This window comes from Escherichia sp. KTE96, from assembly GCF_000408525.1.
GTDB classification, from domain to species: Bacteria; Pseudomonadota; Gammaproteobacteria; order Enterobacterales; family Enterobacteriaceae; genus Escherichia; species Escherichia marmotae.
In genome coordinates this window covers 2,448,775-2,505,038 of record NZ_KE137149.1, presented here as the reverse complement: position 1 = coordinate 2,505,038, position 56,264 = coordinate 2,448,775, and the positions used below count along the sequence as shown (strand labels likewise).

At 50.5% G+C, this 56,264-nt stretch carries 59 protein-coding genes and 3 pseudogenes (1 of these 62 running past the window's edge); 33 read left to right on the top strand and 29 right to left on the bottom strand.

Features of this window, described 5'->3' with window-relative positions; genetic code table 11:
- Position 1 precedes the first annotated feature (1 nt).
- From spy to A1WG_RS02930, 6 genes are all read right to left on the bottom strand, one after another.
- Positions 2-487, bottom strand: a complete 486-nt coding sequence (gene spy, locus A1WG_RS02905) for an ATP-independent periplasmic protein-refolding chaperone Spy (protein ID WP_001228965.1) — start codon at positions 485-487, stop codon at positions 2-4.
- A gap of 328 nt (positions 488-815) precedes the next feature.
- On the bottom strand, positions 816-1,784 hold the full coding sequence (gene astE / locus A1WG_RS02910) for a succinylglutamate desuccinylase (protein ID WP_001516299.1): 969 nt from the start codon (positions 1,782-1,784) through the stop codon (positions 816-818).
- On the bottom strand, positions 1,777-3,120 hold the full coding sequence (gene astB / locus A1WG_RS02915; protein ID WP_001516298.1) for an N-succinylarginine dihydrolase: 1,344 nt from the start codon (positions 3,118-3,120) through the stop codon (positions 1,777-1,779). The genes astE and astB overlap by 8 nt, the downstream gene beginning before the upstream one ends.
- Positions 3,117-4,595 carry a succinylglutamate-semialdehyde dehydrogenase gene (gene astD / locus A1WG_RS02920; RefSeq protein ID WP_001516297.1) on the bottom strand — a complete coding sequence of 493 codons (1,479 nt, stop codon included), beginning with the start codon at positions 4,593-4,595 and terminating at the stop codon, positions 3,117-3,119. The genes astB and astD overlap by 4 nt, the downstream gene beginning before the upstream one ends.
- Positions 4,592-5,626: an arginine N-succinyltransferase gene (gene astA, locus A1WG_RS02925; RefSeq protein WP_000989393.1), complete on the bottom strand. Its 1,035-nt coding sequence runs from the start codon at positions 5,624-5,626 to the stop codon at positions 4,592-4,594. Before astA ends, astD begins: the two co-directional genes overlap by 4 nt.
- Positions 5,623-6,843, bottom strand: a complete 1,221-nt coding sequence (locus tag A1WG_RS02930; protein WP_001516296.1) for a succinylornithine/acetylornithine transaminase — start codon at positions 6,841-6,843, stop codon at positions 5,623-5,625. Before A1WG_RS02930 ends, astA begins: the two co-directional genes overlap by 4 nt.
- A 445-nt stretch (positions 6,844-7,288) precedes the next feature.
- Here A1WG_RS02930 and xthA point away from each other — a divergent pair, with 445 nt between their 5' ends.
- The 9 genes from xthA to ynjE all read left to right on the top strand — a co-directional run bounded on the left by xthA (position 7,289) and on the right by ynjE (position 15,635).
- Positions 7,289-8,095: an exodeoxyribonuclease III gene (gene xthA / locus A1WG_RS02935; RefSeq protein WP_000673938.1), complete on the top strand. Its 807-nt coding sequence runs from the start codon at positions 7,289-7,291 to the stop codon at positions 8,093-8,095.
- 166 nt (positions 8,096-8,261) lie between these two features.
- The gene (locus tag A1WG_RS02940) at positions 8,262-8,972 is read left to right on the top strand and encodes a TVP38/TMEM64 family protein (protein ID WP_016242631.1); all 711 of its coding nucleotides are present in this window, start codon (positions 8,262-8,264) and stop codon (positions 8,970-8,972) included.
- A 4-nt stretch (positions 8,973-8,976) separates the two neighbouring features.
- Complete coding sequence (ydjY, locus tag A1WG_RS02945) at positions 8,977-9,654, top strand: lipoprotein YdjY (protein WP_001516294.1); 678 nt, start codon at positions 8,977-8,979, stop codon at positions 9,652-9,654.
- Between the two features lie 14 nt (positions 9,655-9,668).
- A complete protein-coding gene (locus A1WG_RS02950; protein WP_016248648.1) occupies positions 9,669-10,376 on the top strand; it encodes a TVP38/TMEM64 family protein in 708 nt (235 codons plus the stop codon).
- Positions 10,376-10,924 (top strand): carboxymuconolactone decarboxylase family protein, encoded by a 549-nt coding sequence (locus A1WG_RS02955; protein WP_000524099.1) that lies wholly within the window; start codon positions 10,376-10,378, stop codon positions 10,922-10,924. Before A1WG_RS02950 ends, A1WG_RS02955 begins: the two co-directional genes overlap by 1 nt.
- A gap of 9 nt (positions 10,925-10,933) precedes the next feature.
- Positions 10,934-12,100 carry an ABC transporter substrate-binding protein gene (locus tag A1WG_RS02960; RefSeq protein WP_001516292.1) on the top strand — a complete coding sequence of 389 codons (1,167 nt, stop codon included), beginning with the start codon at positions 10,934-10,936 and terminating at the stop codon, positions 12,098-12,100.
- On the top strand, positions 12,073-13,608 hold the full coding sequence (locus tag A1WG_RS02965) for an ABC transporter permease family protein (RefSeq protein WP_001516291.1): 1,536 nt from the start codon (positions 12,073-12,075) through the stop codon (positions 13,606-13,608). Before A1WG_RS02960 ends, A1WG_RS02965 begins: the two co-directional genes overlap by 28 nt.
- Entirely contained in the window at positions 13,608-14,261 is a 654-nt protein-coding gene (locus A1WG_RS02970) for an ATP-binding cassette domain-containing protein (RefSeq protein WP_000882815.1), read from the top strand. Before A1WG_RS02965 ends, A1WG_RS02970 begins: the two co-directional genes overlap by 1 nt.
- Before the next feature lie 66 nt (positions 14,262-14,327).
- Complete coding sequence (gene ynjE / locus A1WG_RS02975; RefSeq protein ID WP_001516290.1) at positions 14,328-15,635, top strand: thiosulfate sulfurtransferase YnjE; 1,308 nt, start codon at positions 14,328-14,330, stop codon at positions 15,633-15,635.
- A gap of 8 nt (positions 15,636-15,643) precedes the next feature.
- Here the strand turns inward: ynjE and A1WG_RS02980 are convergent, their stop codons facing one another.
- Positions 15,644-16,264: a CDP-alcohol phosphatidyltransferase family protein gene (locus A1WG_RS02980; protein WP_001516289.1), complete on the bottom strand. Its 621-nt coding sequence runs from the start codon at positions 16,262-16,264 to the stop codon at positions 15,644-15,646.
- Positions 16,265-16,350: 86 nt separating this feature from the next.
- Between A1WG_RS02980 and nudG the strand changes: the two genes are divergently transcribed.
- Positions 16,351-16,764 (top strand): CTP pyrophosphohydrolase, encoded by a 414-nt coding sequence (nudG, locus tag A1WG_RS02985; RefSeq protein WP_001516288.1) that lies wholly within the window; start codon positions 16,351-16,353, stop codon positions 16,762-16,764.
- Here the strand turns inward: nudG and A1WG_RS02990 are convergent.
- The gene (locus tag A1WG_RS02990) at positions 16,724-16,996 is read right to left on the bottom strand and encodes a YnjH family protein (protein ID WP_000085224.1); all 273 of its coding nucleotides are present in this window, start codon (positions 16,994-16,996) and stop codon (positions 16,724-16,726) included. The two genes, nudG and A1WG_RS02990, sit on opposite strands and share 41 nt — an antisense overlap.
- Before the next feature lie 331 nt (positions 16,997-17,327).
- Between A1WG_RS02990 and gdhA the strand changes: the two genes are divergently transcribed.
- Positions 17,328-18,671 (top strand): NADP-specific glutamate dehydrogenase, encoded by a 1,344-nt coding sequence (gene gdhA, locus A1WG_RS02995; RefSeq protein ID WP_000373052.1) that lies wholly within the window; start codon positions 17,328-17,330, stop codon positions 18,669-18,671.
- Positions 18,672-18,836: 165 nt separating this feature from the next.
- Here gdhA and topB read toward each other — a convergent pair whose 3' ends face one another.
- From topB to A1WG_RS03010, 3 genes are all read right to left on the bottom strand, one after another.
- The gene (gene topB / locus A1WG_RS03000; protein ID WP_001516287.1) at positions 18,837-20,792 is read right to left on the bottom strand and encodes a DNA topoisomerase III; all 1,956 of its coding nucleotides are present in this window, start codon (positions 20,790-20,792) and stop codon (positions 18,837-18,839) included.
- Positions 20,793-20,796: 4 nt separating this feature from the next.
- A complete protein-coding gene (selD, locus tag A1WG_RS03005; RefSeq protein WP_001516286.1) occupies positions 20,797-21,840 on the bottom strand; it encodes a selenide, water dikinase SelD in 1,044 nt (347 codons plus the stop codon).
- Between the two features lie 116 nt (positions 21,841-21,956).
- The gene (locus A1WG_RS03010) at positions 21,957-22,508 is read right to left on the bottom strand and encodes an NAD(P)H nitroreductase (RefSeq protein WP_000339299.1); all 552 of its coding nucleotides are present in this window, start codon (positions 22,506-22,508) and stop codon (positions 21,957-21,959) included.
- A gap of 161 nt (positions 22,509-22,669) precedes the next feature.
- On the opposite strand from A1WG_RS03010, the gene sppA reads away from it, so the two are divergent.
- From sppA to pncA, 4 genes are all read left to right on the top strand, one after another.
- The gene (gene sppA, locus A1WG_RS03015) at positions 22,670-24,526 is read left to right on the top strand and encodes a signal peptide peptidase SppA (RefSeq protein WP_001259890.1); all 1,857 of its coding nucleotides are present in this window, start codon (positions 22,670-22,672) and stop codon (positions 24,524-24,526) included.
- Positions 24,527-24,641: 115 nt separating this feature from the next.
- On the top strand, positions 24,642-25,352 hold the full coding sequence (locus A1WG_RS03020; RefSeq protein ID WP_001030440.1) for an SIMPL domain-containing protein: 711 nt from the start codon (positions 24,642-24,644) through the stop codon (positions 25,350-25,352).
- A gap of 131 nt (positions 25,353-25,483) precedes the next feature.
- Complete coding sequence (ansA, locus tag A1WG_RS03025; protein WP_001516285.1) at positions 25,484-26,500, top strand: asparaginase; 1,017 nt, start codon at positions 25,484-25,486, stop codon at positions 26,498-26,500.
- A 10-nt stretch (positions 26,501-26,510) separates the two neighbouring features.
- On the top strand, positions 26,511-27,152 hold the full coding sequence (pncA, locus tag A1WG_RS03030; protein WP_001120524.1) for a bifunctional nicotinamidase/pyrazinamidase: 642 nt from the start codon (positions 26,511-26,513) through the stop codon (positions 27,150-27,152).
- Positions 27,153-27,305: 153 nt separating this feature from the next.
- On the opposite strand, the gene A1WG_RS03035 is transcribed toward pncA, so the two are convergent.
- Positions 27,306-27,578 carry a YeaC family protein gene (locus tag A1WG_RS03035; protein ID WP_001516284.1) on the bottom strand — a complete coding sequence of 91 codons (273 nt, stop codon included), beginning with the start codon at positions 27,576-27,578 and terminating at the stop codon, positions 27,306-27,308.
- A 41-nt stretch (positions 27,579-27,619) separates the two neighbouring features.
- Positions 27,620-28,033 (bottom strand): peptide-methionine (R)-S-oxide reductase MsrB, encoded by a 414-nt coding sequence (msrB, locus tag A1WG_RS03040; RefSeq protein WP_001284624.1) that lies wholly within the window; start codon positions 28,031-28,033, stop codon positions 27,620-27,622.
- Positions 28,034-28,374: 341 nt separating this feature from the next.
- On the opposite strand from msrB, the gene gapA reads away from it, so the two are divergent.
- A complete protein-coding gene (gene gapA / locus A1WG_RS03045; RefSeq protein WP_000153502.1) occupies positions 28,375-29,370 on the top strand; it encodes a glyceraldehyde-3-phosphate dehydrogenase in 996 nt (331 codons plus the stop codon).
- A gap of 83 nt (positions 29,371-29,453) precedes the next feature.
- On the top strand, positions 29,454-30,338 hold the full coding sequence (locus A1WG_RS03050; RefSeq protein WP_001516283.1) for a D-hexose-6-phosphate mutarotase: 885 nt from the start codon (positions 29,454-29,456) through the stop codon (positions 30,336-30,338).
- 50 nt (positions 30,339-30,388) lie between these two features.
- Here the strand turns inward: A1WG_RS03050 and A1WG_RS0122405 are convergent.
- Both A1WG_RS0122405 and mipA read right to left on the bottom strand, forming a co-directional pair.
- Positions 30,389-31,243: pseudogene (locus tag A1WG_RS0122405) on the bottom strand (aldo/keto reductase).
- A gap of 89 nt (positions 31,244-31,332) precedes the next feature.
- On the bottom strand, positions 31,333-32,079 hold the full coding sequence (gene mipA / locus A1WG_RS03055; protein ID WP_000163778.1) for a scaffolding protein MipA: 747 nt from the start codon (positions 32,077-32,079) through the stop codon (positions 31,333-31,335).
- Between the two features lie 435 nt (positions 32,080-32,514).
- On the opposite strand from mipA, the gene yeaG reads away from it, so the two are divergent.
- The 5 genes from yeaG (at position 32,515) to yeaK (ending at position 39,695) form a co-directional block, all read left to right on the top strand.
- The gene (gene yeaG / locus A1WG_RS03060; RefSeq protein ID WP_001019882.1) at positions 32,515-34,449 is read left to right on the top strand and encodes a protein kinase YeaG; all 1,935 of its coding nucleotides are present in this window, start codon (positions 32,515-32,517) and stop codon (positions 34,447-34,449) included.
- A gap of 123 nt (positions 34,450-34,572) precedes the next feature.
- Positions 34,573-35,856 (top strand): YeaH/YhbH family protein, encoded by a 1,284-nt coding sequence (locus A1WG_RS03065; protein WP_000219671.1) that lies wholly within the window; start codon positions 34,573-34,575, stop codon positions 35,854-35,856.
- 278 nt (positions 35,857-36,134) lie between these two features.
- A complete protein-coding gene (locus tag A1WG_RS03070) occupies positions 36,135-37,478 on the top strand; it encodes a sensor domain-containing diguanylate cyclase (RefSeq protein ID WP_001516280.1) in 1,344 nt (447 codons plus the stop codon).
- Between the two features lie 180 nt (positions 37,479-37,658).
- The gene (gene dgcJ, locus A1WG_RS03075) at positions 37,659-39,149 is read left to right on the top strand and encodes a diguanylate cyclase DgcJ (protein ID WP_001516279.1); all 1,491 of its coding nucleotides are present in this window, start codon (positions 37,659-37,661) and stop codon (positions 39,147-39,149) included.
- Between the two features lie 42 nt (positions 39,150-39,191).
- Positions 39,192-39,695 carry a mischarged aminoacyl-tRNA deacylase gene (yeaK, locus tag A1WG_RS03080; RefSeq protein WP_000138169.1) on the top strand — a complete coding sequence of 168 codons (504 nt, stop codon included), beginning with the start codon at positions 39,192-39,194 and terminating at the stop codon, positions 39,693-39,695.
- Here the strand turns inward: yeaK and yoaI are convergent, their stop codons facing one another.
- Positions 39,696-39,800: a small membrane protein YoaI gene (gene yoaI / locus A1WG_RS22690; protein WP_050558860.1), complete on the bottom strand. Its 105-nt coding sequence runs from the start codon at positions 39,798-39,800 to the stop codon at positions 39,696-39,698.
- 168 nt (positions 39,801-39,968) lie between these two features.
- Between yoaI and A1WG_RS03085 the strand changes: the two genes are divergently transcribed.
- Complete coding sequence (locus A1WG_RS03085; RefSeq protein ID WP_001516278.1) at positions 39,969-40,415, top strand: DUF441 domain-containing protein; 447 nt, start codon at positions 39,969-39,971, stop codon at positions 40,413-40,415.
- A gap of 97 nt (positions 40,416-40,512) precedes the next feature.
- Positions 40,513-40,860 carry a DUF488 domain-containing protein gene (locus tag A1WG_RS03090; RefSeq protein ID WP_001516277.1) on the top strand — a complete coding sequence of 116 codons (348 nt, stop codon included), beginning with the start codon at positions 40,513-40,515 and terminating at the stop codon, positions 40,858-40,860.
- A 21-nt stretch (positions 40,861-40,881) separates the two neighbouring features.
- Here A1WG_RS03090 and A1WG_RS03095 read toward each other — a convergent pair whose 3' ends face one another.
- Complete coding sequence (locus tag A1WG_RS03095; RefSeq protein WP_001516276.1) at positions 40,882-41,136, bottom strand: putative hemolysin; 255 nt, start codon at positions 41,134-41,136, stop codon at positions 40,882-40,884.
- 184 nt (positions 41,137-41,320) lie between these two features.
- On the opposite strand from A1WG_RS03095, the gene A1WG_RS03100 reads away from it, so the two are divergent.
- Genes A1WG_RS03100 through yoaJ form a run of 3 tightly spaced genes read left to right on the top strand, consistent with a single transcriptional unit; the run spans position 41,321 to position 42,554 of the window.
- A complete protein-coding gene (locus A1WG_RS03100; RefSeq protein ID WP_001516275.1) occupies positions 41,321-42,346 on the top strand; it encodes a sensor domain-containing diguanylate cyclase in 1,026 nt (341 codons plus the stop codon).
- Positions 42,347-42,378: 32 nt separating this feature from the next.
- A complete protein-coding gene (locus tag A1WG_RS0122395; protein WP_001219350.1) occupies positions 42,379-42,477 on the top strand; it encodes a YoaK family small membrane protein in 99 nt (32 codons plus the stop codon).
- 2 nt (positions 42,478-42,479) lie between these two features.
- Positions 42,480-42,554 carry a protein YoaJ gene (gene yoaJ, locus A1WG_RS24360; RefSeq protein ID WP_001386836.1) on the top strand — a complete coding sequence of 25 codons (75 nt, stop codon included), beginning with the start codon at positions 42,480-42,482 and terminating at the stop codon, positions 42,552-42,554.
- A gap of 58 nt (positions 42,555-42,612) precedes the next feature.
- On the opposite strand, the gene A1WG_RS03105 is transcribed toward yoaJ, so the two are convergent.
- The 5 genes and pseudogenes from A1WG_RS03105 to A1WG_RS23815 all read right to left on the bottom strand — a co-directional run.
- Positions 42,613-42,861, bottom strand: coding sequence for a GlsB/YeaQ/YmgE family stress response membrane protein (locus tag A1WG_RS03105; RefSeq protein ID WP_000512152.1), 249 nt, complete (start codon positions 42,859-42,861; stop codon positions 42,613-42,615).
- A gap of 148 nt (positions 42,862-43,009) precedes the next feature.
- Positions 43,010-43,192 carry a DUF1869 domain-containing protein gene (locus A1WG_RS03110; protein ID WP_000513737.1) on the bottom strand — a complete coding sequence of 61 codons (183 nt, stop codon included), beginning with the start codon at positions 43,190-43,192 and terminating at the stop codon, positions 43,010-43,012.
- 3 nt (positions 43,193-43,195) lie between these two features.
- Positions 43,196-43,555 carry a DUF1971 domain-containing protein YeaR gene (gene yeaR, locus A1WG_RS03115; RefSeq protein ID WP_000939314.1) on the bottom strand — a complete coding sequence of 120 codons (360 nt, stop codon included), beginning with the start codon at positions 43,553-43,555 and terminating at the stop codon, positions 43,196-43,198.
- A 171-nt stretch (positions 43,556-43,726) separates the two neighbouring features.
- On the bottom strand, positions 43,727-44,365 hold the full coding sequence (gene leuE, locus A1WG_RS03120) for a leucine efflux protein LeuE (RefSeq protein ID WP_000457213.1): 639 nt from the start codon (positions 44,363-44,365) through the stop codon (positions 43,727-43,729).
- A 126-nt stretch (positions 44,366-44,491) separates the two neighbouring features.
- Positions 44,492-44,812, bottom strand: a pseudogene (locus A1WG_RS23815) (LysR substrate-binding domain-containing protein); the annotation flags it as partial.
- 1 nt (position 44,813) lies between these two features.
- Between A1WG_RS23815 and A1WG_RS25180 the strand changes: the two are divergent.
- Positions 44,814-44,924 (top strand): annotated as a pseudogene (locus A1WG_RS25180) (tartrate dehydrogenase); the annotation flags it as partial.
- Positions 44,925-45,021: 97 nt separating this feature from the next.
- On the opposite strand, the gene rnd reads toward A1WG_RS25180, so the two are convergent.
- The 5 genes from rnd to A1WG_RS03145 all read right to left on the bottom strand — a co-directional run bounded on the left by rnd (position 45,022) and on the right by A1WG_RS03145 (position 51,393).
- On the bottom strand, positions 45,022-46,137 hold the full coding sequence (gene rnd / locus A1WG_RS03125) for a ribonuclease D (protein ID WP_001516274.1): 1,116 nt from the start codon (positions 46,135-46,137) through the stop codon (positions 45,022-45,024).
- Between the two features lie 81 nt (positions 46,138-46,218).
- Positions 46,219-47,904: a long-chain-fatty-acid--CoA ligase FadD gene (gene fadD / locus A1WG_RS03130; RefSeq protein WP_010376141.1), complete on the bottom strand. Its 1,686-nt coding sequence runs from the start codon at positions 47,902-47,904 to the stop codon at positions 46,219-46,221.
- A gap of 204 nt (positions 47,905-48,108) precedes the next feature.
- Entirely contained in the window at positions 48,109-48,690 is a 582-nt protein-coding gene (yeaY, locus tag A1WG_RS03135; RefSeq protein WP_000290579.1) for a Slp family lipoprotein YeaY, read from the bottom strand.
- A 39-nt stretch (positions 48,691-48,729) separates the two neighbouring features.
- Positions 48,730-49,425, bottom strand: coding sequence for a tRNA (adenosine(37)-N6)-threonylcarbamoyltransferase complex dimerization subunit type 1 TsaB (tsaB, locus tag A1WG_RS03140; RefSeq protein ID WP_001221005.1), 696 nt, complete (start codon positions 49,423-49,425; stop codon positions 48,730-48,732).
- 57 nt (positions 49,426-49,482) lie between these two features.
- Positions 49,483-51,393, bottom strand: coding sequence for a DNA repair helicase YoaA (locus A1WG_RS03145; protein WP_000128825.1), 1,911 nt, complete (start codon positions 51,391-51,393; stop codon positions 49,483-49,485).
- A gap of 131 nt (positions 51,394-51,524) precedes the next feature.
- Here A1WG_RS03145 and A1WG_RS03150 point away from each other — a divergent pair, with 131 nt between their 5' ends.
- The gene (locus A1WG_RS03150; RefSeq protein WP_010376144.1) at positions 51,525-51,869 is read left to right on the top strand and encodes a RidA family protein; all 345 of its coding nucleotides are present in this window, start codon (positions 51,525-51,527) and stop codon (positions 51,867-51,869) included.
- 419 nt (positions 51,870-52,288) lie between these two features.
- Positions 52,289-52,588, top strand: a complete 300-nt coding sequence (locus A1WG_RS03155) for a DUF1889 family protein (RefSeq protein ID WP_001112001.1) — start codon at positions 52,289-52,291, stop codon at positions 52,586-52,588.
- 91 nt (positions 52,589-52,679) lie between these two features.
- Here the strand turns inward: A1WG_RS03155 and A1WG_RS03160 are convergent, their stop codons facing one another.
- Positions 52,680-53,132 carry a pentapeptide repeat-containing protein gene (locus tag A1WG_RS03160; protein ID WP_000618094.1) on the bottom strand — a complete coding sequence of 151 codons (453 nt, stop codon included), beginning with the start codon at positions 53,130-53,132 and terminating at the stop codon, positions 52,680-52,682.
- A gap of 6 nt (positions 53,133-53,138) precedes the next feature.
- Positions 53,139-53,318, bottom strand: coding sequence for a YoaH family protein (locus tag A1WG_RS03165; protein WP_000457334.1), 180 nt, complete (start codon positions 53,316-53,318; stop codon positions 53,139-53,141).
- 73 nt (positions 53,319-53,391) lie between these two features.
- Here A1WG_RS03165 and pabB point away from each other — a divergent pair, with 73 nt between their 5' ends.
- The 3 genes from pabB to sdaA form a co-directional block, all read left to right on the top strand.
- Complete coding sequence (gene pabB, locus A1WG_RS03170) at positions 53,392-54,753, top strand: aminodeoxychorismate synthase component 1 (protein ID WP_001516272.1); 1,362 nt, start codon at positions 53,392-53,394, stop codon at positions 54,751-54,753.
- Between the two features lie 3 nt (positions 54,754-54,756).
- The gene (locus A1WG_RS03175) at positions 54,757-55,335 is read left to right on the top strand and encodes a CoA pyrophosphatase (RefSeq protein WP_000456725.1); all 579 of its coding nucleotides are present in this window, start codon (positions 54,757-54,759) and stop codon (positions 55,333-55,335) included.
- A gap of 183 nt (positions 55,336-55,518) precedes the next feature.
- Positions 55,519-56,264, top strand: partial view of an L-serine ammonia-lyase gene (gene sdaA / locus A1WG_RS03180; protein ID WP_000624308.1) — the 5' portion only. The gene runs 619 nt beyond the window's last position; only the first 746 of its 1,365 coding nucleotides appear in the window; its start codon is at positions 55,519-55,521; its stop codon lies beyond the right edge, outside the window.

Below are 56,264 nucleotides of genomic sequence, written 5' to 3'. Positions count from 1 at the left end.
ATTATTCAGCAGTTGCAGGCATTTTACCCTTTGCCGCAGGGCGTTCTGTCAGACGCTTCTCAAAATTGGCATTAAATTGCTTTTTCTGCTCCGGCGTCAGGATGTTGTAAATCTTGTTCTGGGTTTCCAGGTGCGCCAGCATGTTAGCTTTGCGCTGCTCTTCCATTTTTGCGATCTGCGCTTCAGCTTTTGCTTTGTCGAAGGTATCGCTGGCAATAATGTCATGCATTGCGCGGCGTTCTTCCAGCGGCGGACGTTTCATCTGATCACGCTGACCTTTCATGATTTCGCGGATCTGCTGTTTCTGCGCGTCGGTCAGGTTCAGGTCTTTAAACATCATGTCGTGATGTGGACCAAATTTACCTTTATGGTGCATCATCGGCTTGGCGTCAGCCGGTGCTGCGGTAGTGGTATCAGCGGCATGGGCCAGGTTAGCCGCGCCAAAAGCCAGGGTAGAGGCAACAAACAGTGCAGTTAATTTACGCATATTCAATATCCTTCCTTTCAGTTATTTATTACGGCTTTCTTAAGTAACGTGCCGTGTTGACGAGATTAACTTTACTGACTTTAGCGTCAATTAATCAGAGCAACGGTAAATCAATGAAAGTGTAAAAAACACTTTTGCGCCAATTATGGAGAAAAAAAGAAAATTTGATGGAGAGTGATGAATAAATATTACAACACGCTGATTTTGCAGGAATTATGAAGAACTATACCTGATAGCTGGTGATAATTAAAGCAAATAACCAGGATTAATCCGTATTATTTCATTAAAAACCCAGTAAATACCCGCAGATGATTTCTGCAGGTAAGCATCAGATTATTTGCTCCAGCATTAACCCTGCACGCAATCCCAGCGCCACCAATGGATTAGGGAATAACACATATTCAACATCATGAGTCACCGTAAAGCGTTCTTCGCCATCCTGCGCTAACAACGTCCCCTTCTTAAACGCCGTGAAGTTCAATGTCTCGCTCGCCATATGCAGTTCAAAATCAGTGGAGTGGCGGGTAATTTGCGAAACCACCCGGTAACGTAATGGCGGCTTTTTATCAAAACCGACGCTCATCCCGGATAACAGCGCGGCAATCGCGCTGGACGTTGGCGCAAACTGGCAAAGATCGTTTTGCCCAAACGGCAACGCTTTGCCAAGTTCCAGCGTACACGCCTGGGTGCCAAAATGTTCGGCGCTAAAATGGGTAAACGTGCCGCCAGGCGTCTGGTGAAACACCAGTGCCTCCAGCCCCGCTGCGCCCAGCCACGTCAGAAACTTCTCATCCCAGGGAATATCACGTTGCGGTAAAACACCAAAACGCGGATGGTATGAACCACGAATTGCGGTATGCAAATCAAGGTGCCAACGAACGGACTCTTTACCCTGTTGATAAAAATCTTCCAGACTCTGTTCCAGTTCGCGGGCGCGACAGGTTTCGCCGCTTTCGGCAAATAGCTGCCAGCGTCCGCCAAACATTCGATTCATATCGCTATGACAATAACGCTTACCTTGCTTCAGGGCAGGAGGATTTCCGAGGATCGCCAGCAGCCGCCAGCGCAACTGAATCTCACCGTGATAAATTGCCCCAAGCAACGCCTCCAGCATCTCAACAGGTGCCGTTTCATTACCGTGGATCCCCGCTGATATCACCAGCGCACCTTGCGGTGGGGTGACTGGCGTCAGTTCCAGCAGCCCGTCACCCAGCCAGCGCCAGTGGACACCGTTGCTTTCTCTCGCTGTTACGGCTGGCTTTTTACCCGTTAACGTCAGGGCAAGAAAATTATCCATTGCCACTCCCCTCCCGTTGGAACGGGTAAACCGAACCGAGATTCAGCAAACGAGTCAGTGCATCCAGAGCTTCCCTTCCTTCGCGCAGCAATTGCGGATCGGCAAGATCGGCAGCGGTAAGACGATCGCGGTAGTAACGATCCACCCAGTCATTGAGCGCATTAAACTGTGTCTCGTTCATCATCACCGCCGGATTCACCGCCTGACGTTCTTCTGCCGTCAGCACCACGCGCAAACGCAGGCACGCAGGGCCGCCACCGTTTGCCATACTTTCGCGTAAATCAAAAACTTTCAGTTCACTGATCGGGTTATCGGCAACAAGTAATTCATTGAGATAACACCATACCCCGGCATGTTCCCGACACTCCTGCGGCAGCACCAACACCATCGAACCGTCATCACGGCTCAACAACTGGCTGTTAAACAGATAGGTCGAGACAGCATCCGCTACGGAAACCTGTGCCGACGGAACTTCTATTGCCATAAAGCCGCTCACCCGCGCACACAGATTTGCCAGTAATTGCGCCTGACGGGCGAATGCCTGCTGATGGCAAAACAGCACCTGGCGGTTGCTCACGGCAATCACATCATTATGAAAAACCCCCTGATCGATAACTTCCGGGTTTTGTTGAGCGAAAATTACCTGTTGTGGATTAACCTGATTCAGCCTTGCTACCGCCTCGCTGGCTTCGCGGGTTTGCCGCGCCGGATAACGGGAAGGTCGCGTGCCAGTGCCCTCTTCCCGGCCATAGACGAAAACCTGTATACCCGGATCACCATAGTTACCACTGAGCCGATTGTGGTTTGCCGCCCCTTCATCACCGAGCAGCGCCACTTGAGGCAGTGCCGAATGCACGGTGAATTTCTCTTCATCAATAAAAATGGCTTTTAACAGCAATTCGGTGGTCGGTGCTTCCAGCGAACGGTGAAATTTGTTGTTCAGATTGGCAACCGTCAGGTGCACTTTGCCATCCAGCGTGTCGGCAGAAGGTGCCACCGTCGCCGCATTCGCGACCCACATTGGCGAAGCGGAACTGACACTGGAAAGCCAGTGCGGCGCCTGACGAGCAACCTTTTCCAGCACTCGCTCATCGCTGCCGCTGAATCCCAGTTGACGCAAAACCGGAATAAACGGGCGCTCGTGAGGCGGGATCACCGCCTGCGGGAATCCCGCATCGGCAAGGGCTTTCATTTTCAGCAAGCCCTGTTTTGCCGCCAGTCGCGGGTTAGATACCTGAAAACGGTGGCGGGTAGAAGCTTCATTACCAAACGACAGGCCAGCGTAATGATGCGTCAGCCCCACCAGCCCGTCGAAATTAACTTCCCGGGCGTTCATGGCACCACCTCATCGGAAAAATCCAGCCCGGGGTTAAGCGTAGTGGGCAGCGTTAACGAGTCCGATTCCAGGCTTGCCATCGGCCAGGCACAATAATCAGCGGCATACCATGCACTGGGGCGATGATTGCCGGAAGCGCCTACGCCACCAAATGGTGCAGTACTGGCCGCACCGGTCAGCGGTTTGTTCCAGTTAACGATCCCCGCTCGTGCCTCCAGTAACAGTTGTTCGAATTTTTCCCGCACTGGTGAAACCAGCCCACAAGAGAGGCCAAAGCGAGTGTTGTTCGCCATCTTAATCGCCTCATCGAAGGTGTCATAACGCCAGACACGCAGTAACGGCCCGAACACTTCTTCATCCGGCACGCCAGAAATGCCCGTCATGTCAATGATTCCAGGTGAAAGCAGTGAAGTACCTGGTTGCAGTAAGCGTGGCGTAAGCAACGTCCGTCCGCCCATGTTTTCCAGCTCCTGCCAGGCGGTAACAACATGCTGCGCGGCCTGTTCAGAAATCAGCCCGCCGATAAACGGCTGTGGTTCGTCATCCCAGTTGCCCGGTGTTAATCGCTGGCTGACGGCAACCAGGCGAGCAAGAAACGCATCGCCCTGCGCTCCACTTTTCAACAATATACGACGGGCGCAGGTGCAGCGTTGTCCGGCAGTAACAAATGCCGACTGGATAGTCAGATGCACTGCGGCGTCGATATCCGCCACTTCATCAATAATCAGCGGGTTATTGCCGCCCATTTCGAGGGCGAGGATTTTTTCTGGCTGACCGGAAAGCTGACGATGCAACTGGTAGCCAGTGTTGGCGCTACCGGTAAACAGCAAACCATCGAGATCTTCCAGCGCACTCAGCGCCTGACCGGTTTCGCGCCCACCCTGCACCAGATTCAGCACCCCTGGCGGCAATCCAGCCTGCTGCCATAAGCGCATTACCGCTTCGCTGCTCCACGGTGTCAGCTCACTGGGTTTAAAGATAATTGTGTTGCCTGCCAGCAACGCCGGAACAATATGCCCGTTAGGTAAATGCCCAGGAAAATTGTACGGACCAAACACCGCCAGCACGCCGTGTGGGCGATGGCGTAAGCTTGCCGCCCCATCTGGCATTTCACTGCGCTGATCACCCGTGCGCACGTGATATGCCTTGATTGAAATAGCAATTTTATTAATCATCGCCGTCACTTCGGTTGCCGCCTCCCAACGCGGCTTACCCGTTTCTCTGGCAATAATCGTCGTTAATTCAGCTTTATTGCTTTCCAGCAGTCCGGCAAATCGTTCAACTCTTACCTGACGATCGCCAAAGGAGAGCCGCGCCCAACGCGGAAACGCTGCGCGAGCAGCACGACATGCCAGCGCCACCTGAGCAGCATCGGCATCATTGCCTTGCCATAAAACGTCGCCAGATACCGGATTACGCTTCACGCGCAGCGCACCCAGGCCCGTCACCCAGTCGCCGTTGATCCATAAAGTCATACTGTTTTCTCCTCTGCGCACAGGCGTACCAGACGAACGTGATCCCCGGCATGACACTTGAGAGCGTCCAGTTGTGCGGCGGTTAAAATCAAACGCTCGGTAGCCGGATCGCTACGCACCAGCACCACGCGGAAATGATGATAATTTTCATTGGCGACCAGACAGGCCGGAAAATCGCCCTGTGCGGGTTGCCCTTCTGCCACTTCCACCAGCCGGCTTTTGCGAATGGCGCGAACGCGGTCGATGTCACACTCCAGCGTCGGCCCACCGTCGAAAATGTCGATATAGTTGCGGTAGCGAAAGCCCTCTTTTTCCAGCACCGCCCGCGCGGGTGCCGTTTGCGGATGTACCTGACCGATAACGTCTTGCGCTTCCTGGGATAAAAAGTCCGTATAGATCGGATGTTTTGGCATCAACTCAGCAATAAATGCCTTTTGACCAGTACCGCAGAGAAAATCGGCTCGGCTAAAATCCATCGAAAAGAAGCGTTTACCGAGGCTTTGCCAGAACGGCGAATAGCCGTGTTCGTCAATCACCCCACGCATTTCGGCAACCACTTTGTCGTTAAACTTGTCGCGAAAGGCTGCCATAAACATGAAGCGAGATTTCGACAACAAATAGCCGTTGCCCTCTTTGCGCCAGTCCGGATCGAGAAACAGCGTGCACAATTCGCTACTTCCGGTGTGATCATTACTGAGAAAAAGCGTCGGTAGCGCGTTATAAACATTCAGCTCTTTCGAAGCATGAACCAGCGTGCCGACGCGATAGTTGTACCAGGGATCGTTTAGCCCAACAGCCACCTCAATGGCGCAAATGCCCGCCACCGTACCTGTTTCACTCTCTTCCAGCACGAACACATAACCCTGCTCACTTTTGGGTAATTCGCCTTGCCATGTTTTGATGGCTCTATCGATACGCGCCAAAAGTGTGGCTTCATTGGCAGGAAGCGACGTTAAACCGCCGCCCGTTTTACTGGCAAGTTGCATTAACGCCGCGACATCGCTGCGCTCAACAGGACGGATGACCATCATGATGAACCTCGGCTAACAACGCGTTCACAGGCCAGCGCAAAGCGATCCAGCCCGGTAGCCATATCTTCTTCGCTGACATTCAGCGCCGGAGCAAAACGCACCACGCTGCCGCCCGCAATCAACACCATCACGCCTGCTTTTGCCGCTTCCTGAGAAATCTGTTTCGCTTGTCCGGCGTAGTCGGCATTCAGAACACAGCCAATCAGCAGACCCAGGCCACGAATTTCACTGAACAAACCGCAGCGATGATTAATAGCGTTAAGCCGCTCAACAAACCCGTCGTGGCGCTGTTTGACGCCATTACGCATTTCCGGCGTATTGATAAGATCCAGCACTTTGCCCGCCACTGCTGATGCCAGCGGATTACCGCCATAGGTGGTGCCGTGGGTGCCAACGGTCATCACGCTGGCGCACTCCTCCGTTGCCAGCAGCGCACCAACGGGGAAACCGCCGCCCAGCGCTTTGGCGGTGGTCAGCAGATCGGGGGTTACGTCGTAGTGCATATAGGCATACAGTTCACCGGTACGCCCGACGCCGGTTTGTACCTCATCAAAAATCAGCAATGCATTGTGGCGGTCACACAATTCTCGCAGCCCCTGTAAAAACGCTTTGCTGGCTGGCACCACGCCGCCTTCACCCTGCACTGGCTCGACAATTACCGCGCAGGTGGCGTCGTCAATCAGCGCACTGGCAGAATTGAGATCGTTATACGCGGCATGACGGATGTCCGGCGGCAGTGGCGCAAAATCCTGAGAATAGGCTGGCTGGCCGCCTGCGCTAACGGTAAACAGCGTGCGCCCGTGGAACGCATTGTTAAACGCCACGATGCCGCTCTTATGGCTGCCGTAGCGGTCATGGGCGAATTTGCGCGCCAGTTTCAACGCTGCTTCGTTGGCCTCCGCACCGGAGTTACAAAAGAACACGCGATCGGCAAACGTCGCGTCGATAAGTTTTTTCGCCAGTCGCAGCACTGGTTCGTTGGTATAGCCGTTACCGGTATGCCAGAACTTACTCGCTTGCTCGTTTAGCGCCTCGCGCAATTCCGGATGCGCATGGCCCAGCGCGTTCACTGCAATGCCCCCCGCGAAATCGATATACTCTTTCCCCTGCTGATCCCACAAGTGCGAACCTTCACCGCGTACCGGAATAAACGGTGCCGGAGAGTAAACAGGTATCATCCATTCATCAAAGTTTTCACGCGTAATTGACTGAGACATAGCGACCCCTACAGTAAACAAATAGTTATTTATATGTTAATTATAAGTAATGTTTTCGCTGTAAATGTAGATTGCAGGGTTCGTGCCAGCCAGGGGTAAAATTGCATAAGCGACGGCGGCCAACTGAAAATCAACGAGTTATAACCAACTGATATGCACTTAAAGTGCATATAAAGTGAATACGTTTGCGATACGGATGAATAAAAAGAATAAAAAACGCAATGTTATGCAGAAGTAAAATATAATTCTGGAATTGTGATCATTGACGAAATTTACTGGAAATTACTGCGCCATTCTGACGCAGACCGCACCAAAAGCGGGCATTTTTTGCGCCATCGTTGACATCATTAACAACCATCGATCAAATCACTTAACAACGGGCGGTAAGTACAGCGAATTTCTGCTACCATCCACGCACTCTTAATATGAATAAACGGCAGCGACTATGAAATTTGTCTCTTTTAATATCAACGGTCTGCGCGCCAGACCTCACCAACTTGAAGCCATCGTCGAAAAGCACCAACCGGATGTGATTGGTCTGCAGGAGACAAAAGTTCATGACGATATGTTTCCGCTCGAAGAGGTGGCAAAGCTCGGCTACAACGTGTTTTATCACGGGCAGAAAGGCCATTATGGCGTGGCGCTGCTGACCAAAGAGACGCCGATTGCTGTGCGTCGCGGCTTCCCGGGCGACGGCGAAGAGGCTCAACGACGGATTATTATGGCAGAAATCCCCTCGCCGCTGGGCAATGTCACCGTGATCAACGGCTACTTCCCACAGGGCGAAAGCCGCGACCATCCAATTAAATTCCCGGCAAAAGCGCAGTTCTACCAGAACCTGCAAAACTATCTGGAAACTGAGCTTAAGCGCGATAATCCGGTGCTGATTATGGGCGATATGAACATCAGCCCCACCGACCTGGATATCGGCATTGGCGAAGAGAACCGCAAACGCTGGCTGCGTACCGGTAAATGCTCCTTCCTGCCGGAAGAACGCGAATGGATGGACAGACTGATCGGCTGGGGGCTGGTAGATACCTTCCGTCACGCTAATCCGGAAACAGCAGATCGCTTTTCGTGGTTTGATTACCGCTCAAAAGGTTTTGACGATAACCGTGGTCTGCGTATCGACCTGCTGCTCGCCAGCCAGCCGTTGGCGGAATGCTGCGTAGAAACCGGCATCGACTATGAAATCCGCAGTATGGAAAAACCGTCAGATCACGCACCTGTGTGGGCGACCTTCCGCCGCTAATTTATCTGCTCTCCTGACCCGCACGAGGTCAGGAGAATTAACCTTGAGAAAAATCAACAAACTGTCAGTAATGATTTGTTGCCTGCCGTCCTTTGTTATACCGTCACTGCGTTTTTAGTTGTCTGACCACTTCTCTATTATCAAGTTTGATATAGGAAACTCTACGATGAACGCTGAGCGTAAATTTCTTTTTGCCTGTCTGCTTTTTGCACTGATAATTTACGCTATCCACGCTTTCGGTTTATTCGATCTGGTCACCGATTTACCCCACTTACAAACGCTCATTCGCCAGAGCGGATTTTTCGGTTATAGCCTCTATATTCTGTTATTCATTATCGCTACCCTCTTTCTGTTACCCGGTAGCGTACTGGTGATCGCCGGTGGAATAGTCTTTGGCCCGTTGTTGGGAACGCTACTTTCGTTAATTGCCGCTACGCTGGCCTCGTCGTGCTCATTCCTGCTGGCGCGCTGGCTGGGGCGTGACTTGCTGCTGAAATACGTCGGTCATAGCCATACTTTTCAGGCTATTGAAAAAGGTATTGCGCGTAATGGTATCGATTTTCTTATTCTGACCCGCTTAATCCCGCTGTTTCCTTACAATATTCAAAATTACGCTTACGGATTAACTGCTATAGCCTTCTGGCCTTTTACCCTTATTTCGGCATTAACTACCCTGCCTGGGATTATTATTTATACCGTGATGGCCAGCGATCTCGCCCGTGAAGGCATTACCGTGCACTTTATTTTAAACCTCTGTCTGGCTGGACTGACGCTGTTTATTCTCGTCCAACTCGCCAAACGCTACGCCCGCTTTAAACACGTGGATCTGACTGCTTCTGACAGCCAACCGCTTACTCACCCTAAAAACGAAGGATAGAACGATGTTGCAACAATATTCAGTGTCATGGAAAAAAGGACTGGCTGCGCTGTGTTTACTGGCAGCGGCAGGGCTTAGCGGCTGTGATCAAAAAGAGAATACCGAGGCCAAAGTGGAATACGATGGGCTTTCGGCCAGTGAGCCACTGCGCGTCGATACACAGGCACATACGGTAACTATGCTGGTGCAAATTAATGGTCGTTTCCTCACCGACGATACCCGTCACGGCATTGTGTTTAAAGACGGCTCCAACGGGCATAAATCACTGTTTATGGGATATGCCACCCCGAAAGCATTTTATGACGCTCTGAAACAGGCCGGTGGCACACCGGGCGAAAATATGACTATGGATAACAAAGAAACTACCCATGTTGCAGGCAGCAAACTGGATATTTCGGTGAACTGGCAAGGGGCGGCAAAAGCGTATTCCTTCGATGAAGTGATTGTTGATAGTAATGGCAAGAAACTGGACATGCGCTTTGGTGGCAATTTAGCGGCGGCAGAAGAGAAAAAAACCGGTTGTCTGGTGTGCCTGGATAGCTGCCCGGTCGGTATTGTCAGCAATGCGACATACACTTATGGTGCGGTGGAAAAACGTGGCGAAGTGAAATTCAAAGGCAATGCGTCAGTTCTCCCGGCAGATAGCACGCTGGCAACGGTGACCTTTAAAATCACAGAATAAAACATGGATAAAGGATGATGAAGATGCATTCGCGTAAAATCTGGTACTACCGTACAGCCATCATCATCCTGTTGTTCGCTACGCTGCTCGCATGGGCGCTGGTTCCTGGCGTCCATGACTTTATCAACCGCAGCCTTGCGGCGTTTGCCGCTGTGGACCAACAGGGTATAGAACGATTTATTCAGTCTTACGGCACACTGGCGGCAGTTGTCTCATTCTTGTTGATGATTTTGCAGGCCATTGCCGCACCGCTGCCTGCGTTTTTGATCACCTTTGCCAATGCGTCGCTGTTTGGCGCATTCTGGGGGGGCTTGCTGTCGTGGACCAGTTCGATGGCGGGTGCGGCGCTGTGCTTTTTTATCGCCAGAGTGATGGGCCGCGAAGTAGTGGAAAAGTTAACCGGTAAAACCGTGCTCGATAGCATGGACGGTTTTTTCACTCGCTACGGCAAACATACCATCCTGGTATGTCGGTTATTGCCTTTTGTCCCTTTTGATCCAATCAGCTATGCTGCCGGCCTGACATCAATACGTTTTCGTCCGTTTTTTATCGCCACCGGGCTTGGTCAGTTACCCGCAACCATTGTCTATTCCTGGGCGGGCAGCATGTTAACGGGCGGCACATTCTGGTTTGTTACCGGACTGTTTATCCTGTTTGCCCTGACTGTGGTGATTTTCATGGCGAAAAAAATATGGTTTGAGCGCCAGAAGAGGAATGTCTGATGGGTTTACCGCCGCTTAGCAAAATTCCTTTAATTTTACGTCCGCAGGCGTGGCTACATCGTCGCCATTACGGTGAGGTGCTAAGTCCGATTCGCTGGTGGGGGCGGATCCCATTTATTTTCTATCTGGTGTCGATGTTTGTCGGCTGGCTGGAGCGCAAACGCTCCCCGCTCGATCCGGTGGTGCGATCGCTTGTCAGCGCGCGCATTGCGCAAATGTGCCTGTGTGAGTTTTGCGTAGACATCACCAGCATGAAAGTCGCTGAACGAACCGGCAGCACCGATAAACTGCTGGCGGTGGCCGACTGGCGGCAAAGCCCGCTGTTCAGCGATGAGGAGCGGCTGGCGCTGGAATACGCCGAAGCCGCCAGCGTTACGCCGCCAACGGTAGATGATGCCCTGCGCACCCGACTGGCAGCCCATTTTGACGCTCAGGCGCTCACCGAACTGACGGCATTAATCGGCCTGCAAAACCTGTCGGCCCGTTTTAATTCTGCTATGGCCATTCCCGCCCAGGGACTGTGCCGACTTCCTGAAAAACGTTCTTAAGGAGAAATGATGCGCCATTGTGGGTGGTTGCTGGGACTGTTATCGCTGTTTTCTTTGGCAACACATGCCAGTGACTGGCAGGAAATTAAAAACGACGCCAAAGGGCAAACCGTCTGGTTTAACGCCTGGGGCGGCGACACCGCGATTAACCGCTATCTCGACTGGGTCAGCGGTGAGATGAAAACGCATTACGATATAAACCTGAAGATTGTTCGCCTGGCTGATGCCGCTGACGCAGTAAAACGCATTCAGACCGAAGCCGCCGCCGGACGTAAAACGGGCGGCTCGGTAGATCTCTTGTGGGTAAATGGTGAAAATTTCCGCACGTTAAAAGAGGCGAATTTGCTGCAAACCGGCTGGGCGGAAACATTACCTAACTGGCGTTATGTCGACACGCAACTACCTGTACGGGAAGATTTTTCTGTCGCTACCGAGGGGGCAGAATCCCCCTGGGGCGGCGCACAACTTACGTTTATCGCTCGCCGCGATCTGACACCACAACCACCGAAAACACCGCAAGCCTTGCTGGAGTTTGCCAAAGCCAATCCAGGCGCAGTTACCTATCCACGCCCACCAGACTTTACCGGCACAGCATTTCTTGAACAGTTGTTGATTATGCTGACGCCAGATCCCGCTGCATTAAAAGAAGCGCCGAACGATGCTACTTTCGCCCAGATTACTGCACCGCTGTGGCAGTATCTCGATGCGCTGCATCCGTATTTGTGGCGCGAAGGAAAGGATTTCCCCCCTTCGCCCGCGCGAATGGATGCCCTGCTGAAATCCGGCACATTGCGCCTGTCGCTGACCTTTAACCCCGCTCATGCCCGGCAAAAAATAGCCAGTGGCGATTTGCCAGCGAGCAGTTACAGCTTTGGCTTTAGCGAGGGAATGATTGGCAACGTGCATTTCGTCACCATTCCTGCCAACGCCAGTGCCAGTGCTGCGGCGAAGGTGGTCGCCAACTTCCTGCTCTCACCCGAAGCGCAACTGCGTAAAGCGGATCCTGCGGTCTGGGGCGATCCTTCTGTTCTTGATCCACAAAAACAGCCTGCCGGGCAGCGCGAAACATTACAATCAAGAATGCCGCAGGATCTGCCGCCAGTACTGGCGGAACCGCATGCTGGTTGGGTAAATGTGCTGGAACAAGAATGGCTACGCCGTTACGGTACGCATTAATTTTATTGCTGTGGGTGGTGATGGCGGTGATTTACGCACCGCTGATCCCGGCAGCGCTCACGCTGATAACGCCTGCCTTGTCGTTGACACACTGGCAGGCGTTATTTGCCGATCCGCAGTTATCACAGGCAATACTGGCAACGCTGGTGTCGACAACTATCGCGGCGGTAGGTGCGTTGTTGATTGCCCTGCTGGTGATTGTGGCGCTGTGGCCTGGCGCGAAATGGCTGCATTTGTGCGCCCGTCTGCCGTGGCTGCTCGCCATCCCCCACGTCGCTTTTGCCACCAGCGTCCTGCTACTGTTTGCCGAAGGCGGCCTGGTTTATCAGTTTTTCCCTTTCCTCACTCCGCCGACAGACAGATTGGGTATCGGTCTGGGCATTACTCTGGCGGTGAAAGAAAGCGCATTTCTGCTGTGGATTTTGGCGGCAGTATTGAGTGAAAAAAGGCTGTTGCAACAAGTCATCGTGCTGGATTCACTGGGCTACAGCCGCTGGCAATGCCTGAACTGGCTGCTGTTACCCTCAGTCGCTCCCGCACTGGCAATGGCGATGCTGGCAATTGTGGCCTGGTCGCTATCGGTCGTGGATATCGCAATTATCCTTGGGCCGGGTAATCCACCGACGCTGGCGGTAATTAGCTGGCAGTGGTTAACCCAGGGCGACACCGATCAACAGATAAAAGGCGCACTTGCCAGCCTGCTGCTGATGCTGTTACTCGCCACCTGTGTTTTACTGGGCTATCTTTTATGGCGCACCTGGCGGCGCACAATTCCCCGCAAAGATGGCGTTCGCAAACCAGCCACGCCTTTATTGCCCGGTAGTACGCTGGCGAGATTATTACCATTAACTGGCGTGCTCTGTGTGGTTCTGCTGGCGATCCTTGCAGATCAATCGACGATCAATGACGAGGCGCTATTCAATAGCCTGACGATGGGACTGGCAACGATATTCATCGCTTTGATCCTATTACTGCTGTGGCTGGAATGGGGAGCAAAGCGTCGCCAGTTGTGGTTATGGCTGCCCATTTTATTACCAGCGCTGCCGCTGGTGGCAGGCCAGTACACGCTGGCGCTGTGGTTACATCTGGATGGCTGCTGGGCTGTGGTGGTGTGGGGACATCTGCTGTGGGTGATGCCGTGGATGTTGTTTATCCTGCAACCGGCCTGGCGGCGTATTGACTCACGGTTAATTCTGATTGCCCAAACGCTGGGTTGGTCGCGAGGCAAAATATTCTTTTACGTGAAATGCCCGCTCATGCTGCGTCCTGCGCTTATTGCCTTCGCTGTCGGATTTTCAGTCAGCATTGCGCAATATATGCCGACGCTGTGGCTGGGCGCGGGGCGCTTCCCGACGCTGACGACTGAAGCAGTGGCGTTAAGCAGTGGCGGCAGCAACGGTATCCTCGCCGCTCAGGCTTTATGGCAACTGCTATTACCACTTATTATTTTTGCCCTTACCGCCCTGCTTGCAAAATGGGTAGGTTTTGCCAGACAAGGACTCCGTTAATGCTCTGCGTAAAAGATGTTTCGCTACGTTTGCCTGAAACCTGCTTACTGGAAAACGTTAATTTCACAGTCAATAAAGGTGACGTTGTCACGTTAATGGGTCCGTCTGGCTGCGGAAAATCTACGCTGTTTTCCTGGATGATTGGCGCACTGGCGGGACAATTTTCTTGCACCGGTGAACTATGGCTCAATGAGCAACGCCTCGACACCCTGCCCACCGCCCGGCGTCAGATTGGTATTCTTTTCCAGGATGCGCTGTTGTTTGATCAGTTCAGCGTTGGACAAAATTTACTACTGGCACTACCGTCAACGCTCAAAGGTGCCGCAAGACGCAATGCAGTGGATGATGCGCTTGAGCGTGCGGGACTTGGCGGAACTTTCCATCAGGACCCGGCCACGCTGTCTGGTGGCCAACGTGCGCGGGTGGCTCTGCTGCGCGCCCTTCTCGCCCAGCCAAAGGCATTATTGCTTGATGAACCGTTCAGCCGTCTTGACGTAGCTCTGCGCGATAATTTTCGTCAGTGGGTATTCAATGAAGTCCGCGAACTGGCGATCCCCGTCGTTCAAGTCACCCACGATTTTCAGGATGTTCCTGCCGATAGTCCCGTTCTGGATATGGCTCAGTGGTCAGAAAATTACAACAAACTGCGATAACGCAAAGTTTTTCCCGATGCGTCAGTTCAGAATGGCGCACTCAAAACTACAATGTCGGGATTTTCGATGAAACGTGTTTCTCAAATGACCGCGCTGGCAATGGCTTTAGGGCTGGCTTGCGCTTCTTCGTGGGCAGCTGAACTGGCGAAGCCTCTTACACTTGACCAGCTTCAACAACAAAATGGCGCAGCAATAGATACCCGCCCAAGCGCGTTTTATAACGGCTGGCCACAAACCTTAAATGGCCCTTCCGGCCATGAACCTGCCGCCTTAAACCTTTCTGCAAGCTGGCTCGACAAAATGAGCACTGAACAGCTCAACGCGTGGATTAAGCAACATAACCTGAAAGCCGATGCGCCGGTGGCGTTATACGGTAATGACAAAGACGTCGAAGCCGTTAAAACGCGTCTGCAAAAAGCAGGCTTTACGCATATCTCCATCTTGAGTGGCGCGCTAAGCGAACCTTCCCGTCTGCAAAAATTGCCGCACTTTGAGCAACTGGTTTACCCGCAATGGCTGCATGACCTGCAACAAGGCAAAGAAGTTACGGCGAAACCTGCGGGTGACTGGAAAGTGATCGAAGCAGCATGGGGCGCTCCGAAACTTTACCTCCTCAGCCATATTCCTGGTGCCGATTACATTGACACCAACGAAGTGGAAAGCGAGCCACTGTGGAATAAAGTCTCTGACGAACAACTTAAAGCAATGCTGGCAAAACATGGCATTCGTCATGACACCACAGTAATTCTGTACGGGCGTGACGTTTACGCCGCCGCGCGCGTGGCGCAGATTATGCTCTACGCTGGCGTGAAAGATGTGCGCTTGCTGGACGGTGGTTGGCAAACCTGGTCTGATGCGGGTCTGCCCGTTGAGCGCGGTACGCCACCGACAGTGAAACCCGAACCTGACTTCGGCGTGAAGATCCCGGCGCAACCGCAACTGATGCTCGATATGGAACAGGCGCGCGGTCTGCTGCATCGCCAGGATGCGTCACTGGTCAGCATTCGTTCATGGGCTGAATTTATCGGCACCACCAGCGGCTATGACTACATCAAGCCAAAAGGTGATATCCCAGGCGCACGTTGGGGTCATGCGGGCAGCGACTCAACGCATATGGAAGATTTCCATAACCCAGACGGCACTATGCGTACTGCGGATGACATCACAGCGATGTGGAAAGAATGGAACATCCTGCCGGATCAACAAGTCTCGTTCTACTGCGGCACCGGCTGGCGCGCATCAGAAACCTTTATGTATGCGCGGGCAATGGGCTGGAATAATGTCTCTGTTTACGACGGCGGTTGGTACGAATGGAGCAGCGATCCGAAAAACCCGGTAGCAACCGGTGAACGCGGCCCGGACAGTAGCAAATAACACTGCAATTACTGACGCTGAAGCCCCTTCAGCGTCAGATACCCACTCCACACCCGTGTAAATGTCGTCATCCAGCACAGCGCGCCAAATATCCACGCAAACCACGGGAAATACGCTGGAAAGAGGCAACTCAGAACAAACAGCAAAATCGTCTCGCTGCCTTCAGTTAATCCCCCCAGATAGTAAAACGATTTGTGCGCATAACCGGGGTTATCGATCTGATGCTTCGCCGCCAGCGCAGCAAAAGCAAGAAAACTGCTGCCCGTGCCGATAAACGCAAACAGCAGCCAGCCGCCCGCCAGCGCATTTTGTTCTGGTGCCGCGAGAATAAAGCCAAACGGCACCAGCGCATAAAAGAGAAAATCGAGAGAAATATCAAGAAAACCGCCTGCGTCAGTTAATCCTCTACGCCGCGCCAGCGCGCCATCCAGACCATCAAGTAATCTGTTCAGCAAAATGGCGATCAGCGCAGGCAGATACCAGCCCAACGCCAGAAACGGCAGTGCCAGCACACCAACAGCAAACCCGACTAACGTTAAACCATCTGGCGTGATGCCGGGTTTATCAAGCACCTGCACGCATTGATGCAGCAAAGGTTTAATCCGGGGGTGAAGATGGCGGTCTAACACGGGCACTCCTTAAATATAAAGCCCTTCAGCTCGGGCAACACTGCGGATATTATGGCATTTTTCGCTTATCTGCCTGTGGGTAATTTATGAAAATGATTGATGTTGTTGCCGCCATTATCGAACGGGATAGCAAAATTTTACTCGCACAGCGCCCCGCTCATAGCGATCAGGCGGGGTTATGGGAGTTTGCAGGTGGCAAAGTCGAGCCGGATGAAAGCCAGCCGCAGGCGCTGGTGCGGGAATTGCGCGAAGAACTCGGCATCGAAGCTACTGTCGGTGTTTACGTTGCCAGCCATCAGAAGGAAGTGTCTGGCCGGATTATCCATCTTCATGCCTGGCACGTACCGGACTTCCACGGTACGTTACAGGCACTCGAACATCAGGCGCTGGTCTGGTGTTCGCCAGAAGAGGCTTTGCAATATCCGCTGGCTCCTGCTGATATTCCACTTTTACAGGCGTTTATGGCTTTACGCGCCGCCAGACCAGCGGATTGGTGCTAATGGTTTTGTCATCCCGCTGGCATTGCAGCAATATCCCCTCCGCTTTAATCACTGCCCCCTCCGAATAGTTTTGATCCTGATAAACGCAGCACTGGTTACAGGGCTGCACCGATTGTCCGCCAGAACTAAACACCTCCGGCGGCACATTCACCTCTACATCCGGACGATATTGCGGGTTGGCCAGCGCAAAGAATGGAAATGCCAATGTTACGGCGAATAATGCTCTACTCACAGGAAACTCCTTATATTCGTTGTCTCTGCTACTGATAACGGTAACCGGGCAGAAAAACTTTAGCGTCTGGTTGCCGGATGCGACGTGCACGTCTTATCCGCCTCGAACCACTCTTGAAAATGCGCACGGTTTTCCAGGTCTGATAAAACGCACCAGAGTCACAGCAAACATTAGGTGACGTTTATAAAACCCGCAGATCATTAATTTGCTTTCCTGCGTCATTTTTTTCTTGCTTACCGTCACATTCTTGATGGTATAGTCGAAAACTGCAGAAGCATCTAAAACAAACAACACCAGCACAATCGTATTAATATATAAGGGTTTTATATCTATGGATCAGACATATTCTCTGGAGTCATTCCTCAACCATGTCCAAAAGCGCGACCCGAATCAAACCGAGTTCGCGCAAGCCGTTCGTGAAGTCATGACCACACTCTGGCCTTTTCTTGAACAAAATCCAAAATATCGCCAAATGTCGTTACTGGAGCGCCTGGTTGAACCGGAGCGCGTGATTCAGTTTCGCGTAGTCTGGGTTGACGATCGCAATCAGGTACAGGTTAACCGCGCATGGCGTGTCCAGTTCAGCTCCGCCATCGGCCCGTACAAAGGCGGTATGCGCTTCCATCCTTCAGTAAACCTCTCCATCCTTAAATTCCTCGGCTTCGAACAAACCTTTAAAAATGCTCTGACTACCCTGCCAATGGGCGGTGGTAAAGGTGGTAGCGATTTCGATCCGAAAGGGAAAAGCGAAGGCGAAGTGATGCGTTTCTGCCAGGCGCTGATGACTGAACTGTATCGCCACCTGGGCGCGGATACCGACGTTCCGGCGGGCGATATCGGCGTTGGTGGCCGTGAAGTCGGCTTTATGGCGGGGATGATGAAAAAACTGTCTAACAATACCGCCTGCGTCTTCACTGGTAAGGGGCTTTCTTTTGGCGGCAGTCTGATTCGTCCGGAAGCCACCGGTTACGGTCTGGTTTATTTCACTGAAGCGATGCTGAAACGCCACGGTATGGGTTTTGAAGGAATGCGTGTTTCCGTTTCTGGCTCCGGCAACGTCGCCCAGTACGCTATCGAAAAAGCGATGGAATTTGGCGCTCGCGTGGTTACAGCATCAGACTCCAGCGGCACCGTGGTTGATGAAAGTGGATTTACCAAAGAGAAACTGGCGCGTCTTATCGAAATCAAATCCAGCCGTGATGGTCGCGTTGCGGATTACGCCAAAGAATTTGGTCTGGTCTATCTCGAAGGCCAACAACCGTGGTCTGTGCCGGTTGATATCGCCCTGCCGTGCGCGACTCAGAACGAACTGGATGTTGACGCTGCACATCAGCTTATCGCCAACGGCGTTAAAGCGGTGGCCGAAGGGGCAAATATGCCAACGACCATCGAAGCGACTGAGCTGTTCCAGCAGGCAGGCGTGCTGTTTGCGCCAGGTAAAGCGGCTAATGCAGGTGGCGTTGCAACATCGGGGCTGGAAATGGCGCAAAACGCTGCGCGTCTGGGCTGGAAAGCCGAAAAAGTTGATGCGCGTTTACACCACATTATGCTGGATATCCACCATGCCTGTGTTGAGCATGGTGGTGAAGGTGAGCAAACCAACTACGTGCAGGGCGCGAATATTGCTGGTTTTGTGAAGGTTGCCGATGCGATGCTGGCGCAAGGGGTGATTTAAGTCATCAGGCGTTTGTGCCGGATGCGGCGTGAACGCCTTATCCGGCCTACGAAAACCCTCTGAATCAGAGAACAGCTCTGTAGGCCTGATAAGACGCGCAAGCGTCGCATCAGGCATTTGTCCGGGTGCGACGTAAACCCCCTGAAAATCTTCAGCATCACGCCTTTATGTTATCGCTCCACTGCCCGCATCTTCCGATGGTGGGCTTTTTTTCGGCGTTCGCTTGCGTGGTGAAGCCTTTTTCTTCTCTTCGCCGCTGCCCGGAGCCACTATGCCGCGAAACTGCCGCACCGGCGTGCGCTTAGCCTGATCAATCAGTTGGTACAGCGTCCCCACCAGCGGCTGCATAAAGTCCTGGTAGCGGCACTGTTTTTCGCTGATTTGCGTCAGCACCGATTCCCAGTGCGCTGTCATGTCCGGTCGCGTCGCCATTTCTGGCAGCGAATGGAATAACGCTTTTCCGGCATCAGTAGAGTGGATGTAGCGCCCTTTTTTGGTCAGGAAGCCGCGCTTGAACAGCAGTTCAATAATCCCCGCGCGAGTCGCTTCTGTGCCCAGACCATCGGTCGCACGAAGGATCTTCTTCAGATCTTTGTCCTGCACAAAGCGCGCAATCCCGGTCATTGCCGAAAGCAGTGTTGCATCGGTGAAATGGCGCGGCGGCTGGGTTTGCCGCTCTACCACTTCGCCCTTCTCGCACAGCAACTCATCGTCTTTTGCCACCACAGGAAGTGGCGTGCCGTCGTTTTCTTCGTCACGCTCTTTGCTGCCTAACAGCGTGCGCCAGCCCGCTTCGGCAAGAAAACGTGCTTTTGCAACAAATTTGCCTTTTGCTATGTCCAGTTCGATCACACACTTGCGGAACACCGCGTCCGGGCAGAATTGCATCAGATACTGACGAGCAATCAGACTATAAACCTTCGCTTCGTTCTCCGTCAGGTTGATAGCCGAACTCCGCGCGGTCGGGATGATGGCGTGGTGGGCATCCACCTTTTTGTCATCCCAGCAGCGGTTGCGTAAATCTGGATCAACCACGGGCTGCGGCAGAAGACTCGGCGCATGGACACTGATGGCATTCATCACCGCATGGCGTCCGGCAAAATGTTCCTCCGGCAAATAACGACAATCGGAACGTGGATAGGTAATCAGCTTGTGCGTTTCGTACAATTTCTGACAGATATCAAGCACGTTCTGCGCACTCAGGCCAAAACGTTTTGCCGCTTCAATCTGTAACGTCGAAAGCGAAAATGGCAGCGGCGCGGATTCTGATTCCCGTTTATCGTTATAACTGGTGACAATCGCCGGTTGGCCGCTGATGCGGTTAACGACATGCTCCGCCAGCGGACGATGCAACAAACGCCCCTCTTCATCCTGGTACGGCTCACACGCTTCGCTCGGTTGCCAGATGGCGGTAAACCGCTCATCGGCAGGCGTCACGATATGCGCTTTGACTTCAAAGAAATCTTTCGCGACGAAGTTTTCAATCTCTTCGTCGCGGCGCACCACCAGCCCAAGCACTGGCGTCTGCACGCGCCCAACGGAAAGTACCCCCTGGTAGCCAGCATTACGCCCCAGAATGGTATATGCGCGGGTCATATTAATGCCGTACAACCAGTCGGCACGCGCTCGCGCCAGCGCAGAAACGCACAACGGTACAAACTCACTGTTGGAACGAAGACGATCGATCGCCCGCTCAACCGCCTGCGGGTTCAGGTCGTTGATTAAACAACGCTGAACTTGCTGGCGCTTTTCCGGCGCAAGTTGCAGGTAATCCAGCACTTCATCCACCAGCAATTGCCCTTCACGATCCGGGTCTCCGGCATGAACGATTTCGCTGGCTTCGTGCAGAAAGCGTTTGATGACGTTAAGTTGTTTGGTCACGGAAGGCCGCGGTTGCAATTGCCACTTTTCCGGGACAATCGGCAGATCTGCCAGATTCCAGCGCGCATAGCGGCTGTCGTAGGCGTCTGGCTGCGCCTGCTCAAGCAGGTGACCGACACACCAGGTCACCACCTGACCATTGCCGCATTCGATAAAGCCATCGCCTTTACGGTGCGGTTTGGGCAGGACATCAGCAATAGCGCGCGCCAGACTCGGTTTTTCGGCAATAAATAACCGCATTGAATTAACGGATCTCAACCATGGCACGACCACCGCGCGCAGGCACCAGTTCGCCAATCGCTGTCAGTTCGATACCAAATTCGGCTGCGGTAGCTTTAACTTCGTTTTCCGCCTCTGGCATAACCGCCAGTAGCAGGCCGCCGGAGGTTTGCGGATCGCACAGCAGATCGCGCACTTCGCGTGGCATTTCACCCATCAGATGACCGTAGCTGGCAAAGTTGCGTTCGGTGCCCCCCGGCACAGCGCCCAGCTTAATGTACTCTTCCACGCCCGGCAGTTTCGGGATTGCTTCATAGTCAATGCGCGCCTGCACGCCTGCGCCCTGGCACATTTCGCTTAAATGGCCCAGCAGACCAAAACCGGTAACGTCGGTCATCGCTTTTACGCCTTCAATGTTGGCAAAGGACGCTCCCGCGATATTCATCCGACACATTACTTCCGTCGCCAGTCCCTGATGTTCCGGTTTCAGCAGTGATTTTTTCTCGGCAGTGGTAAGAACACCAATCCCCAGCGGTTTCGTCAGGAACAGTTTACATCCCGCTTGTGCGGTACTGTTTTTCTTCACCCGTTCAGTCGGTACGATCCCCGTCACCGCCAGACCAAAAATCGGTTCCGGCGCGTCGATGGAGTGACCACCGGCCAGCGCGATACCCGCCTGACGGCATGCATAACGGCCACCTTCGGTCACTTCACGGGCAATTTCCGGGGACAGTTTGTTAATCGGCCAGCCGAGGATCGCAATTGCCATAATCGGTTTGCCGCCCATCGCAAAAATATCGCTGATGGCGTTAGTCGCCGCAATGCGACCAAAATCGAAAGGATTATCAACAATCGGCATAAAGAAGTCGGTGGTGCTGATGACGCTGGTGCCATTGCCCAGATCGTACACCGCCGCGTCGTCGCGGGTTTCGTTACCCACAAGCAAATTCGGATCAACAAACTTCGCCTGCTCACTGTGCAGGATGGTTTCCAACACTTTTGGGGAAATTTTACAGCCGCAACCAGCTCCGTGGCTGTATTGGGTCAAACGAATCGAGTTCTCGCTCATGGACATCTCCTGTCAATGCAATCCGGGTATGGTAACCCTCATTCCGTGAAGTGATAAGTGAGAGTGTCTGAATTCCTGCGTCTTTGCTCACAATCCACTCAGTTTCACCGCAATTATCAGAAATAAGTCACAAACGGTGTCGGGTCCGGAACGTTAATTGACGTTGACGCTTTCAACTGCGGTGTGCCGAGGTAGAGAAACCCGACGATTTTATCCTGCTCCCGACAACCGAATGCATCACGTACCACCGGGCTTTCGGTTAACGCCCCACTACGCCAGATCCCGCCAAAGCCCTGGGCAACCGCAGCCATTTGCATTGCCATGACCGCGCAACCGGCAGACATTTCCTGTTCCCAGCGCGGGACTTTATGATTTTCTTCGCATTTCGCCACCACCGTTATGATAAGTGGCGCGCGGAACGGCGCATTACGGGCTTTGTCGATCGCTTTCTCATCACTCCCCGCAGCAACTGCGCCCTGTTCCAGAACGGCGCTGAAACGTTCGCGCCCTTCCCCCTCAATCACAAAAAAATGCCACGGTTGCATGGACTTATGGTCCGGCGCACGCATCCCCGCACGCAGGATGTTTTGCAGTTGCTCACCTGTTGGTGCGGGTTCCGCCAGGCGGGAGGCGCTACGGCGATTGATCAATAGTTCGAGTGCATCCATTTGATTAACTCCTGTCATGATGTTTATTCACAAAATTAACACGAGAGTGGATTTTGTTACAGCACAGGCCGCGATTCCTGCTGACAAGTGCCGGTTGGGTCATTACGATAACCACATCTATTGCACCTGCGACAGGTGTAACTTTTAGTCTGGGAGAATACATGCGAACCCTTTGGCGACTTATTGCCGGATTTTTTAAATGGACGTGGCGTCTACTGAATTTTGTCCGTGAAATGGTACTTAACCTGTTTTTTATTTTTCTTGTGCTTGTTGTCGTGGGTATCTGGATGCAGGTCAGTGGTAGCGATAGCAAAGAAACCGCCAGTCGTGGCGCGTTGCTGCTCGATATCTCCGGCGTGATCGTCGATAAGCCTGACAGTTCGCAGCGGTTTAGCAAGCTGAGCCGTCAGTTGCTTGGTGCCAGTTCTGATCGTTTGCAGGAAAACTCACTGTTTGACATTGTAAACACCATTCGCCAGGCAAAAGATGACCGGAACATCACCGGTATAGTGATGGATCTGAAAAACTTCGCGGGCGGCGATCAGCCTTCCATGCAGTACATTGGTAAAGCCCTGAAAGAGTTTCGTGACAGCGGCAAACCGGTTTATGCCATTGGCGAGAACTACAGCCAGGGGCAATATTATCTTGCCAGTTTTGCCAACAAAATCTGGCTATCACCACAAGGCGTGGTTGATCTGCATGGTTTTGCGACCAACGGACTGTATTACAAGTCATTGTTGGATAAGTTAAAAGTTTCCACCCATGTGTTCCGCGTCGGTACGTATAAATCTGCCGTTGAGCCGTTTATTCGTGATGATATGTCACCGGCAGCCCGCGAGGCTGACAGCCGCTGGATTGGTGAGCTGTGGCAAAACTATCTCAACACTGTGGCTGCTAATCGTCAGATCACCGCCCAGCAAGTATTCCCTGGCGCACAAGGGGTGCTTGATGGCTTAACCAAAACCGGTGGCGATACCGCGAAGTACGCGCTGGATAACAAACTGGTCGATGCACTGGCATCAAGTGCCGAAATCGAAAAAGCCCTGACCAAAGAGTTCGGCTGGAGTAAGGCGGATAAAAATTATCGCGCCATCAGTTATTACGATTATGCTTTGAAAACTCCGGCAGATACCGGCGACAGCATCGGTGTCGTCTTCGCAAATGGCGCAATTATGGATGGCGAAGAAACCCAGGGTAATGTTGGCGGCGACACAACCGCAGCGCAAATCCGCGACGCTCGTCTTGACCCGAAAGTGAAAGCGATTGTTCTGCGTGTTAATAGCCCTGGCGGCAGCGTTACTGCGTCTGAAGTGATTCGATCTGAACTGGCAGCAGCCCGAGCGGCTGGCAAGCCTGTGGTTGTATCGATGGGCGGCATGGCGGCATCTGGTGGTTACTGGATCTCCACGCCGGCCAATTACATTGTGGCTAACCCCAGCACTCTGACCGGTTCTATCGGTATCTTCGGCGTGATCACTACCGTAGAAAACAGTCTGGATTCGATTGGTGTACATACTGATGGCGTTTCAACCTCACCTCTGGCGGATGTTTCCATTACTAAAGCACTGCCGCCGGAAGCGCAGCAGATGATGCAGTTAAGCATTGAGAACGGTTATAAACGCTTCATCACGCTGGTTGCGGATTCGCGTAACTCGACGCCAGAGCAGATCGATAAAATCGCTCAGGGCCACGTCTGGACTGGTCAGGATGCGAAAGCTAACGGTCTGGTCGATAGTCTCGGTGATTTCGATGATGCAGTTGCCAAAGCGGCAGAACTGGCCAAAATGAAACAGTGGCATCTGGAATATTACGTCGATGAACCAACCTTCTTCGACAAAGTGATGGACAACATGTCAGGTTCTGTACGGGCGATGTTGCCAGATACGCTCCAGGCTATGTTGCCTGCACCGCTGGCCTCGGTGGCTTCAACCGTTAAAAGCGAAAGCGACAAGCTGGCGGCCTTTAACGATCCGCAAAACCGTTACGCGTTTTGCCTGACCTGCGCCAACGTGCGGTAATCCCTGCAAATATGTGGCCGATATGCTGTCGGCCACACTCCTGAACCGGACTGTCTTTCACTTCCTCTCTCCACTACATTGCCTTGCTCATTCTGCATCTGATAAGGAGTCATCAGTGAATAAGGCACCCTCTTTAATTGCCGCTATTGTCCTCGGACTGGGGATCAGCGCCTGTGGTTATTTCGTTGGCGATGGAGTTAAGCATTTAAAAACTAACAACCGTTATGTGAACGTGCGGGGGCTTTCGGAAAAAGAAGTTCGCGCAGATACGGCTGAATTAACCATTGCGATTAACTTTAAGGGCAATGTTCCCGGCGAGCTTTTCCCAAAACTGGAAGACGCGCAGAAAAAAATTGTTGCCGAACTCAACGCTCAGGGGATTAGCAGCACAGAGATAAACCTGGGCCAATGGACAAGCAAGCGAACGGACTCCTTTTATCTCAAAGATGATCCAACGATGCCTCGCTATAATGCCGACGGGTCAGTGACGATAAAAACCCATAACGTTGCTGCCGTCGAAAAAGTCGTCGCTAAACTAAACGAACTGCAAGTCGCCACGGATGGTGCTATCGCTGATAGCAAAATCGCCTATCGTTTTAATGGCATTGGCGCACTTCGCGCTGAGATGATTGCCGCCGCGACAAAAGACGCACGCAACGCAGCATTACAGTTTGCGACGGATTCAGGTAGTCAGGTGGGGTCAATCAGCGATGCTTCGCAAGGGGTGTTCCAGATCTTCGCCAGTGGCAGTGATGAAGATGATCCTACGGCGATTAATAAAACGGTGCGCGTGGTAACGACCGTAACCTATGCGTTGCAGGATTAATCACTTTTCTCCGGCGGGACGCTACACCCTCTGTTCCGCCAGACTTTTCTCATATCCACAGAGTATCCAGGTGCGCTCCCTGCCCCTCACGTATATACTTTTGCTCTTTCGATATCATTCATATCAATATCATGCAAAAGAAATCAATTTACGTTGCCTACACGGGCGGAACCATCGGGATGCAGCGTTCCGAGCAGGGTTATATTCCAGTGTCAGGTCATCTGCAACGCCAGTTGGCGTTGATGCCGGAATTCCATCGCCCGGAGATGCCAGATTTCACTATTCATGAATATACGCCGCTAATGGATTCTTCCGATATGACGCCGGAAGACTGGCAGCATATCGCTGAAGACATTAAAGCGCACTATAACGAGTACGATGGTTTTGTCATTCTGCACGGCACCGATACCATGGCATATACCGCCTCTGCACTGTCGTTCATGCTGGAGAATCTTGGTAAACCGGTCATTGTGACAGGGTCACAAATCCCGTTAGCCGAGCTACGCTCTGACGGACAAATCAATCTGCTGAATGCGTTGTACGTTGCTGCTAACTACCCGATCAACGAAGTAACGCTGTTTTTTAATAACCGCCTGTATCGCGGAAACCGAACCACTAAAGCCCATGCCGATGGTTTTGATGCCTTTGCTTCCCCCAATCTTCCACCGTTACTGGAGGCAGGTATCCATATTCGTCGTTTGAATACACCACCCGCCCCGCACGGTGATGGAGAACTGATCGTTCATCCAATTACGCCACAACCGATCGGCGTGGTGACAATTTATCCGGGGATCTCTGCCGATGTTGTGCGTAATTTCCTGCGCCAACCGGTTAGGGCGTTGATTCTTCGCTCTTACGGCGTGGGTAATGCGCCGCAAAACAAAGCTTTCCTGCAAGAATTACAGGAGGCCAGCGATCGCGGTATCGTGGTGGTTAATCTGACGCAATGTATGTCCGGTAAAGTGAATATGGGGGGATATGCCACCGGTAACGCCCTCGCCCACGCCGGCGTTATTGGCGGCGCGGATATGACTGTGGAAGCCACTCTCACCAAGCTGCACTATCTACTTAGCCAGGGACTGGATACTGAAACCATTCGCAAGGCTATGAGCCAAAACCTACGCGGCGAGCTGACGCCGGATGATTAAGGAGATTGCAATGCCCCATCGCGCCCTGTTACTGGTCGATTTACAAAATGATTTCTGTGCCGGTGGCGCGCTCGCCGTGCCAGAAGGTGACAGCACTGTGGATGTCGCTAACCGATTGATTGACTGGTGTCAGTTGCGCGGTGAACCAGTTATCGCCAGTCAGGACTGGCATCCGGCTAATCACGGCAGTTTTGCCAGCCAGCATCAGGTGGAGCCATACAGCCAGGGGACGCTCGACGGTTTGCCGCAAACATTCTGGCCTGAACACTGCGTGCAGAGCAGTGAAGGCGCGCAATTACATCCGTTACTCAATCAAAATGCGATCGCAGCAGTGTTCCATAAAGGCGAAAACCCTTTAGTTGACAGTTACAGTGCTTTTTTTGATAACGGACGTCGGCAGAAAACCGCGCTCGATGGCTGGTTACGCGACCATGAAATCAATGAATTGATCGTTATGGGGCTGGCTACTGACTATTGTGTGAAGTTTACCGTGCTGGACGCGTTGCAGTTAGGTTATAGCGTGAGCGTGATTACCGATGGCTGTCGTGGCGTAAATATTCAGCCGCAGGACAGTGCACACGCATTTATGGAGATGTCAGCGGCTGGAGCAACACTGTACACGCTGGCGGACTGGGAAGAGACGCAGGGATAATTTTGCTGGCCTACGATTCAGTACTGACGTTGTAGGCCAGATAAGACACATCAACGGCGCATCTGGCGTGCTCGTAGTTAAATCAAACAATCAACTCGTAACAGTAAAGATTATCCCTCTCTTCATAAACGTCTGATAAAGGGAACAAATCTCTTACTTAAACATGGCTATCGGCTTTGCCGAGATACCAAAATCTTCTTTCAACTGTTGTTTGCTCTTCATGACCATCTGACCGTCAGTGTCGATTGTCATATGCTGCGCATCGGTATTGTTTCGGGCCTGCCATAACATCACCAGTTGCAGGCAGTTCTCTTTTTGTTCTTCAGTCAGCGCAACACCATCTGGCCATTTTCCCAGTTCAACGGCAGTCGATAAACGCTGGTAAACCTCAGGCGTCATGCTGTTGATTATTTCATCAAGATCCATAATTTCCCCGCTCCTGTGGAATAAGTTGCTGAATCGTTTTTTCAACCGTTGATTTCTTCGCCATTTTCGTCATCAGTAAAGCGCAATGATGCCGAGTTAACACAATAACGTTCGCCTGTGGGTTGCGGGCCGTCGGGAAAGACGTGCCCCAGATGGGCATCACAGTTTCCGCAACGAATTTCTATCCGCTGCATACCATGTGACAAGTCTTTGATATAACGGATCGAATCTTCACTCACCGGCTCATAAAAACTGGGCCAGCCACAGCCTGAATCATACTTGGTTTGGGAGTGAAACAGAGGTGCATCGCAAATCAAACAGTGGTAAACACCGCCGCGCTTGTTATGCAGTAAACGTCCAGTGAATGGCGGCTCCGTCCCGTGATTCTGAGTCACGTAAAACTGCATCTCGGACAAATTTTTTTTCAGTTCTTCTGCCGAAGGTTTGTTAGCCATTTTCTCACATCTCACTTTAATCACGCTCACATTACGTGACTTATTCTAACAAAACATTAACACCTGCTGGCAAAATTTTGTCCTAAACTTGATCTCGACGAAATAGCTGCACCTAAATCGTGATGAAAATCACATTTTTATCATAATTGCCCTTTAAAATTCTGGGCGCCGCCCTCATGTGGTTTCAAGCCCAAAGGAAGAGTGAGGCGAGTCAGTCGTGTAATGCCAAGGCACAGGATTGATTTGTCGCAATGATTGACACGATTCCGCTTGACGCTGCGTAAGGTTTTTGTAATTTTACAGGCAACCTTTTATTCACTAACAAATAGCTGGTGGAATATATGACTATCAAAGTAGGTATCAACGGTTTTGGCCGTATCGGTCGCATTGTTTTCCGTGCTGCTCAGAAACGTTCTGACATTGAGATCGTTGCAATCAACGACCTGTTAGACGCTGATTACATGGCATACATGCTGAAATATGACTCCACTCACGGTCGTTTCGACGGCACCGTTGAAGTGAAAGACGGTCATCTGATCGTAAACGGTAAAAAAATCCGTGTTACCGCTGAACGTGATCCGGCTAACCTGAAATGGGACGAAGTTGGTGTTGACGTTGTCGCTGAAGCAACTGGTCTGTTCCTGACTGACGAAACTGCTCGTAAACACATCACCGCTGGTGCGAAAAAAGTGGTTATGACTGGTCCGTCTAAAGACAACACTCCGATGTTCGTTAAAGGCGCTAACTTCGACAAATATGCTGGCCAGGACATCGTTTCTAACGCTTCCTGCACCACCAACTGCCTGGCTCCGCTGGCTAAAGTTATCAACGATAACTTCGGCATCATCGAAGGTCTGATGACCACCGTTCACGCTACTACCGCTACTCAAAAAACCGTTGACGGCCCGTCTCACAAAGACTGGCGCGGCGGCCGTGGCGCTTCCCAGAACATCATCCCGTCCTCTACCGGTGCTGCTAAAGCTGTAGGTAAAGTACTGCCAGAACTGAATGGCAAACTGACTGGTATGGCGTTCCGTGTTCCGACTCCGAACGTATCCGTAGTTGACCTGACCGTTCGTCTGGAAAAAGCTGCAACTTACGAGCAGATCAAAGCTGCCGTTAAAGCTGCTGCTGAAGGCGAAATGAAAGGCGTTCTGGGCTACACCGAAGATGACGTAGTATCTACCGATTTCAACGGCGAAGTTTGCACTTCCGTGTTCGATGCTAAAGCGGGTATCGCTCTGAACGACAACTTCGTGAAACTGGTATCCTGGTACGACAACGAAACCGGTTACTCCAACAAAGTTCTGGATCTGATCGCTCACATCTCCAAATAAGTTGAGATGACTCTGTGATCTAAAAAGAGCGACTTCGGTCGCTCTTTTTTTTACCTGATGAAATGAAGTTAAAGGACTGCGTCATGATTAAGAAAATTTTTGCCCTTCCGGTCATCGAACAAATTTCCCCTGTCCTCTCCCGTCGTAAACTGGATGAACTGGACCTTATTGTGGTCGTTCATCCCCAGGTAAAAGCCTCTTTTGCATTACAGGGCGCACACCTTCTCTCCTGGAAACCTGCAGGTGAAGAAGACGTTCTGTGGTTGAGTAATAACACGCCGTTTAAAAATGGCGTCGCCATTCGCGGCGGCGTGCCGGTTTGTTGGCCGTGGTTTGGTCCGGCAGCACAGCAAGGTCTGCCTGCTCACGGTTTTGCCCGCATTCTGCCGTGGACGCTGAAATCGCACAGTGAAGATGCCGATGGCGTAGCGCTGACTTTTGAACTGACACAAAGCGACGAGACGAAAAAATACTGGCCGCACGACTTTACGCTGTTAGCGCATTTCCGCGTGGGTAAGACTTGTGAAATTGATCTTGAAGCGCACGGCGAATTTGAAACCACCTCTGCCCTGCATACCTACTTTAACGTGGGTGATATTGCTAAGGTGAGCGTCAGTGGCCTGGGCGATCGCTTCATTGATAAAGTCAATGACGCGAAAGAAGGCACTTTGACCGGGGGGATTCAGACATTCCCGGATCGTACCGATCGCGTGTATCTGAATCCGCAAGATTGTAGTGTGATTAATGACGAAGCGTTGAACCGCATTATTACCGTTGGTCACCAGCATCATCTGAACGTTGTTGGCTGGAATCCAGGTCCGGCGCTTTCAGTCAGCATGGGCGATATGCCAGATGACGGCTACAAAACCTTTGTCTGCGTAGAAACCGCTTACGCCTCTGAAGCACAAAAAACGTCCAAAGATATGCCCTCTCGTCTGGCACAATCCATCCGCGTTGCCAAACGCTAATCTGCGCTAGTTTTGTGTGCCGGATGCGATGTATCCGGCACTGCTCAGCATCACACCATATCCAGCGCAGTTTTTACTTTTGGTGCCGGATACGCTTTGTCCAGCATCGCTAATTCTTCTGGCGAAAGCACAATCTCCAGCACAGCCGCATTTTGTTGAACATGCGCGATAGTTGCCGCTTTTGGAATCGCCATCACGCCTTGATGGCTGATTACCCACGCCAGCAGAACTTGCGCCGCGCTGACATTGTGGGCATGTGCGATTTCGTTGACGACCGCGTTTTTTAGCAGTCCATTGCGCAACCGCCCAGCCTAGGCTAACGGGCTGTAAGCCATCACCGGCATCTGCTGTTGCTGGCACCAGGGGAGTAAATCGAACTCAATACCCCGTGAGCCAAGATGATAAAGCACCTGATTAGTCGCACACTGATTTCCCCCCGGCACCTGCCAGAGCTCCTGCATATCGGCATAATCAAGATTAGAAACGCCCCAGCGGCGGATTTTGCCCTGGGCGATCAATTTTTCCATCGCGGCAACAGTTTCTTCAAAAGCGAAACTGCCAGACCAGTGTAATAAATAAAGATCGAGATAATCGGTATTAAGACGGCGTAAGCTGGCTTCGCAGGCATTAATCGCTTTTTGTCCGCCAGCATTCCACGGATAGACCTTAGAGACGAGAAAGGCCTTATCACGCAGGCCAGTTAATGCTTCACCAACTACCTTTTCAGCACCACCGTCCGCATACATTTCGGCGGTATCAATGAGGGTTAAACCGAGTTCAATGCCCGCGCGCAGTGCAGCGACTTCTGTTTTGCGCTGACTGACATCTTCGCCCATAAACCATGTTCCCTGCCCTATAGCTGGCACTGAGTCCCCATCACTAAACTGAATCATTTTTTGTTGCATTGTTTCCTCCCAGGTTACGCACCACCGTAATGCAAAACAGGGCGTGACGCCCTGTTTTTATGCACAAAATGCCCTGGAAAGATGCACTATCAGAATTTGTAGGTGATCCCGGTCGAAATCAGACCTGTCCAGGACTTATCAACCATCGGGCTATCGGTAACTTCATCGGACAGACGGGTGTAGCGCGCAGTACCGTAAATGCTCCAGTCGCCCATGAAGTTGTAGTTGGCGCTCAGTTCCAGATACGGACTCCAGCTATCATTCGGGTTATAGCCACGCAGACCGCTGCGCGCAGACTCTTTACGCGATACGCCATAATAGTATTCGTTATGGTTTTCGCTGTTCCACTGCACACCGATACCCGGGGTCAGAGTCAGACCACCGTTAGTGTAACGGTACAACCAGGCCGTATCCCAGACGATACCGTTGCTGTTATCCAGTGTGTCGGCTGCCAGAGAGGTACGCAGATAACCGTACTGGGTAAAGTGAGCGTAGGACAGACCGGCCATCATAGTGCTCTTACGATCATCCAGGTGGCGCATCTGGTGGTTGCCACTGTCTTTAGCTTTGAAGTAGAGCGGCGACCAGTAAGCGGTAATCGAAAGTTTATCCGTTGCATCGTTCCACAGGTAGTAACCACCACCTAAGCCACGGAACCAGAAGTTATCGCCTTCATAGTTGATTACCGGTACTGGGTAAACATCGGTATCGTAATCTTTATAAGGGTGTTCAACGACACCTACGCCTGCGCCCAGGGAAAATTTACCTTCAGCGTGTGCTACGCCTGCAGACGTTGCGATAAGCACTCCAAGTGCCAGAAGTTTGAGTTTGGTCACAATTAATCATTCCTTAAACAAATGTTTAGCGGGCGACAAAGTTTACCCGTCAATACATCGAAACCCAACCTTTTTACATTTTCATTTCTAAAGGTAACTGTTTAATTTTCCTGACGCTGGTGACATCAGGCTTACACCTGAATGAATTTTGCATTACCGACGGCAATATTCTTTACATTAGTTATGCAATTTTTATGGGTGAGTTGTTGATATGCCATTGAAATCCAGAAAGCCGTGCAGGCAAGTTTTCCATTTGCCATCTACGCTTAATTTTGAAGGTGTATCACCGGGCACGTTCTTCTCGCAGTCGGTAAGATGGCATGAGAGTTGCTGTGTTTTAGCAAGAGACGTCGTTCAGTTTACCTCTTCCGGGAGCCTCTACTATTCATATGAACGGCTCTTAACCTGTGCTAAAAAACGAAAGGACGGCATACCATGAATATATTCGATCACTATCGCCAGCGATATGAAGCTGCCAAGGACGAAGAGTTCACACTGCAGGAGTTTCTTACCACTTGTCGGCAAGATCGCAGTGCTTATGCCAACGCGGCTGAGCGGCTACTGATGGCTATTGGTGAGCCTGTCATGGTCGATACAGCCCAGGAACCCAGACTTTCTCGACTCTTCTCGAACCGGGTCATCGCACGTTATCCGGCGTTTGAAGAGTTTTACGGCATGGAAGACGCGATTGAACAGATTGTCTCTTATCTGAAACACGCGGCTCAGGGGCTGGAAGAGAAGAAACAAATTCTGTATCTGCTGGGGCCTGTGGGTGGGGGGAAATCGTCGCTTGCGGAGCGACTGAAATCATTAATGCAACTCGTGCCTATTTATGTATTGAGCGCCAATGGTGAGCGCAGCCCGGTCAACGATCATCCGTTCTGTCTGTTCAATCCACAGGAAGATGCGCAGATCCTCGAAAAAGAGTACGGCATTCCGCGCCGCTACCTCGGCACTATCATGTCGCCGTGGGCCGCGAAGCGCCTGCATGAATTTGGTGGCGATATCACTAAATTTCGGGTTGTGAAGGTCTGGCCGTCGATTCTACAACAAATTGCCATCGCTAAAACGGAGCCCGGCGATGAGAACAACCAGGATATCTCAGCGCTGGTAGGGAAAGTCGATATTCGTAAGCTCGAACACTACGCGCAGAACGATCCAGACGCCTATGGTTATTCCGGTGCGCTGTGTCGCGCCAACCAAGGGATCATGGAATTTGTCGAGATGTTTAAAGCACCAATTAAAGTGCTGCATCCTCTGTTGACCGCCACCCAGGAAGGCAACTACAACGGGACGGAAGGTATCTCCGCCCTGCCGTTCAACGGGATTATTCTCGCCCACTCGAACGAATCCGAATGGGTCACTTTCCGTAACAATAAAAACAACGAGGCCTTCCTCGACCGTGTCTATATCGTGAAGGTGCCGTACTGCTTGCGCATTTCCGAAGAGATTAAAATCTACGAGAAATTACTTAATCATAGTGAACTGACTCACGCACCATGCGCACCTGGCACGCTGGAAACTCTGTCACGTTTTTCCATTCTTTCGCGTCTGAAAGAGCCAGAAAACTCCAGCATTTATTCAAAGATGCGCGTTTATGATGGCGAAAGTCTAAAAGATACCGATCCGAAAGCCAAATCGTATCAGGAGTATCGGGATTACGCGGGCGTCGATGAAGGGATGAACGGTCTGTCCACACGTTTTGCGTTTAAGATCCTCTCTCGCGTGTTCAACTTCGATCACGTGGAAGTGGCAGCTAACCCGGTCCATCTGTTCTACGTTCTTGAACAGCAGATTGAGCGCGAGCAGTTCCCGCAAGAGCAGGCAGAACGCTATCTGGAGTTCCTGAAAGGTTATCTGATCCCAAAATATGCCGAGTTTATCGGCAAAGAGATCCAGACGGCTTATCTGGAGTCTTATTCCGAATATGGACAGAACATTTTCGATCGTTATGTCACCTATGCGGATTTCTGGATCCAGGATCAGGAGTATCGCGACCCGGATACCGGTCAGTTGTTTGATCGCGAGTCGCTGAACGCCGAGCTGGAGAAAATCGAAAAACCAGCGGGGATCAGCAATCCGAAAGATTTCCGTAACGAGATTGTCAACTTCGTGCTGCGCGCCAGAGCAAATAACAGCGGACGCAATCCGAACTGGACCAGTTATGAAAAACTGCGCACGGTTATTGAGAAAAAAATGTTTTCCAATACCGAAGAATTACTGCCAGTCATTTCGTTTAACGCTAAAACCTCAACCGACGAGCAGAAGAAACACGACGATTTTGTCGACCGTATGATGGAGAAAGGCTACACCCGTAAACAGGTGCGTTTACTGTGCGAATGGTATTTGCGCGTACGTAAATCCTCTTAACAACCATGGCCCGGAGCACATGCTCATGGGCCTACAACGACAGCGAACCGTAGGCCGGATAAGCGAAGCGTGTCCGGCAATACAGGTGCAGCATACAGTTGGCAAATGCAGTACGGGGGGCATATGACCTGGTTTATTGACCGGCGTCTGAACGGCAAAAACAAAAGCATGGTGAATCGCCAGCGTTTTTTACGCCGTTATAAAGCGCAAATTAAACAGTCGATCTCCGAGGCCATTAATAAGCGTTCGGTGACTGACGTCGACAGCGGCGAGTCCGTCTCCATTCCAACGGAAGATATTAGCGAACCGATGTTTCATCAGGGGCGTGGCGGCCTGCGCCATCGCGTTCACCCGGGTAACGACCATTTCATCCAGAACGATCGCATTGAACGTCCCCAGGGCGGCAGCGGCGGTTCCGGTAGTGGTCAGGGCCAGGCTAGTCAGGACGGTGAAGGTCAGGATGAATTTGTCTTCCAGATTTCGAAAGACGAATATCTCGACCTGCTGTTTGAAGATTTAGCCTTACCGAATTTAAAACAGAACCAGCAACGCCAATTGACCGAGTTTAAAACGCATCGGGCGGGTTATACCGCTAACGGCGTTCCGGCCAATATCAGCGTGGTGCGTTCATTGCAAAACTCACTGGCGAGACGTACCGCGATGACCGCAGGTAAACGGCGGGAACTTCATGCTCTGGAAGAAGATTTGGCAATCATCAGCAACAGTGAACCTGCGCAATTGCTGGAAGAGGAACGGCTACGCAAAGAGATTGCCGAATTACGCGCCAAAATTGAACGCGTTCCGTTCATCGACACCTTCGATTTACGTTATAAGAACTACGAAAAACGACCCGATCCCTCCAGTCAGGCGGTAATGTTTTGTCTGATGGACGTTTCTGGTTCAATGGATCAATCCACCAAAGATATGGCCAAACGTTTTTATATTTTGCTGTATCTGTTCCTGAGCAGAACTTACAAGAACGTGGAGGTCGTTTACATCCGCCACCATACCCAGGCGAAAGAGGTCGATGAACATGAGTTTTTCTACTCGCAGGAAACGGGTGGCACCATTGTTTCCAGCGCTCTGAAACTGATGGATGAGGTGGTGAAAGAGCGTTATAACCCGGCACAATGGAATATTTATGCCGCGCAGGCGTCGGACGGTGATAACTGGGCCGATGACTCTCCGCTTTGCCATGAAATTCTGGCGAAAAAATTGTTGCCCGTTGTTCGTTATTACAGCTATATCGAAATTACCCGTCGCGCTCATCAGACATTGTGGCGGGAATATGAGCATCTGCAATCTACATTCGAAAACTTTGCGATGCAGCATATCCGCGATCAGGATGATATTTATCCGGTGTTTCGCGAACTATTTCATAAACAAAATGCAACTACTAAAGACTAAAACCATCAGCCAGGTCATTATTCCCTGGCTGATTTTTAGTTAATTGTAAATACAGTTATTTATTATCTACATTAGTTTACAAACAACTTAAATATAACAGCGTAACCTTTACAGAACTTAGTTTCATGAAACAATCATTCGGAAAAATGATTCTGTTAGCACGCTTTTCTCAATGCTATACTTTAATTCTTTTTTACTGATAATGATAATTGATCCCGGTCAAAACTCCATTTCTCTGCAATCAATAAAATCGACTACTCAGATTGCTCTCCTTTTTTATGGTTCCCATGGGTACACAAAAATTAAAAGCACACAGCTTTTTTATTTTCAGCTTACTATTGACATTAATTTTATTTTGCATTACCACCTTATATAATGAAAACGCCAATATAAAGCTCATCCCTCAGATGAACTACCTGATGGTCGTTGTGGCTTTATTTTTCCTTAACGCCGTCATTTTCCTTTTCATGTTAATGAAGTATTTTACTAATCGAGATATTTTCCCAACCCTAATTTTAAGTCTTGCTTTTTTAAGTGGCCTTGTCTATTTAACTGAAACGATCGTTATTATTCACAAGCCTATCAGCGATAGTACGCTGATCCAGACGAAATCGAATGACGTTTCCATTTTCTATCTTTTTCGCCAACTAAGTTTTATTAGCTTAGCATCGCTGGCTCTTTTCTGTTATGACCGAAACAGCATTCTGACAAACAACAAGAAAAAAACCTGCATCCTGTTGCTGGCACTAATACCTTTTATGTTGTTTCCATTACTGGCGCACAACCTGAGCAGTTATAATCCTGACTATGCCTTATATGTCGTAGATTACTGCCCGAATAATAATACTGCGAGTTGGGGTATTAACTACACCAAGATTCTGGTTTGTCTGTGGGCATGTTTACTATTTTTTATTATCACACGGACAGGTTTAGCGAGCGAACTTTGGCCGTCAATCGCGTTATTATGTCTGGCCTCACTCTGTTGTAACTTGTTGCTACTGACTCTGGATGAATATAATTACACCATCTGGTATATCAGCCGCGGTATTGAGGTTTCCAGTAAACTGTTTGTGGTTTCTTTCCTGATTTATAACATTTTTCAGGAACTACAACTTGCCAGTAAACTGGCGGTTTATGATGTACTGACCAATATTTATAACCGCCGTCACTTTTTCAACAGTGTAGAGTCATTACTCTCTCGCCCTGTTGTGAAGGATTTTTGTATCATGCTGGTAGATATTAACCAGTTCAAACGCATAAATGCTCAGTGGGGTCATCATGTGGGCGATAAAGTTCTGGTTTCAATTGTCGATATTATCCAGCAAAGTATCCGCCCCGATGACATCTTCGCGCGTCTGGAAGGTGAAGAGTTCGGTTTACTATTTACCGAATTGAATGCTGCCCAGGCAAAAATTATCGCCGATCGGGTGCGTAAAAATGTCGAACTACTGACCGGTTTTAGTAATAGATATAATGTCCCTGAACAAATGACCATCAGCATTGGCTGTGTTTTTTCCACTGGCGACACGCGTAATATCTCGCTTGTCATGACGGAAGCTGATAAAGCGTTACGAGAAGCGAAAAATGATGGTGGCAACAAAGTGATTATTCATTATATTTGAGTGCAAAATTATTCACAGCCATGCGTTTTGCGTGGCTTTGGCATACAATTTATTATCAATACCCCTAAATTTCCCCTCCCCAGCGGCGCAGAGATGAGTATAATTAGCGCCCCTGTACCAGGCCGCAATCGAACTTTATCTGGTTTTCTCGTTTCACTAACCGAAGGAGTGCCATTTATCATGAAATTGCACCATAGAATGCTCCGGCATTTTATCGCCGCAAGTGTCATTGTGCTGACATCTTCCTTCCTTATTTTTGAACTTGTCGCCAGCGACAGGGCAATGAGTGCTTATTTGCGCTATATCGTCCAGAAAGCAGATTCCTCCTTTCTCTACGACAAGTATCAAAATCAGAGTATCGCCGCACATGTGATGCGCGCGCTTGCTGCGAAACAGTCTGAGGTGTCGCCAGAACAGCGACGTGCCATCTGTGAAGCTTTTGAATCTGCCAACAATACCCATGGCTTAAACCTGACAGCCCATACTTACGCGGGTTTACACGGAACATTGCAGACTGCATCCACTGACTGCGACACGATTGTGGAAGCTGCGGCGCTCTTACCGGCATTTGATCAGGCAGTTGAAGGCAACCGCCATCAGGATGATTATGGTTCCGGTCTTGGCATGGCCGAAGAGAAATTTCACTATTATCTCGATCTCAATGACCGCTATGTCTATTTTTATGAGCCAGTCAATGTTGAATACTTCGCGATGAATAACTGGTCCTTCCTGCAATCAGGAAGCATTGGCATTGATCGTAAAGATATTGAAAAAGTGTTTACCGGACGTACTGTGTTATCGAGCATTTACCAGGATCAGCGTACTAAACAGAACGTGATGAGTTTGCTGACACCGGTTTATGTTGCAAGGCAGTTAAAAGGTATTGTACTGCTGGATATTAATAAGAATAATCTACGAAATATCTTTTACACTCATGATCGCCCTCTCCTCTGGCGTTTTCTTAATGTCACGCTAACCGATACAGATTCGGGACGGGACATTATTATCAACCAGAGCGAAGATAACCTGTTTCAGTATGTCAGTTACGTCCACGACTTACCTGGCGGTATTCGCGTTTCGTTATCCATTGATATTCTTTACTTTATCACGTCTTCGTGGAAAAGCGTTCTGTTCTGGATTTTGACAGCGTTAATTTTGCTGAATATGGTCCGGATGCACTTCCGCTTGTACCAGAACGTGACGCGCGAAAATATCAGTGATGCGATGACCGGACTGTATAATCGCAAAATATTAACGCCTGAACTGGAGCAGCGTTTGCAGAAACTGGTGCAATCCGGTTCTTCTGTCATGTTTATTGCAATTGACATGGACAAGTTAAAGCAAATTAATGACACCCTTGGTCATCAGGAGGGCGATTTAGCGATTACATTATTAGCCCAGGCGATTAAGCAGTCGATTCGTAAAAGCGATTATGCCATCCGTCTCGGTGGCGATGAATTTTGCATCATTCTGGTCGATTCTACGCCGCAAATTGCCGCGCAATTGCCTGAACGTATCGAAAAACGCCTGCAACATATCGCGCCGAAGAAAGAGATCGGCTTCTCTTCCGGTATTTACGCGATGAAAGAAAACGATACGTTACATGATGCGTATAAAGCTTCTGATGAACGTTTATATGTCAATAAGCAGAACAAAAACAGCCGTTCATGATAATCTTCTGTGGTTATTTGGTTATAATTCCAGGAGCGTGAAATGACTGAAATGACTAAAGGAAGCGTGACGCATCAGCGGTTAATCGCTTTATTATCACAAGAAGGTGCTAACTTCCGCATCGTTACCCACGAAGCGGTAGGTAAATGCGAAGCGGTGTCAGAAATTCGTGGCACCGCTTTGGGTCAGGGAGCTAAAGCACTGGTGTGTAAAGTCAAAGGTAATGGCGTAAATCAGCATGTTCTGGCGATCCTCGCAGCCGATCAACAGGCTGATCTTAGTAAACTCGCCAGTCACATCGGTGGGCTACGCGCTTCGCTGGCCAGCCCGGCGGAAGTCGATGAACTGACAGGCTGTGTCTTTGGCGCTATCCCCCCCTTCAGCTTCCACCCAAAACTCAAACTGGTTGCCGACCCACTACTCTTTGAGCGATTCGATGAGATTGCCTTCAACGCAGGCATGCTGGATAAATCTGTAATTCTGAACACCACAGATTACTTGCGCATTGCGCAACCAGAACTGGTCAAATTCCGCCGTACTGCGTAACTAGCTGGTCCGTTCAATAAGCAGAACGGACAGTACTAACACAACTGCAATGGCAAAAAACGATGACGTGATAATCAGTGTCTCAACGAGCATTTGATCGTTCATGGTTTTCCCCCAGAAGATACCTGTTTTCACGTTATTGTTAGCGTGTACAAGTGGCAATTTGATGACAATTTGCCTGATTTTTTATGCATAACACGTAATTTTTTTCTGCTTCCTTTCAGCAGCAGGCGTAAAGTAGGCGGGTTATTATTTTTTGGCAAGGAAACCACGATGTTTGATGTCACTTTGCTGATCCTGCTCGGCTTAGCTGCGCTGGGCTTTATCAGCCACAACACCACTGTCGCCGTTTCAATTCTGGTGTTGATCATTGTCCGCGTCACACCGTTAAGCACCTTTTTTCCGTGGATCGAAAAACAGGGACTGAGTATCGGGATAATCATTCTGACCATTGGCGTAATGGCCCCTATTGCCAGCGGAACACTGCCCCCCTCGACACTGATTCACTCGTTTCTGAACTGGAAATCGCTGGTAGCGATTGCCGTGGGAGTGATTGTCTCCTGGCTTGGCGGACGCGGCGTGACGTTAATGGGCAGCCAGCCGCAACTGGTCGCCGGGCTGCTGGTAGGCACAATTTTAGGTGTGGCACTGTTTCGCGGTGTACCGGTCGGCCCGCTTATTGCCGCGGGACTGGTCTCTCTGATCATCGGGAAACAGTAGACTGTTTTCGAACTCAGAACTGGCACAACAAAAAACCAACAGCCACAAAGTGCTATAGTGACGTGGTAAATCATGCGTGAAAGGGAGAACAAACACGATGAATATTCAGTGTAAACGCGTTTATGATCCGGCTGAACAGAGCGATGGTTATCGCGTACTGGTCGACCGCCTCTGGCCGCGTGGTATCAAAAAAACTGATTTAGCACTTGATGAGTGGGATAAAGAGATCACACCATCAACAGAGTTGCGCAAAGCCTTTCACGGAGAAGTGGTCGATTTTAAAACCTTTCGCGAACAATATCTTGCTGAACTGGCGCAACACGAGTCGGAAGGGAAACGGCTGGCGGAAATCGCTCAAAAACAGCCGCTGACCCTGCTCTACTCGGCAAAAAATACCACGCAAAACCATGCACTGGTACTGGCCGACTGGCTACGCAGCTTGTGATTTTAGCATGGCATCCGGCTGTTATTTTTCACCAGCCGGATGATCCCGCCGCCATAACGCCCATTCATCAATCGTTTCACCACCCGGCAATTTGCAATTGTTACTGACCCCTTGCGGTGTCTGCACCGGAATGAGCGTACCGCCTTTCTGCTGACAGTAGACCGAAGCCGGATTCGCCATGCCAACCTGCGGCGGTTTTGGCGCATCCGGCTGAGAAGTAGTTGAACACCCTGCCAGAATTAGCAGGCAAGGCAGAGCAAAACTGAGAATTTTCATATATTGATCCCGCACATTTATCTACGCCTTAGAATATCGCGGTATCGTTTTGTTTTGCAGCACTATTTCTTTTACATTCACTTAAAATATATTACAGCTAGTTTCATCTTCGTTGATGATGTTTTATCATGCCTGTAAAGATTAAATAATCAGCATTTTACCCGCAGCATCCTGGAGTTCTTTCGTGTCAGATCAGATCATTGCCCGCGTTTCGCAGTCACTCGCCTCAGAACATTCTCTCGAAAGTCTGGTTCGGCAGCTTCTGGAGATGCTGGAAATGGTCACCGACATGGAGTCGACTTATCTGACAAAAGTGGATATTGACGCGCGCCTGCAACATATTCTGTTCGCCCGTAATAGCCAGAAAATGCACATTCCGGAGAATTTTACTGTCTCGTGGGATTACTCGTTGTGCAAACGCGCCATTGATGAAAACTGTTTTTTCAGCGATGAAGTTCCCGATCGTTGGGGTGACTGCATCGCAGCCCGCAATCTCGGCATCACGACATTCCTGAGCACGCCGGTTCACTTACCGGATGGTTCATTCTATGGCACGCTTTGCGCCGCCAGCAGCGAGAAGCGTCCGTGGAGTGAGCGCGCAGAGCAGGTTTTACAGTTATTCGCCGGGCTGATTGCACAATATATTCAAAAAGAGGCGCTGGTTGAGCAATTACGTGAAGCCAATGCCGCTTTGATTGCGCAGTCGTATACTGACTCTTTAACTGGGCTACCTAATCGGCGGGCGATTTTTGATAACCTGAAGACGCTGTTTTCTCTTGCCCGGCATTTGAAGCGTAAAGCCATGATTGCCTTTATCGACCTGGATAACTTCAAGCTAATCAATGACCGTTTTGGCCACAATAGCGGCGATCTGTTTCTTATTCAGGTTGGTGAGCGCCTCAATAAGCTGCATCAAAATGGCGAGATTATTGGTCGTCTCGGCGGCGATGAATTTTTAGTCGTATCTCTGGTTAATGAAAACGCGGATATCCCGTCACTGCGTGAGCGTATTCAACAGCAAATACGTGGAGAATATCACTTGGGCGATATTGAGCTGTTTTATCCTGGTGCCAGTCTTGGCATAGTTGAAGTGGATCCTGAAACAACCGACGCAGACAGTGCCCTGCACGCTGCCGATATCGCGATGTATCAGGAGAAAAAACACAAAGAGAAAACACCTTTTATCGCGCATTCAGACAGGCATTCCTGAGGCATATTCACATCCTTTTCTTTGGTGGTAACATGCGAATCGGTATTATCTTTCCCGTCGTAATCTTTATTACGGCAGTCGTATTTTTAGCGTGGTTTTTTATTGGCGGCTATGCGGCCCCAGGGGCATGAAGATGAAAAAAACAACGATTATCATGATGGGCGTGGCGATTATTGTCGTTCTTGGCACCGAGCTGGGATGGTGGTAACACTACGCCGGTAAAAATAGCAAAGGCTGCCTGTCGGCAGCCTTTGTGTTTTTCAGCATTAACTTTTGACTTTTCTGTAGATAAACAACACGACAAGCGCACCAATCACGGCAACAACAAAACTACCAAAGTTAAAGCCATCGACTTTGCCAAAACCAAACAGTGTACTGATCCATCCACCAACTACGGCACCGATAATTCCCAGCAGGATGGTCATAAAGAATCCACCACCATCTTTACCAGGCATGATCCACTTCGCCAGAATACCGGCAATAAGTCCAAAAATAATCCATGACAGAATGCCCATTGTTTCCTCACTTATCTGTTTTGCATTAGCGGGTTAGTCGCTGATAAAAAGCATAGCACAACATAAGAGAAGCAAGAATTGTGATGTGTGTCACAGAGGATTTTTTTTGCGATGGCGCTGAATTAGCGCCATCTGACATTAGCAATTATTACCAACCACAAACATCATGTTCGTTTTCCGTGTCATATGAACGCACGGTATTGACGAGATCTTTTATTACTTCAGCCGCCACTTCTGGCACCAGCAAGGTCATCGGCGTCTCTGTTTCGTAATCGACAGAAACACCATTACTGTTATTGGTGACGGTTACGGTATACGTTGCTTTGCCCATGATTCATTTCCCGCTATGAATGACTTTCCGTTGTTTTGCACCTTCCATCAGGACTTCAGGAGCAACGAAGAAGTCAATGTTGAAATAAGTATCGTCAGTCATGGCTTCAATATTGTGCCACTTTTCTGGCGGGAACACCGCGAATTGACCTGCTTCGATGAGGATCACCTGATCAGGTTCTGCGCTATGTTCATCGGCGTAGCCGAGATATTTGACCGCCCCATGCATAACGGACAGGCGTGGATAAACACCCGGACGCGTTCCTTTATCAAGATGACGTTCGAATATTCCGGCAGGCGCAGTTTGTTTATTCCAGAAAGGTGTTGAGCGCGTATGAATGTAGTTCTGTGGGATTTGCAGCATCCTTTTCCCTCCTTCAGTAAATATGCTGAAAACCATTTATTTCAGCCGTTTCAGAGTACGCCTGATAATTTGCATTTTAAATACCATTTATTGGTTACTTTTTAGCATCATCAAACGGTGAATACAGATGCATTTCAGGAGGGAAGCCCGCAGCATCGCGGGCTGAAAGCATTAAGACTGCAGCGTCGCCAGTCGTGCGGCAAAACCAACAAACATCAGACCAATCAGCGAGTTGCCCACTTTGGCTAGTTTCTTCTTGGTGCGAATGTATTGCGTGACAAATGCACCTGAAATAATCAGGAAGCTCAAATAACAGAAGCTTACCAATTCCAGTGTTGTCGCCAAAATAAAGAATGAAATCCCAGTATGTGGCGCATTGACATCAATAAACTGTACGAAAAACGACACATAGAACAAAATGGCTTTCGGATTGGTCAGACTCAAAATTAATGCGCGCTTGAAGATGGCACCATATTGTGGCTCATCTGATTTAGCCTCGTTATTTTTACCTTTCAGGGTGGCGTAAAGAATTTTACCCCCCAGATAGAGCAAATAAAACGCGCCAAGATAACGTACGATATTGAATAATATCGGTGTGGTCTTAATTAAGGTTGCGACACCAGCCCACGCCAGAAACATCAATACCGCGTCACCGATAAATACACCGCAGGCCGCAAGATAACCGCCTTTCACTCCACTGCTGACGCTATTTTTAAGCACAAACAGGGTATTCGGCCCAGGCACCAACACGATAAAAATGGCACCAACCAGATAGGTCCAGTAATTCAGAACCCCATATTCTGCGAACACATTAACCTCTTTAATTCTCTTTGGATCATGCGCGATTAAAGGTGAATATGCTAACCAATCCGCAACGGCTTAGAAAGGAGAAAATCAGGTTTTAACCTGACAATAACTGGACAATTGAATTGTTATTCATGCCTGGTCCAGTGAAAAATTCGGATAGTGTTGGGAAAAATACTGGCGTAAAAACTCTACCGTTATCCGCACCTTCGCTGACATCGCCAGCCTTGATACATATACCGCCCAGACATTCGCTGGCTGGTAATATTCCGGTAGCACTTGCGCTAAATGACCACTGGCAATATTTTCACTGACATCCCACCAGGAGCGCAGCGCAATCCCCTGGCCATCGAGGCACCACTGATGCACAATTTACCCATGGTTAGACAACATCGGCCCGGTAACTTTAATCGTATACTGCCCTTCTTTATTGCACAATTGCCAGACACCAAACCTGGCAGCGATTGAAGAAGTGATTGCTCACGGGCCGAAAACACCGGATATGAAAGGCAATGCCACCACGCCACAATTTACTGACGCTATTTGCAAAATTATTTTGCGTTAAGGTCAAACCAGTTTATTTGAACCGACTGGTGTTGGATTTGTAGTTTATCCGAAGCCGGATGCAGCGCATAACGCACCTTGTCCGGCTTACGCACGTTTTATTGCGGATATTCCTGCAATAAATTGTGTAATGCTTCCGCCATCAGCGCACCACGCCAGCCGGAAATCAGCTCTGGCAAATTATTCTGTGGTTTTAATTTCCAGTGCCAGTTCAGCAGTTGGTTGATTTGCCGACGCGATGCCAGCAATTCGACGCTGATCTTGTGCGTTTCACTCACGTCAGTAATCAGCGACTTAATCGCTTTAAACGCTTTGCGATAACCGGGCATATCCATCAGGTTAAGCATCGGCTGCGGCAAGGCCTCTTCTGGCAATGCCTGCGCTTTCTCTACCAGCGCCAGCAACGTCTTACCGTGGAAGCGGATTTCGCTACCGGATAAGCCCAGGCTATCCAGCTCGCCCAGACTGCCCGGCATATAACGCGCTACCGACCACAAATGCTCTTCACGCACGACAAAGTTCACCGCCAGATCGCGCTCCCGAGCCTTACGCAGCCGCCAGTCGGCTAGCAGTTGCAGACAGGCGAGTTGGCGCGTGCGTAATTGCCAGGCATTGGTGATATCACGCCATGCGTCTTCTGGCGCAACGATCTCCTGACGACGCGTTTGCATCAGGCGGCATTCATCCAGTGCCGCAGGTAGCCAACCAGAGGCTTCCGTTTCAACCATCAGCTTTGCGGCGATCGGTAACAGATACCAGACGTCCGCCGCCGCGTATTCGCATTGACGCTCGGTTAGCGGTCTGGCCAGCCAGTCGGTGCGCGATTCGCTCTTGTCGAGCGTAACGCCGGAATACTCTTCCACCATAGAGGCAAAGCCCCATGACATCGGGCGTCCACAGAATGCGGCGAGGATTTGCGTGTCAATCAGAGGTTGTGGTAACTCACCAAAGACATTGAGGAACACTTCCAGATCTTCACTGCCCGCATGGAGAAATTTGGTGATGGAAGGATCGCGCAGGATCGCTTTCAGCGGTGACCAGTCGGTGATCCCGAGTGGATCGATTAGCGCCAGATGTTCGCCATCAAAAAGTTGAATCAACCCAAGTTGCGGGTAATAGGTGCGCGTACGTACAAATTCAGTATCCAGGGCTATCGCCGGAAAGGCACGGACGGCTTCACACAAAGAAGCCAGCGCATCGTCCGTGGTAATCATTTGGTAATTCAAATTGTATTCTCTTTAGTGGGCGTCAAAAAAAACGCCGGATTAACCGGCGTCTGACGACTGACTTAACGCTCAGGCTTTATTGTCCACTTTGCCGCGCGCTTCGTCACGTAATTCTCGTCGCAAAATTTTTCCGACGTTAGATTTCGGTAACTCATCACGAAACTCAACCAGCTTCGGTACTTTATAGCCTGTGAGCTGACGGCGGCAAAAAGTCACCAGTGATTCTTCCGTGAGTGACGAGTCTTTTTTCACCACGAAGATTTTCACCGCTTCACCGCTGGAACCGGAAGGTACGCCAACAGCCGCCACTTCCTGTACACCTGGGTGCTGCATGACCACATCTTCAATCTCATTGGGGTAGACGTTAAAGCCAGAAACCAGAATCATGTCTTTTTTACGATCGACAATGCGCAGGAATCCTTCTTCATCCATCACCGCGATGTCGCCGGTGTGTAACCAGCCATTTTTGATGATTTCATCGGTAGCGTCCGGACGCTGCCAGTAGCCCAGCATTACCTGCGGCCCTTTGACACAAAGCTCACCCGGTTGACCCGGCGGTACTTCGTTATCGTCGTCATCAACCAACTTGGCTTCGGTCGACGGCACCGGCAAACCAATGCTACCGCTATGATAATCAATATCATACGGGTTAACGCTGACCAGCGGTGCACACTCGGTCAGGCCATAACCTTCCAGCAGATATTGTCCGGTCAGTTTCACCCAGCGTTCTGCCACCACTTGCTGAACAGGCATCCCACCACCAGCGGAAAGATGCAGACTGGAGAAATCCAGTTGCTGGAATTCTTTATTGTTCAGCAACGCGTTGAACAACGTGTTAACGCCGGTGATCGCGGTAAACGGATATTTCGCCAGCTCTTTCACCAGCCCCGGAATATCACGTGGGTTAGTAATAAGCAGATTCTGCCCGCCCAGTTCGATAAACAGCAGGCAGTTAATGGTCAATGCGAAAATGTGATACAGCGGCAATGCCGTCACCACCAGCTCTTTACCCGGATACAACAGCGGCCCGTAGGTCGCGTTAACCTGTTCCAGATTTGCCAGCATGTTGCGGTGAGTCAGCATTGCGCCTTTCGCTACGCCAGTGGTGCCGCCGGTGTATTGCAGGAAGGCTAAATCTTCCGGCACCAGTTCAGGTTTTACGTACTGCATCCGGTAACCATTATGCAGAGCGCTACGAAATGAAATGGCATCTGGCAGATGATATTTCGGCACCAGACGCTTGATGTATTTAACAACGAAGTTAACCAGCGTCCCTTTCGCCGTAGAAAGCTGATCGCCCATACGTGTCAGAATCACGTGCTGGACAGCGGTTTTATCAACCACTTTTTCCAGGGTATGGGCAAAGTTGGACACGATGACAATCGCAGATGCGCCGCTGTCGTTGAGCTGATGCTCAAGCTCGCGCGGGGTATATAACGGATTGACGTTTACGACGATCATCCCGGCGCGCAAAATGCCGAACAGCGCCACCGGATATTGCAATAAGTTAGGCATCATCAGCGCAACGCGATCGCCCTTCTTCAGCCCCAGCCCTTGTTGTAAATACGCGGCGAACGCACGACTGCGCTCTTCCAGTTTGCGGAAGGTCATCACCTCCCCCATATTCACAAACGCGGGCTTGTCGGCATAGCGCGCGACCGATTGCTCAAACATATCTACCAGAGATTGATAACGGTCAGGGTTGATCTCCGTCGGAACATCCGCGGGATAACGGTTAAGCCAAACCTTCTTCAATTCTTCACCTCTAAAATGCGTGTTCGTCGTCATCGCAACCCCAAGTGATATACATGTTATTAACATAATATTAACTCATCATACCAGCTTGATAATTCCCCAACGAAAAGGTTGCGAAGCGCGTCACTATTTATTTTTATCTTTACTCTAAGAATGCAGAAACAGCGGACCAGCCGCTGTTTCTTTTTCTTTAAAAACAAGCAATTATTCAGTTACAACTGTTTGTACTCTTGCAGGGCCGGGATTATACCAGCCCCATCCGCCGTAGCCATAGGGCCAGCCACGGCCACCATAAAACCACGGATCAATCGGCTGCGGCGGCATAATCACCTGCTGGGTTAAATGCCAACGCTTATAGCCCGTTACCTGCATAACCATAAATTTATAGGGTGTATTGCCGATTTTACCGTCAACCGTACCGGTGATTGGCCCGACAACCGTCACCAGTTGTCCGCGGAAATCAACTGGATCAAGAAAACCGTTCACATCGGCATAAATGCGCCCGCGAGAAGGTTCCCCCAACGTCGGCCTGGCTCCGCTATCGAGCGGTACGGTGGCAATTTCCAGACGGGTTTTCCCCTGCTGGTTTTGTACCGCGACCACTTTGCCGCCAAAGCGCGCTTCCTGACCAACATACAATTGCGGCGCGCTCATCACCCGAACTAAATCTTGTTGCGGCGTGGGACTGCTGCCTTTAATGGCATCCGGCACAGTGACACAACCGCTCAACATTAGCGCAAACGTACCTGCCAGTATGCCTTTGATAACATTCTTTTGAACCGCCATGATGCGACTCCTTTTTTTCTCAGGGCATACTCTTAAGATTCATTCTTTGCCCGGAAGTTTCTTCCACGCGACGTTGTTACGCAAATAAACCGGCTCGGCATGTTCCACTGCCACCGTTTTGCCTTCAGCAAAGAGCTGGCAGGCAATCGGCAGCATATCTTCTGCGGCGGGCAGTAACACTTCGCCATCGCGCAAAACCAGCCCGCTCTCTTTACCGAGATCCGGCCAGGCTTGCCAGCCTGTCCCCACCGTCACCCATTCACCGGAAAGCTGCTGCATCCGCTCATGAACGAGTTCTGGTTTGAGTACAGCTTCGGTTTCTTCACCGTGCCAGATACCATTTTCATCACGCTGATATTCGGCCCAGTAAACTTCGCCCATTCGCGCGTCAATAGCCGCCAGCACACGGGTCGCGCCATTTTTGCGCCATGCCCCTTGCGCCATGGTCATTAGCGTGGAGACGCCAATCATCGGCAGCTCCGCGCCAAGCGCCAGCCCTTGTGCAATACCAATACCGATACGCACACCGGTGAAGCTACCGGGACCACGCCCGTAAGCTAATGCGTTTATGTTAGTCAGGGAGGTTCCGCTGGTGGTCAGGATATCCTGCACCATCGGTAAGATTCGTTGAGTATGTTCACGTGGGCAAAGCTCAAAATGAGCGTTGACAGTGCCGTCATTCCACAGGGCGACAGAGCAGGCCTCTGTCGCGGTATCGATAGCCAGAATTCGCATGGGTCTTCGTGCTTAGATCAATAAAAAGGCGCGCATCATACCATACTCCATCACAAATTACCTGGAGGAAGGTATCGCAAGGAAACGAACCGCACGGGCTATATCACGGGTGCGCGGCGCAGGCGGCAGGCTGGCGAGGAACGTCGCGCCGTAAGGGCGCATCACCAGCCGATTGTCGCAAATCACCAGCACACCGCGATCGTCGGCGTCGCGAATCAGTCGCCCTACCCCCTGTTTGAGAGTAATGACCGCATCTGGCAGTTGCACTTCATCGAACGGGTCGCCACCGCGCAAACGACAATCTTCCATTCGCGCTTTTAGTAGTGGGTCGTCCGGCGAGGTAAACGGCAACTTGTCGATAATCACCAGTGACAGCGTATCGCCGCGCACATCCACCCCTTCCCAGAAACTACTGGTTGCGACAAGAAGCGCGTTACCGGCACTGACAAACTGCTGCAACAATTGCCCTTTACTGGTTTCACCCTGCAACAAAACGGGAAGCGTCATGGTGGCACGGAACTGCTCGGCCAGATCGCGCATCATGGCGTGTGAGGTGCAAAGCATAAAGCAGCGCCCATTGTTGGCTTCGATGAGCGGTCGCAACATTGCTGCCAGTTGCCGTGCGGAACCCGGTTGATTAGTTTGCGGCAGGTTACGCGGCACACAGAGTAACGCCTGGCGGCTGTAATCAAATGGGCTGGGTAACAGCAACGACTCGGCCTGTTCGATGCCAAGCCGGGAGGTAAAATGATGCAGATCGTCATTCACTGACAACGTTGCCGAGGTAAAAATCCAGCTTCCGGGTTTTTGTGCCATTAACTCTTTGAATTTATCCGCCACGCTGAGCGGCGTCAGCGCCAGAGTGAAATGACGTGAGGTGCATTCGTACCAGTAACTGTAGCCCGGTTGGTTGATCTCTTTCAGCCGCTTCAGACGTGTGCGATATAACGTGGCACGTTCAAATGCCGCATCCAGCAACGCGGAACGACCCAGCGACAATTTCGCCACGTCGTAACAGAGTTCAAGCGTGTCATCGAGCAGTAAAAACGCCCGCTGAATTTGCGGATTGGCTAACAATTCGCGCAGATTGCCACGATAACCCGGCTCACCGAGTTGCAGGCGAAAATCCTGCGCACTCTGAGCAAGGCGGTCGGCGCACTTTTGTAACTGTTGAGTGTCTTTTAATTCAGTGCGATAGGCGATGGTGATGTCTTTTGCCAGGTCGAGCAGTTGTCGGCTGGAAAGTGACTGACCAAAGTACTGGCTGGCAATATCCGGCAACTGATGGGCTTCGTCGAAGATCATCACGTCCGCTTCCGGGATCAGTTCGCCAAATCCGCTCTCTTTGACCACCATATCCGCCAGAAACAAATGATGGTTTACCACCACTACATCGGCGTCCATCGCTTTTTTGCGTGCTTTGACCACAAAGCAATCTTTATACATCGGGCAGTCGCTGCCGAGGCAGTTATCGTTAGTGCTGGTGACCAGCGGCCATGCCTGAGAATCTTCCGCAACGCTGACGCAGGTGCTGATATCACCATCGACGGTTTGATTGGACCAGGAGCGTAGCAGGATCACATCGCTTAAGATTTGTACCGGCAGATCGCCGCCCGCCAGCGCCTGCTGTTCGAGACGTTCGAGGCAGAGGTAGTTTGAACGTCCTTTCAACAATGCCACATTGCCGGTGTATTTCAGCGCCTTTGACACCGTCGGCAAATCACGGCTGTAGAGTTGATCTTGTAATGCTTTCGAGCCAGTCGAGATAATGACTTTCTTTTTCGCCCGCAGCGCAGGGGCAAGGTAAGCGTAGGTTTTGCCCGTACCGGTTCCCGCTTCCACCACCAGCGGTTGGCTTTTTTCTATCGCCCCGGTGACGGCTACCGCCATCTGTCGCTGTGGTTCACGCGGCTTAAAGCCTGGTATCGCTTTCGCCAACTGACCGTCTGGTGCAAAATCGTCCGTCACACTACCCCCTGTTGATTTGAACAGGGATTATGTCAGGCCAGGCTATTTTTCGCCAGTTGAAGTGATGACGGCGACTTCACATTGTGGCAGTCTTTGCAGCACAAAAATGGAATGATAATGAGGACAAAATGATGACTATCGTTCGTATAGACGCCGAAGCCCGCTGGTCTGATGTGGTGATCCACAACAACACGCTCTACTACACTGGCGTACCGGAAAACCTCGACGCCGATGCTTTTGAGCAAACGGCAAATACACTGGCGCAAATTGACGCGGTGCTGGAAAAACAGGGCAGCAATAAGTCGAGCATTCTGGATGCCACCATTTTCCTGGCCGATAAAAACGACTTTGCGGCAATGAATAAAGCGTGGGATGCCTGGGTTGTCGCGGGTCATGCTCCGGTACGCTGCACGGTGCAAGCGGGACTGATGAATCCGCAGTATAAAGTTGAAATTAAGATTATTGCGGCGGTTTAATTCCGGAAGAGAATTATCGAAAATACTGGTCGATCATGAACAAATCGACCAGTACTTAAGCTCTTACCTTAGATGGACGGTGCCCCAGTCGGGGGCTTTATTATTTATTTTTTTGATTTCAAGTTTATTTATAAAGAAACGATATTAATCATAAAAACTAAACCACGTGTTAATCACTCAATTAACCTAACCTGTTTTCCGCTGTTGCCCTTACTTACCTGAACAACCAGGCTACGGTACTACGATTCTCTGTTAATTTCGGCACATCACTAGATAACCCGCCATGACCTGCTACCTTTAAAATACCTGAATGTCAACAGGTTAACGAATGAGATATTGTCATAATCCTTTTGATATTAGGCACAATTTAATGTCATATATAGCCTTATCGAAAACGTGGTTAATTTAAGGACAAGAATATGCCTGCTGTAATAGATAAAGCCCTGGATTTCATTAGTGCTATGGATATATCAGCACCAACCCCCAGCTCTATGAATGAAAGTACGGCGAAGGGAATATTTAAATATTTGCATGCTCTGGGTGTACCCGCGACGGCCACCGATATTACTGCGCGAGCTGAACAGGAAGGCTGGAATCCTGGATTCACGGAAAAAATGGTTGGCTGGGCAAAAAAAATGGAGTCTGGTGAACGCGTGGTGATTAAAAACCCTGAATACTTCTCGTCTTATATGCAGGAAGAACTTAAAGCCCTTGTGTGAGTCAAAACTCCAGCACTAAAAATCAATCCGGACGCTTTCATTGATCTTAGAAAAGCGTCCTTTTTTCTCGTTATCAATAAAACCGCTGAATTCAATCAAGCAAAACAGCCCCGCGTTTCTTTGGTTCAAACGCTGCAGGCCAAATGGTTCGCTTGTCATAATGCACCCCGTTGAAACAAACATTCTGAAGATCTGTCCCAGCGAAATTAGCACCTCTTAAATCGGCAGCGGTAAAATCTGCCCCACAAAGTCGTGAATGTCTAAAATCAGCAGCAATGGGGCGTGACTGATAAAAATTACAATTCGTCAGATCGGCGTGATTTAGCCAGGCACACATCAGGGCGGCAGACGAGAGGTCGGCCCCAATAAGGGAGGATGTGATGAAACTGATATTACGCAGATGCGCATCATTAAACCGAGCACCATCCAGACACATGCCATCAAAAATAGCGCGATGTAAATTCATGCCGGAAAAATCCCAGCCGATGAGGCTATCCGTATCAAGATACAGAACGTCATCCGTGACGAAATCGATACGGATCATTGTGTATTACTCGTCTTCATCCTCAAAACGCGCCACAATCCGTTCGCCGGAATGGTTGGCGCGTAACTCTTCGGCTACCAGTGCGATTGCCTGACCGCTGCTCATCCCCTGTGCCATCAATTCCTGAATCCGCTCAACGGCTTTTTGCTGCTGTTCATGGGTGAGTGAAGGTAAACCTGCAAACATTGTTAACTCCTGCTAAATTGTTGGCGCTAATTATTTCATGCTACCCGGCACATAGCCAGTAGAGTCAGGACTAATGAAGACGTTATCTCCCGCAGTGATTACTTTACCCTGGCGTCAGGACGCCGCTGAATTTTATTTCTCCCGCTTGAGCCACTTGCCGTGGGCGATGCTTTTGCACTCCGGCTATGCCGATCATCCGCATAGTCGGTTTGATATTGTGGTGGCAGACCCCGTTTGCACCTTAACAACTCACGGTAATGAAACCGTGGTGTGTGAAGGAGAAACCCGTACAACGACCACTGATGACCCGTTAAAGGTACTCCAACAGGCGCTGGAGCATGCAAACATTCACCCGTTGCATAATGGTAATTTGCCATTTCAGGGTGGCGCACTGGGTTTATTTGGCTATGACCTGGGCCGCCGTTTTGAGTCCCTGCCGGAATTGGCGCTGAGAGATATCAACCTTCCTGATATGGCGGTAGGTATCTACGACTGGGCGTTGATTGTCGACCACCAGCACCGGGTTGTTTCTTTGCTGAGTCATAATGATGTCAATGCCCGTCTGGCGTGGCTGGAAAACCAGCAAATTACACCGCAGGGTGATTTCACGCTAACCTCTGCCTGGCAATCTAATATGAGCCGCGAACAGTATGGCGAGAAATTTCGCCAGGTGCAGGAATATCTGCACAGCGGCGATTGTTACCAGGTGAATCTTGCCCAGCGTTTTCAAGCTACCTATTCTGGTGATGAGTGGCTGGCGTTCGTTAAACTCAACCAGGCCAACCGTGCACCATTTAGTGCCTTCCTGCGCCTGGAGCAAGGTGCGATTTTAAGCCTCTCGCCAGAACGTTTTATTCTTTGTGCTGATGGTGAGATCCAGACCCGTCCGATTAAAGGCACTCTGCCGCGTCTGGCCGATCCTCAGGAAGATAGCAAACAGGCAGAAAAACTGGCGAACTCACCGAAAGATCGCGCCGAAAACCTGATGATTGTCGATTTAATGCGTAATGATATTGGCCGTGTTGCCGTCGCAGGTTCGGTAAAAGTGCCGGAGCTGTTCGTGGTGGAGCCCTTCCCTGCAGTGCATCATCTGGTCAGCACCATAACGGCACGCCTTCCCGAGCAGTTGCATGCCAGCGATCTGCTGCGCGCGGCTTTTCCCGGAGGCTCAATCACCGGCGCACCGAAAGTACGGGCAATGGAAATTATCGACGAACTGGAACCTCAGCGACGCAACGCCTGGTGTGGCAGCATTGGCTATTTAAGTTTTTGCGGCAATATGGACACCAGCATCACTATCCGCACCCTGACCGCGGTTAACGGGCAAATTTACTGCTCTGCGGGCGGCGGTATTGTCGCCGATAGCCAGGAAGAGGCGGAATATCAGGAAACTTTTGATAAAGTTAATCGTATTCTGAAGCAACTGGAGAAGTAAGACGTGGAATACCGTAGCCTGACGCTTGATGATTTTTTATCACGCTTTCAACTTTTGCGCCCGCAAATTAACCGGGAAACCTTAAATCATCGTCAGGCTGCTGTGTTAATCCCCATCGTGCGCCGACCGCAACCGGGTTTGTTACTTACTCAGCGTTCAATTCACCTGCGTAAACACGCCGGACAGGTGGCGTTTCCAGGTGGCGCAGTAGATGACACCGACGCGTCAGTTATCGCCGCCGCGCTACGCGAAGCCGAAGAAGAAGTCGCTATACCGCCTTCAGCCGTTGAAGTTATCGGCGTGCTGCCGCCCGTCGATAGCGTAACGGGTTACCAGGTAACCCCAGTCGTCGGTATTATCCCGCCCGATTTACCCTATCGCGCCAGTGAAGATGAAGTCTCCGCTGTGTTTGAAATGCCGCTCGCTCAGGCATTACATCTGGGGCGCTATCACCCTTTAGATATCTACCGCCGTGGCGATTCACATCGGGTATGGCTTTCCTGGTACGAACAGTATTTTGTATGGGGAATGACCGCAGGCATAATTCGTGAGCTGGCGCTGCAAATTGGTGTGAAACCCTGACTATACTTATCTTTACATCTACAAAACACTACTTGAGACAATCATCGCAATATTAGTTAAATCGCGGTTTTTGATTAGTTTAATTCATGTGAATAGTTAAGCCGATCGCCGCGTTCCCTCTTACACTATGCGCTGTTATTAGTTCGTTACTGGAAGTCCAGTCACCTTGTCAGGAGTATTATCGTGATTAGTCTATTCGACATGTTTAAGGTGGGGATTGGTCCCTCATCTTCCCATACTGTAGGGCCTATGAAGGCGGGTAAACAGTTCGTCGATGATCTGGTCGAAAAAGGCTTACTGGATAGCGTTACCCGCGTTGCCGTGGACGTTTACGGTTCTCTATCGCTGACGGGTAAAGGCCATCATACCGATATCGCCATTATTATGGGTCTTGCAGGTAACGAACCTGCCACCGTGGATATCGACAGTATTCCCGGTTTTATTCGCGACGTAGAAGAGCGCGAACGTCTGCTGCTGGCGCAGGGACGGCATGAAGTGGATTTCCCCCGTGACAATGGGATGCGTTTTCATAACGGCAACCTGCCGCTGCATGAAAACGGGATGCAGATCCACGCGTATAATGGCGATAAAGTTGTTTACAGCAAAACTTATTATTCCATCGGCGGCGGTTTTATCGTCGATGAAGAACATTTTGGTCACGATGCCACCAACGAAGTCAGTGTGCCGTATCCGTTTAAATCTGCAACCGAGTTGCTGGCGTACTGTAATGAAACTGGCTATTCCCTTTCCGGCCTGGCAATGCAGAACGAACTGGCGCTGCACAGTAAGAAAGAGATCGATGACTATTTCGCGCATGTCTGGCAGACCATGCAGGCGTGTATCGATCGCGGAATGAATACCGAAGGCGTATTGCCTGGGCCGCTGCGTGTTCCGCGCCGTGCATCTGCCCTGCGCCGGATGCTGGTTTC

What these genes read in the sequence shown, in the direction of transcription:
- spy (WP_001228965.1), bottom strand. Translation starts at nt 487, where the DNA reads ATGCGTAAATTAACTGCACTGTTTGTTGCCTCTACCCTGGCTTTTGGC.
- astE (WP_001516299.1), bottom strand. Translation starts at nt 1,784, where the DNA reads ATGGATAATTTTCTTGCCCTGACGTTAACGGGTAAAAAGCCAGCCGTA.
- astB (WP_001516298.1), bottom strand. Translation starts at nt 3,120, where the DNA reads ATGAACGCCCGGGAAGTTAATTTCGACGGGCTGGTGGGGCTGACGCAT.
- astD (WP_001516297.1), bottom strand. Translation starts at nt 4,595, where the DNA reads ATGACTTTATGGATCAACGGCGACTGGGTGACGGGCCTGGGTGCGCTG.
- astA (WP_000989393.1), bottom strand. Translation starts at nt 5,626, where the DNA reads ATGATGGTCATCCGTCCTGTTGAGCGCAGCGATGTCGCGGCGTTAATG.
- A1WG_RS02930 (WP_001516296.1), bottom strand. Translation starts at nt 6,843, where the DNA reads ATGTCTCAGTCAATTACGCGTGAAAACTTTGATGAATGGATGATACCT.
- xthA (WP_000673938.1), top strand. Translation starts at nt 7,289, where the DNA reads ATGAAATTTGTCTCTTTTAATATCAACGGTCTGCGCGCCAGACCTCAC.
- A1WG_RS02940 (WP_016242631.1), top strand. Translation starts at nt 8,262, where the DNA reads ATGAACGCTGAGCGTAAATTTCTTTTTGCCTGTCTGCTTTTTGCACTG.
- ydjY (WP_001516294.1), top strand. Translation starts at nt 8,977, where the DNA reads ATGTTGCAACAATATTCAGTGTCATGGAAAAAAGGACTGGCTGCGCTG.
- A1WG_RS02950 (WP_016248648.1), top strand. Translation starts at nt 9,669, where the DNA reads ATGATGAAGATGCATTCGCGTAAAATCTGGTACTACCGTACAGCCATC.
- A1WG_RS02955 (WP_000524099.1), top strand. Translation starts at nt 10,376, where the DNA reads ATGGGTTTACCGCCGCTTAGCAAAATTCCTTTAATTTTACGTCCGCAG.
- A1WG_RS02960 (WP_001516292.1), top strand. Translation starts at nt 10,934, where the DNA reads ATGCGCCATTGTGGGTGGTTGCTGGGACTGTTATCGCTGTTTTCTTTG.
- A1WG_RS02965 (WP_001516291.1), top strand. Translation starts at nt 12,073, where the DNA reads ATGGCTACGCCGTTACGGTACGCATTAATTTTATTGCTGTGGGTGGTG.
- A1WG_RS02970 (WP_000882815.1), top strand. Translation starts at nt 13,608, where the DNA reads ATGCTCTGCGTAAAAGATGTTTCGCTACGTTTGCCTGAAACCTGCTTA.
- ynjE (WP_001516290.1), top strand. Translation starts at nt 14,328, where the DNA reads ATGAAACGTGTTTCTCAAATGACCGCGCTGGCAATGGCTTTAGGGCTG.
- nudG (WP_001516288.1), top strand. Translation starts at nt 16,351, where the DNA reads ATGAAAATGATTGATGTTGTTGCCGCCATTATCGAACGGGATAGCAAA.
- gdhA (WP_000373052.1), top strand. Translation starts at nt 17,328, where the DNA reads ATGGATCAGACATATTCTCTGGAGTCATTCCTCAACCATGTCCAAAAG.
- topB (WP_001516287.1), bottom strand. Translation starts at nt 20,792, where the DNA reads ATGCGGTTATTTATTGCCGAAAAACCGAGTCTGGCGCGCGCTATTGCT.
- selD (WP_001516286.1), bottom strand. Translation starts at nt 21,840, where the DNA reads ATGAGCGAGAACTCGATTCGTTTGACCCAATACAGCCACGGAGCTGGT.
- A1WG_RS03010 (WP_000339299.1), bottom strand. Translation starts at nt 22,508, where the DNA reads ATGGATGCACTCGAACTATTGATCAATCGCCGTAGCGCCTCCCGCCTG.
- sppA (WP_001259890.1), top strand. Translation starts at nt 22,670, where the DNA reads ATGCGAACCCTTTGGCGACTTATTGCCGGATTTTTTAAATGGACGTGG.
- ansA (WP_001516285.1), top strand. Translation starts at nt 25,484, where the DNA reads ATGCAAAAGAAATCAATTTACGTTGCCTACACGGGCGGAACCATCGGG.
- pncA (WP_001120524.1), top strand. Translation starts at nt 26,511, where the DNA reads ATGCCCCATCGCGCCCTGTTACTGGTCGATTTACAAAATGATTTCTGT.
- A1WG_RS03035 (WP_001516284.1), bottom strand. Translation starts at nt 27,578, where the DNA reads ATGGATCTTGATGAAATAATCAACAGCATGACGCCTGAGGTTTACCAG.
- msrB (WP_001284624.1), bottom strand. Translation starts at nt 28,033, where the DNA reads ATGGCTAACAAACCTTCGGCAGAAGAACTGAAAAAAAATTTGTCCGAG.
- gapA (WP_000153502.1), top strand. Translation starts at nt 28,375, where the DNA reads ATGACTATCAAAGTAGGTATCAACGGTTTTGGCCGTATCGGTCGCATT.
- A1WG_RS03050 (WP_001516283.1), top strand. Translation starts at nt 29,454, where the DNA reads ATGATTAAGAAAATTTTTGCCCTTCCGGTCATCGAACAAATTTCCCCT.
- yeaG (WP_001019882.1), top strand. Translation starts at nt 32,515, where the DNA reads ATGAATATATTCGATCACTATCGCCAGCGATATGAAGCTGCCAAGGAC.
- A1WG_RS03065 (WP_000219671.1), top strand. Translation starts at nt 34,573, where the DNA reads ATGACCTGGTTTATTGACCGGCGTCTGAACGGCAAAAACAAAAGCATG.
- A1WG_RS03070 (WP_001516280.1), top strand. Translation starts at nt 36,135, where the DNA reads ATGGTTCCCATGGGTACACAAAAATTAAAAGCACACAGCTTTTTTATT.
- dgcJ (WP_001516279.1), top strand. Translation starts at nt 37,659, where the DNA reads ATGAAATTGCACCATAGAATGCTCCGGCATTTTATCGCCGCAAGTGTC.
- yeaK (WP_000138169.1), top strand. Translation starts at nt 39,192, where the DNA reads ATGACTGAAATGACTAAAGGAAGCGTGACGCATCAGCGGTTAATCGCT.
- yoaI (WP_050558860.1), bottom strand. Translation starts at nt 39,800, where the DNA reads ATGAACGATCAAATGCTCGTTGAGACACTGATTATCACGTCATCGTTT.
- A1WG_RS03085 (WP_001516278.1), top strand. Translation starts at nt 39,969, where the DNA reads ATGTTTGATGTCACTTTGCTGATCCTGCTCGGCTTAGCTGCGCTGGGC.
- A1WG_RS03090 (WP_001516277.1), top strand. Translation starts at nt 40,513, where the DNA reads ATGAATATTCAGTGTAAACGCGTTTATGATCCGGCTGAACAGAGCGAT.
- A1WG_RS03095 (WP_001516276.1), bottom strand. Translation starts at nt 41,136, where the DNA reads ATGAAAATTCTCAGTTTTGCTCTGCCTTGCCTGCTAATTCTGGCAGGG.
- A1WG_RS0122395 (WP_001219350.1), top strand. Translation starts at nt 42,379, where the DNA reads ATGCGAATCGGTATTATCTTTCCCGTCGTAATCTTTATTACGGCAGTC.
- A1WG_RS03105 (WP_000512152.1), bottom strand. Translation starts at nt 42,861, where the DNA reads ATGGGCATTCTGTCATGGATTATTTTTGGACTTATTGCCGGTATTCTG.
- A1WG_RS03110 (WP_000513737.1), bottom strand. Translation starts at nt 43,192, where the DNA reads ATGGGCAAAGCAACGTATACCGTAACCGTCACCAATAACAGTAATGGT.
- yeaR (WP_000939314.1), bottom strand. Translation starts at nt 43,555, where the DNA reads ATGCTGCAAATCCCACAGAACTACATTCATACGCGCTCAACACCTTTC.
- rnd (WP_001516274.1), bottom strand. Translation starts at nt 46,137, where the DNA reads ATGATTACCACGGACGATGCGCTGGCTTCTTTGTGTGAAGCCGTCCGT.
- yeaY (WP_000290579.1), bottom strand. Translation starts at nt 48,690, where the DNA reads ATGGCGGTTCAAAAGAATGTTATCAAAGGCATACTGGCAGGTACGTTT.
- tsaB (WP_001221005.1), bottom strand. Translation starts at nt 49,425, where the DNA reads ATGCGAATTCTGGCTATCGATACCGCGACAGAGGCCTGCTCTGTCGCC.
- A1WG_RS03150 (WP_010376144.1), top strand. Translation starts at nt 51,525, where the DNA reads ATGACTATCGTTCGTATAGACGCCGAAGCCCGCTGGTCTGATGTGGTG.
- A1WG_RS03155 (WP_001112001.1), top strand. Translation starts at nt 52,289, where the DNA reads ATGCCTGCTGTAATAGATAAAGCCCTGGATTTCATTAGTGCTATGGAT.
- A1WG_RS03160 (WP_000618094.1), bottom strand. Translation starts at nt 53,132, where the DNA reads ATGATCCGTATCGATTTCGTCACGGATGACGTTCTGTATCTTGATACG.
- A1WG_RS03165 (WP_000457334.1), bottom strand. Translation starts at nt 53,318, where the DNA reads ATGTTTGCAGGTTTACCTTCACTCACCCATGAACAGCAGCAAAAAGCC.
- pabB (WP_001516272.1), top strand. Translation starts at nt 53,392, where the DNA reads ATGAAGACGTTATCTCCCGCAGTGATTACTTTACCCTGGCGTCAGGAC.